Origin of the sequence: Paraburkholderia sp. A3BS-1L (genome assembly GCF_051125215.1) — a bacterium.
GTDB lineage: Bacteria > Pseudomonadota > Gammaproteobacteria > Burkholderiales > Burkholderiaceae > Paraburkholderia.
The window spans coordinates 2,743,635-2,800,551 of sequence record NZ_CP120442.1 but is presented as its reverse complement, the minus strand read 5'-3'; the positions used below and the strand labels follow the sequence as shown (position 1 = coordinate 2,800,551).

At 65.0% G+C, this 56,917-nt stretch carries 51 protein-coding genes and 1 riboswitch (2 of these 52 only partly in view); of the genes, 31 read left to right on the top strand and 20 right to left on the bottom strand.

Translation table 11 applies throughout. The features are described 5' to 3' along the window. The 18 genes from P5W99_RS12750 to P5W99_RS12665 form a co-directional block, all read left to right on the top strand. Positions 1-656: the 3' end of a DUF3683 domain-containing protein gene (locus tag P5W99_RS12750; protein WP_434661004.1), read on the top strand. 3,391 nt of this gene lie to the left of the window's left edge; the window shows 656 of its 4,047 coding nt (coding positions 3,392-4,047); its start codon lies off the left edge, out of view; the stop codon is at positions 654-656. Positions 657-698: 42 nt separating this feature from the next. Further along, positions 699-1,130 carry an HIT family protein gene (locus tag P5W99_RS12745; protein ID WP_421024769.1) on the top strand — a complete coding sequence of 144 codons (432 nt, stop codon included), beginning with the start codon at positions 699-701 and terminating at the stop codon, positions 1,128-1,130. A 77-nt stretch (positions 1,131-1,207) separates the two neighbouring features. Next, entirely contained in the window at positions 1,208-1,630 is a 423-nt protein-coding gene (locus tag P5W99_RS12740) for a gamma-butyrobetaine hydroxylase-like domain-containing protein (protein WP_421024768.1), read from the top strand. Between the two features lie 101 nt (positions 1,631-1,731). Further along, positions 1,732-2,463 carry a bifunctional demethylmenaquinone methyltransferase/2-methoxy-6-polyprenyl-1,4-benzoquinol methylase UbiE gene (ubiE, locus tag P5W99_RS12735; RefSeq protein WP_421024767.1) on the top strand — a complete coding sequence of 244 codons (732 nt, stop codon included), beginning with the start codon at positions 1,732-1,734 and terminating at the stop codon, positions 2,461-2,463. 36 nt (positions 2,464-2,499) lie between these two features. Beyond that, the gene (locus P5W99_RS12730) at positions 2,500-3,513 is read left to right on the top strand and encodes a Tim44 domain-containing protein (protein WP_434661001.1); all 1,014 of its coding nucleotides are present in this window, start codon (positions 2,500-2,502) and stop codon (positions 3,511-3,513) included. A 163-nt stretch (positions 3,514-3,676) separates the two neighbouring features. Further along, positions 3,677-4,348 carry a ubiquinone biosynthesis accessory factor UbiJ gene (locus tag P5W99_RS12725; RefSeq protein ID WP_434660999.1) on the top strand — a complete coding sequence of 224 codons (672 nt, stop codon included), beginning with the start codon at positions 3,677-3,679 and terminating at the stop codon, positions 4,346-4,348. A 3-nt stretch (positions 4,349-4,351) separates the two neighbouring features. Then, positions 4,352-5,929, top strand: coding sequence for a ubiquinone biosynthesis regulatory protein kinase UbiB (gene ubiB, locus P5W99_RS12720; protein ID WP_421024764.1), 1,578 nt, complete (start codon positions 4,352-4,354; stop codon positions 5,927-5,929). Between the two features lie 190 nt (positions 5,930-6,119). After that, positions 6,120-6,797, top strand: coding sequence for a methyltransferase domain-containing protein (locus P5W99_RS12715; RefSeq protein WP_421024763.1), 678 nt, complete (start codon positions 6,120-6,122; stop codon positions 6,795-6,797). Between the two features lie 166 nt (positions 6,798-6,963). After that, complete coding sequence (locus P5W99_RS12710) at positions 6,964-7,299, top strand: FmdB family zinc ribbon protein (RefSeq protein WP_434660997.1); 336 nt, start codon at positions 6,964-6,966, stop codon at positions 7,297-7,299. 71 nt (positions 7,300-7,370) lie between these two features. Then, the gene (locus P5W99_RS12705; protein WP_213299491.1) at positions 7,371-8,000 is read left to right on the top strand and encodes a DUF502 domain-containing protein; all 630 of its coding nucleotides are present in this window, start codon (positions 7,371-7,373) and stop codon (positions 7,998-8,000) included. 63 nt (positions 8,001-8,063) lie between these two features. Beyond that, positions 8,064-9,869, top strand: a complete 1,806-nt coding sequence (aspS, locus tag P5W99_RS12700; protein WP_421024761.1) for an aspartate--tRNA ligase — start codon at positions 8,064-8,066, stop codon at positions 9,867-9,869. A gap of 179 nt (positions 9,870-10,048) precedes the next feature. Further along, a complete protein-coding gene (gene nudB / locus P5W99_RS12695; protein WP_434660995.1) occupies positions 10,049-10,534 on the top strand; it encodes a dihydroneopterin triphosphate diphosphatase in 486 nt (161 codons plus the stop codon). A 65-nt stretch (positions 10,535-10,599) separates the two neighbouring features. Then, entirely contained in the window at positions 10,600-11,952 is a 1,353-nt protein-coding gene (locus P5W99_RS12690; RefSeq protein ID WP_434662592.1) for a phospholipase D-like domain-containing protein, read from the top strand. A gap of 256 nt (positions 11,953-12,208) precedes the next feature. Further along, positions 12,209-12,808 (top strand): TetR/AcrR family transcriptional regulator, encoded by a 600-nt coding sequence (locus P5W99_RS12685; protein ID WP_421024759.1) that lies wholly within the window; start codon positions 12,209-12,211, stop codon positions 12,806-12,808. An 87-nt stretch (positions 12,809-12,895) separates the two neighbouring features. Further along, positions 12,896-14,683 (top strand): acyl-CoA dehydrogenase C-terminal domain-containing protein, encoded by a 1,788-nt coding sequence (locus tag P5W99_RS12680; protein WP_434660993.1) that lies wholly within the window; start codon positions 12,896-12,898, stop codon positions 14,681-14,683. Between the two features lie 130 nt (positions 14,684-14,813). Beyond that, positions 14,814-17,255, top strand: a complete 2,442-nt coding sequence (locus P5W99_RS12675; RefSeq protein ID WP_434660992.1) for a 3-hydroxyacyl-CoA dehydrogenase/enoyl-CoA hydratase family protein — start codon at positions 14,814-14,816, stop codon at positions 17,253-17,255. A gap of 39 nt (positions 17,256-17,294) precedes the next feature. Beyond that, positions 17,295-18,494: an acetyl-CoA C-acyltransferase gene (locus P5W99_RS12670; RefSeq protein ID WP_421024756.1), complete on the top strand. Its 1,200-nt coding sequence runs from the start codon at positions 17,295-17,297 to the stop codon at positions 18,492-18,494. A 124-nt stretch (positions 18,495-18,618) separates the two neighbouring features. Continuing rightward, entirely contained in the window at positions 18,619-19,389 is a 771-nt protein-coding gene (locus P5W99_RS12665; RefSeq protein ID WP_421024755.1) for an enoyl-CoA hydratase, read from the top strand. Between the two features lie 15 nt (positions 19,390-19,404). Here the strand turns inward: P5W99_RS12665 and fdhD are convergent, their stop codons facing one another. Beyond that, positions 19,405-20,253 (bottom strand): formate dehydrogenase accessory sulfurtransferase FdhD, encoded by an 849-nt coding sequence (gene fdhD / locus P5W99_RS12660; protein WP_421025271.1) that lies wholly within the window; start codon positions 20,251-20,253, stop codon positions 19,405-19,407. Between the two features lie 262 nt (positions 20,254-20,515). Here fdhD and P5W99_RS12655 point away from each other — a divergent pair, with 262 nt between their 5' ends. Next, complete coding sequence (locus tag P5W99_RS12655; RefSeq protein WP_421043076.1) at positions 20,516-21,019, top strand: nitrate reductase associated protein; 504 nt, start codon at positions 20,516-20,518, stop codon at positions 21,017-21,019. Between the two features lie 177 nt (positions 21,020-21,196). Beyond that, on the top strand, positions 21,197-24,415 hold the full coding sequence (locus P5W99_RS12650; RefSeq protein WP_421024753.1) for a sensor domain-containing protein: 3,219 nt from the start codon (positions 21,197-21,199) through the stop codon (positions 24,413-24,415). Between the two features lie 72 nt (positions 24,416-24,487). On the opposite strand, the gene P5W99_RS12645 is transcribed toward P5W99_RS12650, so the two are convergent. Continuing rightward, positions 24,488-24,883, bottom strand: coding sequence for an acyl-CoA thioesterase (locus P5W99_RS12645; RefSeq protein ID WP_421024752.1), 396 nt, complete (start codon positions 24,881-24,883; stop codon positions 24,488-24,490). A gap of 292 nt (positions 24,884-25,175) precedes the next feature. Here P5W99_RS12645 and P5W99_RS12640 point away from each other — a divergent pair, with 292 nt between their 5' ends. After that, positions 25,176-27,074 (top strand): ABCB family ABC transporter ATP-binding protein/permease, encoded by a 1,899-nt coding sequence (locus tag P5W99_RS12640; RefSeq protein ID WP_421024751.1) that lies wholly within the window; start codon positions 25,176-25,178, stop codon positions 27,072-27,074. A 37-nt stretch (positions 27,075-27,111) separates the two neighbouring features. Here the strand turns inward: P5W99_RS12640 and murU are convergent, their stop codons facing one another. Next, a complete protein-coding gene (murU, locus tag P5W99_RS12635) occupies positions 27,112-27,813 on the bottom strand; it encodes an N-acetylmuramate alpha-1-phosphate uridylyltransferase MurU (protein WP_434662588.1) in 702 nt (233 codons plus the stop codon). Between the two features lie 84 nt (positions 27,814-27,897). Continuing rightward, complete coding sequence (locus P5W99_RS12630; protein ID WP_434660990.1) at positions 27,898-28,947, bottom strand: aminoglycoside phosphotransferase family protein; 1,050 nt, start codon at positions 28,945-28,947, stop codon at positions 27,898-27,900. A 295-nt stretch (positions 28,948-29,242) separates the two neighbouring features. Here P5W99_RS12630 and P5W99_RS12625 point away from each other — a divergent pair, with 295 nt between their 5' ends. The 4 genes from P5W99_RS12625 to rsmA all read left to right on the top strand — a co-directional run bounded on the left by P5W99_RS12625 (position 29,243) and on the right by rsmA (position 35,017). Then, a complete protein-coding gene (locus tag P5W99_RS12625; protein ID WP_434660988.1) occupies positions 29,243-31,630 on the top strand; it encodes an LPS-assembly protein LptD in 2,388 nt (795 codons plus the stop codon). Positions 31,631-31,732: 102 nt separating this feature from the next. After that, positions 31,733-33,103 carry a peptidylprolyl isomerase gene (locus P5W99_RS12620; protein WP_421024748.1) on the top strand — a complete coding sequence of 457 codons (1,371 nt, stop codon included), beginning with the start codon at positions 31,733-31,735 and terminating at the stop codon, positions 33,101-33,103. Between the two features lie 23 nt (positions 33,104-33,126). Continuing rightward, positions 33,127-34,149 (top strand): 4-hydroxythreonine-4-phosphate dehydrogenase PdxA, encoded by a 1,023-nt coding sequence (pdxA, locus tag P5W99_RS12615; protein WP_434660987.1) that lies wholly within the window; start codon positions 33,127-33,129, stop codon positions 34,147-34,149. Between the two features lie 22 nt (positions 34,150-34,171). Further along, positions 34,172-35,017, top strand: coding sequence for a 16S rRNA (adenine(1518)-N(6)/adenine(1519)-N(6))-dimethyltransferase RsmA (gene rsmA / locus P5W99_RS12610; protein WP_421043083.1), 846 nt, complete (start codon positions 34,172-34,174; stop codon positions 35,015-35,017). 34 nt (positions 35,018-35,051) lie between these two features. Here rsmA and panE read toward each other — a convergent pair whose 3' ends face one another. Continuing rightward, on the bottom strand, positions 35,052-36,005 hold the full coding sequence (panE, locus tag P5W99_RS12605) for a 2-dehydropantoate 2-reductase (RefSeq protein WP_434660986.1): 954 nt from the start codon (positions 36,003-36,005) through the stop codon (positions 35,052-35,054). Positions 36,006-36,201: 196 nt separating this feature from the next. On the opposite strand from panE, the gene gloA reads away from it, so the two are divergent. After that, a complete protein-coding gene (gene gloA, locus P5W99_RS12600) occupies positions 36,202-36,585 on the top strand; it encodes a lactoylglutathione lyase (protein ID WP_421043085.1) in 384 nt (127 codons plus the stop codon). Positions 36,586-37,172: 587 nt separating this feature from the next. On the opposite strand, the gene P5W99_RS12595 is transcribed toward gloA, so the two are convergent. The 8 genes from P5W99_RS12595 to P5W99_RS12560 form a co-directional block, all read right to left on the bottom strand. After that, entirely contained in the window at positions 37,173-38,549 is a 1,377-nt protein-coding gene (locus P5W99_RS12595; protein WP_434660984.1) for a UDP-glucose dehydrogenase family protein, read from the bottom strand. 328 nt (positions 38,550-38,877) lie between these two features. After that, entirely contained in the window at positions 38,878-39,771 is an 894-nt protein-coding gene (locus P5W99_RS12590; RefSeq protein WP_434660982.1) for a M48 family metallopeptidase, read from the bottom strand. Between the two features lie 96 nt (positions 39,772-39,867). Next, entirely contained in the window at positions 39,868-40,629 is a 762-nt protein-coding gene (locus P5W99_RS12585) for a lysophospholipid acyltransferase family protein (RefSeq protein ID WP_434660980.1), read from the bottom strand. A 32-nt stretch (positions 40,630-40,661) separates the two neighbouring features. After that, a complete protein-coding gene (gene gmhB / locus P5W99_RS12580) occupies positions 40,662-41,225 on the bottom strand; it encodes a D-glycero-beta-D-manno-heptose 1,7-bisphosphate 7-phosphatase (protein ID WP_421024723.1) in 564 nt (187 codons plus the stop codon). Between the two features lie 30 nt (positions 41,226-41,255). Beyond that, on the bottom strand, positions 41,256-43,355 hold the full coding sequence (glyS, locus tag P5W99_RS12575; RefSeq protein ID WP_421024722.1) for a glycine--tRNA ligase subunit beta: 2,100 nt from the start codon (positions 43,353-43,355) through the stop codon (positions 41,256-41,258). A gap of 16 nt (positions 43,356-43,371) precedes the next feature. Beyond that, positions 43,372-44,379 carry a glycine--tRNA ligase subunit alpha gene (gene glyQ / locus P5W99_RS12570; RefSeq protein WP_421024721.1) on the bottom strand — a complete coding sequence of 336 codons (1,008 nt, stop codon included), beginning with the start codon at positions 44,377-44,379 and terminating at the stop codon, positions 43,372-43,374. Between the two features lie 234 nt (positions 44,380-44,613). After that, positions 44,614-46,317, bottom strand: coding sequence for an apolipoprotein N-acyltransferase (gene lnt, locus P5W99_RS12565; RefSeq protein ID WP_421024720.1), 1,704 nt, complete (start codon positions 46,315-46,317; stop codon positions 44,614-44,616). A 240-nt stretch (positions 46,318-46,557) separates the two neighbouring features. After that, the gene (locus P5W99_RS12560; RefSeq protein ID WP_421024719.1) at positions 46,558-47,451 is read right to left on the bottom strand and encodes an HlyC/CorC family transporter; all 894 of its coding nucleotides are present in this window, start codon (positions 47,449-47,451) and stop codon (positions 46,558-46,560) included. 413 nt (positions 47,452-47,864) lie between these two features. Here P5W99_RS12560 and P5W99_RS12555 point away from each other — a divergent pair, with 413 nt between their 5' ends. From P5W99_RS12555 to P5W99_RS12545, 3 genes are read left to right on the top strand one after another with little or no spacing between them, the layout of a single operon-like run. Then, entirely contained in the window at positions 47,865-48,545 is a 681-nt protein-coding gene (locus P5W99_RS12555) for a CsgG/HfaB family protein (protein WP_434660977.1), read from the top strand. Positions 48,546-48,588: 43 nt separating this feature from the next. Further along, positions 48,589-48,969 (top strand): DUF4810 domain-containing protein, encoded by a 381-nt coding sequence (locus P5W99_RS12550; RefSeq protein WP_421024718.1) that lies wholly within the window; start codon positions 48,589-48,591, stop codon positions 48,967-48,969. A gap of 10 nt (positions 48,970-48,979) precedes the next feature. Next, complete coding sequence (locus P5W99_RS12545) at positions 48,980-49,660, top strand: DUF799 domain-containing protein (protein WP_421024717.1); 681 nt, start codon at positions 48,980-48,982, stop codon at positions 49,658-49,660. 28 nt (positions 49,661-49,688) lie between these two features. Here P5W99_RS12545 and P5W99_RS12540 read toward each other — a convergent pair whose 3' ends face one another. The 4 genes from P5W99_RS12540 to miaB all read right to left on the bottom strand — a co-directional run bounded on the left by P5W99_RS12540 (position 49,689) and on the right by miaB (position 53,467). Next, a complete protein-coding gene (locus P5W99_RS12540) occupies positions 49,689-50,312 on the bottom strand; it encodes a gamma-glutamylcyclotransferase (protein WP_421025267.1) in 624 nt (207 codons plus the stop codon). Positions 50,313-50,421: 109 nt separating this feature from the next. Then, positions 50,422-50,883 (bottom strand): rRNA maturation RNase YbeY, encoded by a 462-nt coding sequence (gene ybeY / locus P5W99_RS12535; protein WP_421024716.1) that lies wholly within the window; start codon positions 50,881-50,883, stop codon positions 50,422-50,424. Between the two features lie 56 nt (positions 50,884-50,939). Then, complete coding sequence (locus P5W99_RS12530; RefSeq protein ID WP_434660975.1) at positions 50,940-52,064, bottom strand: PhoH family protein; 1,125 nt, start codon at positions 52,062-52,064, stop codon at positions 50,940-50,942. 29 nt (positions 52,065-52,093) lie between these two features. Further along, a complete protein-coding gene (gene miaB / locus P5W99_RS12525; protein ID WP_421024714.1) occupies positions 52,094-53,467 on the bottom strand; it encodes a tRNA (N6-isopentenyl adenosine(37)-C2)-methylthiotransferase MiaB in 1,374 nt (457 codons plus the stop codon). Positions 53,468-53,844: 377 nt separating this feature from the next. Then, a riboswitch (FMN riboswitch) is annotated at positions 53,845-54,011 on the top strand. Between the two features lie 171 nt (positions 54,012-54,182). On the opposite strand from miaB, the gene ribB reads away from it, so the two are divergent. Continuing rightward, positions 54,183-54,902, top strand: a complete 720-nt coding sequence (ribB, locus tag P5W99_RS12520; RefSeq protein ID WP_421024713.1) for a 3,4-dihydroxy-2-butanone-4-phosphate synthase — start codon at positions 54,183-54,185, stop codon at positions 54,900-54,902. 120 nt (positions 54,903-55,022) lie between these two features. Here ribB and P5W99_RS12515 read toward each other — a convergent pair whose 3' ends face one another. After that, positions 55,023-55,709 carry an HAD family hydrolase gene (locus P5W99_RS12515; protein ID WP_421024712.1) on the bottom strand — a complete coding sequence of 229 codons (687 nt, stop codon included), beginning with the start codon at positions 55,707-55,709 and terminating at the stop codon, positions 55,023-55,025. A 263-nt stretch (positions 55,710-55,972) separates the two neighbouring features. Between P5W99_RS12515 and P5W99_RS12510 the strand changes: the two genes are divergently transcribed. Continuing rightward, a complete protein-coding gene (locus tag P5W99_RS12510) occupies positions 55,973-56,353 on the top strand; it encodes a hypothetical protein (RefSeq protein WP_434660972.1) in 381 nt (126 codons plus the stop codon). 245 nt (positions 56,354-56,598) lie between these two features. Here the strand turns inward: P5W99_RS12510 and P5W99_RS12505 are convergent, their stop codons facing one another. After that, positions 56,599-56,796 (bottom strand): hypothetical protein, encoded by a 198-nt coding sequence (locus P5W99_RS12505; RefSeq protein ID WP_028217863.1) that lies wholly within the window; start codon positions 56,794-56,796, stop codon positions 56,599-56,601. Between the two features lie 21 nt (positions 56,797-56,817). Then, positions 56,818-56,917, bottom strand: the 3' portion of a protein-coding gene (locus P5W99_RS12500) for a hypothetical protein (RefSeq protein WP_421024710.1). It continues 149 nt past the right edge of the window; 100 of the gene's 249 nt are visible here — the last part of the coding sequence; its start codon lies off the right edge, out of view — the gene reads right to left on this strand; it ends in the stop codon at positions 56,818-56,820.

Sequence of the window (56,917 nt, the reverse complement as noted above, 5' to 3'; positions counted from 1 at the left end):
CGAACACGCTCAACTACCTCGACATCAAGACGGTGGTGGTGTCGTGCGGCACGTGCTACGACCAGCTCGCCGGTTATGAATTCGACAAGATCTTCCCGGGCTGCCGCATCATCGACATCCACGAGTTCCTGCTCGAGAAGGGCATCAAGCTCGATGGCGTGACGGGTACGCGCTACATGTACCACGACCCGTGTCACACGCCGATCAAGACGATGGACCCGGTCAAGCTCGTGAACGAGCTGATGGGGGCAGAGAAGGATGGCTACAAGATCGAGAAGAACGAGCGTTGCTGCGGCGAATCGGGCACGCTCGCCGTGACACGGCCGGATGTCTCGACGCAGGTGCGTTTCCGCAAGGAAGAGGAAATCCGCAAGGGCGCGGCGAAACTGCGCGGCATCCCTATCGTTGGCAATGGCGCGAACGGGGTGCAGCCGGCCACGCAGCAGGAAGCGGGCGGGCAGGGCGGAACGCAGGACGTCAAGATTCTGACGAGCTGCCCGTCGTGCCTCCAGGGTCTGTCGCGGTACAACGAGGACGCCAACATCGAAGCCGACTACATCGTGGTGGAAATCGCCCGACACGTGCTTGGCGAAAACTGGATGGCGGACTACGTTCAGAAGGCGAACAATGGCGGAATCGAGCGCGTGCTGGTTTAATGGCAGCGCCAATTTTTCCGTAACACGGGTTCGAGGACGACGATGGGATGCGTATTCTGCAATGAGGAAGGCGGCGATGTGCTGTGGGAGGACGAGCGTATGCGCGTCGTGCTCGCGACCGCCGAGACCGAGTATCCCGGCTTTTGCCGGGTCATCTGGAATACGCATGTCGCCGAGTTCTCGGATCTGGGCGCCGAGGATCGGGAACATCTGATGCGTGCGGTCTACGCGGTCGAGCGGGCGCTGCGCCGTGTGATGCAGCCGTCGAAGGTGAATCTCGCGAGCCTCGGCAATCAGGTGCCGCACGTGCACTGGCATGTGATTCCGCGCTTCACGAACGATGCGCATTTTCCGATGTCGATCTGGTCGCCGCGCCAGCGCACGGTCTCGGAGGCCATGCTCGGGCAGCGCCGCGCGCAGGCCACGCTGCTGCGCGACGCAGTGCGTCAGGAAATCGAGCAGGCGCTTGCCTGAGCCGGAGCGCCACACACGAACGTCTTGCCTTCGTGCCTGTTCGTGCCGGCAACCTTGAGGGAGGAACAGAAATAATCATGAGTGGATTGAAATCCGATACACCGGTGCCGACCGGCATCGTGGTGCATGCGCTGTCGCGCGTGCTCGAACTCCAGTACGGAAACGGCGAGAGCTATCGCGTTCCGTTCGAGTTGATTCGCGTCTACACGCCCTCGGCCGAAGCGCGCGGCCACGGGCCCGGGCAGGAAACGCTGCAGACGGGCAAGCGCGAAGTGGCCATTACGGCGCTCGAAGCAGTAGGCAACTACGCGCTGCAGCCCACTTTCTCCGACGGCCACAATACCGGCATCTACTCCTGGGACCAGCTTTACGAACTGGCGACGTGCCAGGACGAACTCTGGGCCGAGTACTTCGCCAAACTGAAAGCCGCGGGCGTCGATCGCGACGCGCCCATGGCGCGCGAGCCCCAGGGCGGCGCCGCGCACGGCCACTGCCACTGACGCTTCCTGTTACGATCCTGCCCGCCGCGGCGCCCACGCGCCGCACTTCATCAAATAAGACCCGGACACGACCTGGTCAGACCCGCGAAAGGACGAGCGCGATGAGCAAAACCCACTTCGGCTACGAAACAGTCGACGAACAGGACAAGGCGAAGAAGGTGGCCGGCGTGTTCCATTCGGTCGCCTCGAACTACGACCTGATGAACGACCTGATGTCGGGCGGGCTGCATCGCGCCTGGAAGGCGTTCACGATCGCCCAGGCCAACGTGCGCCCGGGCGCACGGGTGCTCGACATCGCGGGCGGCACCGGCGACCTCTCCATGGCGTTCGCAAAAAAGGCCGGCCCGACGGGTGAGGTCTGGCACACCGACATCAACGAGTCGATGCTGCGCGTGGGCCGCGACCGGCTCATCGACCGGGGCGTGATCACACCCGCGCTGCTCTGCGACGCCGAGAAAATTCCCTTTCCGGACAACCACTTCGACGTGGTGACGGTGGCCTTCGGCCTGCGCAACATGACGCACAAGGACGCCGCGCTAGCCGAAATGCGCCGCGTGCTCAAGCCGGGCGGACGCCTGCTCGTGCTCGAATTCTCCAAAGTCTGGGAGCCGCTCAAGAAAGCGTACGACGTGTACTCGTTCAAGGTGCTGCCGTGGCTGGGTTCGCGTTTTGCGCAGGACGCCGATAGCTACCGCTATCTTGCCGAGTCGATCCGCATGCATCCCGATCAGGAAACATTAAAGACGATGATGGAACAAGCCGGCCTCGACGCCGTCAAATATTACAATTTGTCAGCTGGCGTGGTAGCCTTACACGTCGGCACAAAATATTAGTGTTCCCAAATCACTGTCTTTAAAGGAAATTCCGCTATGTCTGAGTCCCGAAACATTGCTTCCAAAAAGCTTTCAGTATCGTGGGCCAGACGGATTGGAGTTCTGGCCCTCGTCGGCGTGATGGTGGCCGGCAGCCTCGCGTCTTTCGATGCCGAGGCGCGCCGCCTGGGCGGCAGCCGCAGCATCGGCAAGCAGTCGTCGGTGGCTTCGCAGCGCAGCACCACGCCGCCGCCGGCCCAGCCGAGTCCCACGAATCCCGCACAGCAGGCCGGCGCCCAGCGCGCCCCCGCTACGCCGGCACCCACGCCGGCGCCGGCGCGCAACCGCTGGCTCGGGCCGATCGCGGGCCTTGCGGCTGGCCTTGGCATCGCGGCGCTGCTGTCGCACTTCGGGCTCGGCGAGGCGTTCGCCGGCATGATGGCGAACATGATCGTGGTCGCGCTGATCGCATTCGTCGCCATCTGGCTGATCCGCAAGTTCATGGGGCGCCGCCGTGGCGCGCAGCCCGCGTATCAGACGGGTGGCGCGAGCTTGCCGCCTTCGGGCGGGTTGAGCCAGATGGGCGGTTACCAGCCGCCGGAGCCGCGCTACACGGCGCCGCCCACGGGCCAATATCTCGCACCTGAAGCCAATCCGCTCAGCACCCCGCAGATCGAGACGCCGCCGCCGGTTCCGGCGGGCTTCGACACCGAGGCGTTCGTGCGCAACGCGAAGGTCTATTTCGTACGCCTGCAGGCCGCGTGGGACGTGGGCAACGTCGAGGACATCCGCGAGTTCACCACGCCCGAGATGTTCGCCGAGATCCGTGTGGATCTGGCGGGCCGCGGCACGCAGCCCAATCAGACCGACGTCGTTCAGCTCAACGCCGACCTGCTCGCGGTGGAAGAGCGCGGTAACGAATATCTGGCGAGCGTGCGCTTCTCCGGTCTGATCCGCGAAGAGGCGGGCGCTGCTGCGGCGCCGTTCGTAGAAATCTGGAATCTCTCGAAGTCGCGCACTTCCGGCGAGGGGTGGCTGCTGGCCGGTATCCAGCAGGTCGAATCGCATTGATAGACCAATGAGCCGGCATTGATGCAGCGTTGATCCCGCGCAGCCCCGCGGCGCGCGTTAGCCAGGTGGCCAAGGCCCCGGCAAGGCGCGATCGGACGGCGCGAACGCTACAATAGGAACCCGCGCGAGCTTGAGCCCGCGCGGGTTTTTTTATTCAACGCCGATGACTCTCGCCGCCAAGCCCTTCGCCGCCGCCGTCAATCACCTGCTCGCCCGTGAATCGTGGGCCCGCAACCGCCTCGCGCCGTATGCCGGCAAGACGGCGCGCCTGTCTTGCCCGCCTGTCGTGCTTACGCTGCTCGTGGAGCCCGAAGGCTACCTGGCGGCGGTCGAAGAGCACGATGCGCAGTGCGCGGATGTCGCGCTCTCGCTTCCGGTCGGCGCGCTTTCTTCGTACGTGCAGGGGGGGCAGTCCGCCGTCATGAAGCACGTGAAGATCGAAGGCGACGCCGAATTCGCGCAGATTCTCGGCAAGCTGGCGGAACACCTGCGCTGGGAGCCCGAAGAGGACCTCGCGAAGCTGATTGGCGACGCGCCGGCGTCGCGTGTCGCGTCGCTCGCGCGCACGGTGCATGAGCAGGCATTGCGCACGGGGCGCAACGTGCTCGGCTCCGTGACCGAATACCTGCTCGACGAGAATCCGCAGCTCGTGCGGCGCGCCGAGCTCGACGGCTGCAACGCAGAGCTGTCGCGCGCGCGCGATGCATTGGCGCGCGTTGAGAAGCGCATCGAGCGCCTTGAACAAAAATCACAAGCGCGGGGGGCCGCAAACGGTACCCCGGCGGCGCCGTCGGGCACCGCACCGCGCGGCCCGAGCCAGATAACAGGCCACTAAGACATGCGTTTTCTGCGTTTCCTGAAGATCTTCTTTACGGTCATCCGCTTCGGTCTCGACGAGATGATGTTGAGCCGGATCAATGACCGGCGCGTTGCGCTCTTGCTGCGCATCACGACCGTCGGCCGCAAGTTTGATCAGCCGCCCGGCGTGCGCCTGCGCCTCGCGCTCGAAAGCCTGGGGCCGATTTTCGTGAAGTTCGGCCAGGTGCTCTCCACGCGCCGCGACCTGCTGCCGCTCGAGATCGCCAACGAACTCGCGAAGCTGCAGGACCAGGTGCCGCCGTTCGAATCGCAGGTGGCAATCGACATCATCGAAAAATCGCTGGGCGCGCCGGTCGACACGCTGTTCGACGAGTTCGAGCGCGTACCGGTGGCGAGCGCCTCGATCGCTCAGGTGCACTTCGCGAAGGTGAAGTCCGGCCAGCATGCGGGCAAGGCCGTGGCGGTTAAGGTGCTGCGACCGAATATGCGGCCCGTGATCGATTCGGACCTGCTGCTGCTGCGCGACATCGCCGTGTGGGCCGAACGCCTGTGGGCCGACGGCAAGCGCCTGAAGCCGCGCGAGGTGGTGGCCGAATTCGATAAATACCTGCACGACGAACTCGACCTCATGCGCGAAGCCGCCAACGGCAGCCAGTTGCGCCGCAACTTCGTGGGCCTCGATCTGCTGCTCGTGCCGGAGATGTATTGGGAGTTCAGCGCACCCGACGTGCTCGTGATGGAGCGCATGGTGGGCGTGCCGATCAGCCAGGTGGACAAGCTGCGCGCGGCCGGCGTCGACATTCCGAAGCTCGCGCGCGAAGGCGTGGAGATTTTCTTCACGCAGGTGTTCCGCGACGGCTTTTTTCATGCCGATATGCACCCCGGCAACATCCAGGTCAGTCTCGACCCCGCACACTTCGGGCGCTATATCGCGCTCGATTTCGGCATCGTCGGGGCGCTCTCGGACTTCGACAAGAACTACCTCGCGCAGAACTTCCTCGCGTTCTTCAAGCGTGACTATCACCGCGTCGCCACGCTGCACATCGAATCGGGGTGGGTGCCGCCCACCACGCGCGTCGAGGAACTGGAGAGCGCGATCCGCGCCGTCTGCGAACCGTATTTCGATCGCGCGCTCAAGGACATTTCGCTCGGCCAGGTGCTGCTGCGTCTGTTCCAGACTTCGCGGCGTTTCAACGTGGAGATCCAGCCGCAGCTCGTGCTGCTGCAAAAGACCATGCTCAACGTCGAAGGCCTCGGGCGCTCGCTCGATCCGGAACTGGATCTATGGAAGACCGCCAAGCCGTATCTCGAGCGCTGGATGACCGAGCAGATCGGCCTGCGCGGCTGGTATGAGCGCTTCAAGATCGAGGCGCCGCAGTGGAGCAAGACACTGCCGCAGTTGCCGCGCCTCGTGCACCAGGCGTTGCTGCATCGCCAGACTCCCGCGCATCTCGCCAACGACGACACCATTCGCCAGATTCTTGCCGAGCAGCGCCGCACCAATCGTCTGCTGCAAGGCCTCGTGCTGTTCGGCGTGGCAGTGGGGGTGGGCATGGTCGCTGCGCGCGTCTGGCTGACGCTGGCCTATGGTGGATGAGGCATGCCTGCTGCGCCGACGCGCAGCGAAGTTGCATGGGACCGGAGCAAGGCGCTTTGCATGGGACCAGAGTAACGAGCTTTGCATGGGACCGGAGTAAGTGCTGAAGCACTAACTCCGGCCGACCGCTGAAGCGCGAACTCTGGTCGACAGCTAAAGCGCCAACTCCGGATAGACAAGGAGTGACACGATGAGCGAGCCGAACCTTCCCCACCAGCCAGACGGAACGCCCGCCGAGGCGCCTGAGTTCGAGACGCGCGACCCGGGGGCGCGCGAGTTCTGGCAGGAGCGCTTCGAGCGCGGCTTCACGCCGTGGGACCAAGCCGGTGTGCAGCCGGCCTTCGAGACCTTCGCGCAGGCTCATCCCGCCGCTGCCGTGCTGATTCCCGGCTGCGGCAACGCGTGGGAAGCGCGCTGGCTGGCCGAGCGCGGCCGGACGGTGCGAGCGATCGATTTTGCACCGTTGGCGGTGGCGAACGCGCGCGTAGCGCTCGGCGATTTCGCGGATGTGGTCGAGGAAGCGGACTTCTACACGTACGAACCACCGTTCGCGCCGGACTGGATTTTCGAGCGCGCGTTTCTGTGCGCGCTGCCCAAGGCGCACCGGCCGCACTACGCGCAACGCATGGCGGCGTTGCTTGCGCCGGGGGCGCTGCTGGCGGGCTTCTTCTTTCTCGGCGATACCCCGAAAGGGCCGCCGTTCGGCATCGCGCGCGCCGAACTCGACGCGCTGCTGACACCTTATTTCACGCTGGTCGATGACCAGCCTGTGGAGGGGTCGCTGCCCGTGTTCATTGGCCGCGAGCGCTGGCTCACGTGGCAGCGCAACGAGACGCCTGCAGCGCCGCCCCTGTCGTCACGAACGTGAAAACACCATGCGCACTTGATCGCGCGCAAGCTGCCCCCAACTAACACCCAGTCGCTTTCGTCCAACCTGGCCCGGCAAATGCCGGGCCAGGGGAGCGTTTGCGGCTATAATTCAAGGCTTTGCAAGCATTTCTCAGAATTTCACCCGTTTCATCAGGAAAGAGATCATGCCGATCTACGCTTATCGCTGCGAGTCGTGCGGCTTCGACAAGGACGTCCTGCAAAAGATCAGCGATGCGCCCCTGACGCAGTGCCCGAACTGCGGGGCGGACACATTTCGCAAGCAGGTCACCGCAGCTGGCTTCCAGCTGAAGGGCTCGGGCTGGTACGTCACCGATTTCCGCGGCGGCCAGTCCGGCGGCACGAGCGCGGCTGCAACCGGCGCGAAGGCCGCCGAGGGCGCGTCGTCGTCCGAGGGCAGCAAGGCAGGCGAGGGTGCGCGCGCCGCAACGCCTGCGGCCGCGCCCGCGAGTTCGGCGACCGGCACGGCCGGCACCTCCTGAAACCTGCTGCCGGGCTCTCTTGAGCCCGGCGGCGCAAGCGCCGCGCGTCGCGCGGCCCGGATGGCGTGTACATGACGATCAAGAAAGCGACCTTCAAATCGGTATTCCTGACCGGCCTTCTCGTGCTGGTGCCTTTGGCCATCACGCTGTGGGTGCTGAATCTCGTCATCGGCACGATGGACCAGACGCTGCTCCTGCTCCCCGCAGCATGGCGGCCGCCGGTGCACCTGCCCGGTCTGGGCGCGATCCTCACGCTGGCGTTCATCTTCCTGGTGGGCTTGCTCACTCACAACTTCGTCGGCCAGAAGCTGGTGGTGTGGTGGAACGCGCTGGTGCGACGCATCCCGATCGTGGGCCCGCTGTACAGCAGCATCCAGCAGGTTTCCGATACACTGCTTTCCAGCAACGGCAATGCTTTTCGCAAGGCACTCCTGATTGAGTACCCGCGCAAGGGCTCCTGGACCATCGCATTCCTCACCGGCATTCCGGGCGGCGATGTGGTGAACCATCTGCAGGGCGAGCACGTGAGCGTTTATGTGCCGACCACGCCCAATCCCACTTCGGGTTTTTTCCTGATGGTGCCGAAGAGCGAGGTGATCGAGCTCGACATGACGGTCGACGCCGCGCTCAAGTATATTGTCTCGATGGGCGTCGTCGCGCCGGTCGCGAATTCCCGCCGCCCCATCGATCCCCCGCTTTAAATACCGGACGCCGCGCCGCATGCGGCGCTCCCGTTCATTCATGCATAACGAAAGACGAACATCATGTCGATGAGATCTGAATACTGCGGTCTGGTGACCGAACAGCTGCTGGGCCAAACTGTTTCGCTGTGCGGATGGGTGCAGCGCCGCCGCGACCATGGCGGTGTCATTTTCATCGACTTGCGCGATCGCGAGGGCCTCGTCCAGGTGGTGTGCGACCCCGACCGCGCCGAGATGTTCAAGACTGCCGAAGGCGTGCGCAACGAATTCTGCGTCCAGGTGAAGGGTCTCGTGCGCAACCGCCCGGAAGGCACGGTCAACGCGAACCTCACGAGCGGCAAGATCGAAGTCCTGTGTCACGAGCTCGTGGTGCTGAACGCGTCGGTCACGCCGCCGTTCCAGCTCGACGACGACAACCTCTCGGAAACCACGCGCCTCACGCATCGCGTGCTCGACCTGCGCCGTCCGCAGATGCAGCACAACCTGCGCCTGCGCTACCGCGTGACGATGGCCGTGCGCAAGTATCTCGACTCGCTCGGCTTCATCGACATCGAAACGCCGATGCTCACGAAGAGCACGCCCGAAGGCGCACGCGACTACCTCGTGCCGTCGCGTGTGAACGCGGGCCAGTTCTTCGCGCTGCCGCAGTCGCCGCAGCTGTTCAAGCAGCTGCTGATGGTGGCGAACTTCGATCGCTACTACCAGATCGTCAAGTGCTTCCGCGACGAAGACCTGCGCGCCGACCGTCAGCCCGAATTCACGCAGATCGACTGCGAAACGTCGTTCCTCGGCGAGCAGGAAATCCGCGACCTGTTCGAGGACATGGCGCGTCACGTGTTCAAGGAAACGATCGGCGTAGAGCTCGACGCGAAGTTCCCGATCATGCCGTACTCGGAAGCCATGAGCCGCTTCGGTTCGGACAAGCCGGACCTGCGCGTGAAGCTCGAATTCACCGAACTGACCGACGCCATGAAGGACGTCGACTTCAAGGTGTTCAGCACGCCGGCCAACAGCAAGGACGGCCGCGTCGCGGCGCTGCGCGTGCCCAAGGGCGCCGAGCTCTCGCGCGGCGACATCGACGGCTACACGGAATTCGTGCGCATCTATGGCGCGAAGGGCCTCGCGTGGATCAAGGTCAACGAAGCTGCGAAGGGCCGTGACGGCCTGCAAAGCCCGATCGTCAAGAACCTGCACGACGCTGCGATTGCCGCGATCATGGAGCGCACCGGCGCGCAAGACGGCGATATCATCTTCTTTGCGGCCGACCGCGCGAAGGTCGTGAACGACAGCCTGGGCGCGCTGCGCCTGAAGATCGGCCATTCGGAGTTCGGCAAGGCCAACGGCCTCGTCGAGAAGGGCTGGAAGCCGCTGTGGGTCATCGACTTCCCGATGTTCGAATACGACGAGGAAGAAAACCGCTACGTGGCCGCGCACCATCCGTTCACAAGCCCGAAGGACGAGCACCTGGAATACCTCGAAACGGATCCGGGCCGCTGCCTCGCCAAGGCTTACGACATGGTGCTGAACGGCTGGGAAATTGGCGGCGGCTCGGTGCGTATCTATCAGGAAGACGTGCAGAGCAAGGTGTTCCGTGCGCTGAAGATCGGTGCCGAGGAAGCGCGTGCGAAGTTTGGCTTCCTGCTCGACGCCCTCCAGTACGGCGCACCCCCGCACGGCGGCATCGCGTTCGGTCTGGACCGCATCGTCACGATGATGGCCGGCGCTGACTCGATCCGCGACGTGATCGCGTTCCCGAAGACGCAGCGCGCACAATGTCTGCTCACGCAGGCGCCGAGCGAAGTGGATGAGCGTCAGCTTCGCGAACTGCACATCCGTCTGCGTCAGCCCGAGCAGAAGACGGCGCAGTAAGCTACGCCGCGACGTGTGCAGGAGCCGCAGCGCGGCTTCTGTGGCACGTAACGCAACACAAAAAAGGCGCATCGTGCGCCTTTTTTGCTTTTTGCGTTAAATTCATTACTAAAGCGCCGCGCGCTGTTCCACACATTGCTCCGCGTGTCTCTCAAGACGTACCATCGCGCACCATCGCCATGCAGAAGCCGCCGAAGATTCCGCAATCCGTACTCGTCGTCATTCATACCCCGCGGCTCGAAGTCCTGATCATCGAGCGCGCCGATCGAGCGGGCTTCTGGCAGTCGGTGACCGGATCGAAGGACAGCGTCGACGAGCCGTTCGTCGAAACGGCCATGCGCGAGGTGGCTGAGGAAACCGGCATCGTGGTAGGTGCGCCGGGCGTGCCGCAGGACGCGCTGCGTGACTGGCGCCACGAGATCGAGTACGAAATCTATCCGGTCTGGCGGCACCGCTATGCGCCGGGCGTCACGCGCAACACCGAGCACTGGTTCAGCCTCGAGGTGCCCGAGGGCACGCTTGTCACGCTCGCGCCGCGCGAGCATGTCGCGTATCGATGGCTGCCTTACGAAGAGGCGGCCGCGCAGTGCTTTTCGTGGTCGAATCGCGAAGCGATCCTGCAACTGCCCGGGCGTCTCGAGCAGATTCGTGGGGCGCATGTGTGAGCGATACCCGCACCGAACCCGGCACCGAATCCGGCACAGAATCCGGCACAGAATCGCCGCGTGTCGTGCGGCTGCGCGATGTGCTGCTGGGCCGGCGCTATCGTTCGCGCTACCGCTTCACGAGCGGAAACGAGGTGCGTCTGTTCTGCTCGGGCGAGGGACTCTTCGGGGCGATGATCGAGCATATCGATGCCGCCACGCGCGACGTCGTTATCGAAACCTATATCTTCTGCGACGACAAAATCGGCCGTGCGCTTTCCGCGGCGCTCGTGCGCGCGGCGCAGCGCGGCGTGCGCGTGCGCGTGATCACCGACGGCATCGGCACGCCCCATCTCGCGCTCTTCGAGACCTGGCTCGCGGCCGGCATCGAGCATCGCGTCTACAACCCGCATATCTTCGGGCGCTTCGGCTTTTCGCGCACGCATCGCAAGCTTGCCGTGATCGACGACCAGTACGCGTCGTGCGGCGGCATCAACGTGATCGACGACCTCGAGCAGGACGGCAAGACGCTGCCGTGTCCGCGCTGGGATTTCGCCGTCGAACTGCATGGGCACGTGGTGGTCGATGTGCGCCTCGCGTTCGAACAGCAATGGCGGCGCATCCGGCTCGGCCATCGGCCGCCGCTGCCCGCCGGCATGCCTTCGCCCGGCGTTCCCGCAAGCGCGGGGTACCTCGCGCCGCGCCCGACCGGGCATACGATCGCGAATGCGTCTTCGGCCCAGGTCGTCGACGACGCGTTGCGCGCACTCTCGCCCGCCATGCGCTCGGGCCCCGCTGGGCGCCTGTTTGCGCGCTTGCGCGAGCGCCTGCGCGCGAGCGTGCGCGACCCGCGCGCGGCGCAGGTGCCGTGTGTGGCTTTCGTCGCGCGCGACAACGTCGTGAACCGGCGCGCGATCGAGAAGGCCTATCTCGATGCCATCGGCGAGGCGCGCCAAGAAGTGCTGCTCGCCAATCCGTACTTCATGCCGGGCCGCCGGCTGCGCCGCGCGCTTCTCGAAGCCGCTGAGCGCGGCGTCGCCGTCAAGCTATTGATAGGACGAAAAGAGTTTGCCGTGCTCGACTACGGCGTGCCGTTCCTCTACCACCAGCTACTGAGCGCCGGCGTGCAAATCGCCGAATACGAGAAGACCATGCTGCACGGCAAGGTCGCGGTGGTCGATTCGAACTGGGCGACCGTGGGCTCCTCGAATCTCGATGCACTCTCGCTCGTGCTCAACAACGAGGCCAATGCGCTGCTCGTGCGGCATCCGGAGATTGCGCAACTGCGCGACGCCATCCTCGACGCCTTCGAGGAATCTCCGCAGATCGACCGGGCGCGCTACGAGGCGCGGCCCTGGCATATGCGTGCGCTGAACTGGCTGGCGTGGTCGTTCTATCGCGCGGCCATGAAACTGCTCACCGTGGGCGGCTACGACTAGCTGCCTTATTTCCCGGGCATGCCGCCTGCCACACGAATCGACAAGCCTGCAATCCAGAAATGTTCGCTTGTGTATGGCGCGCGATGCCCGAAAATTAGAGTACCGGCTAGAAATCGGTTTCTAATAAAGTTCTTGTTTTCGCGATCGGCTGTCCTCAATAATAGTACGGCCGTTCGATTTCATTTCGGCCTTGATGTGACGGGTTGCCGGGTTCGGACACCTCACATCACGGTCTCATCGTTACGGTAAATAAGCTATGCGAAAAGGCGAACAGACACGAGCCGCCATCCTGGATGCAGCACTCGACCTCGCGAGCCGCGACGGACTGGAAGGTCTGACGATTGGCCTGCTTGCCGAGCGCATGCAGATGAGCAAGAGCGGCGTCTTCGCGCACTTCGGGTCACGCGAGGACCTGCAGGTCGAGGTGGTGCGCGAGTACCACCGCAGATTCGAGGAAGAAGTCTTCTTTCCGAGCCTGCGCGAACCGCGAGGTTTGCCGCGCCTGCGTGCGATGCTCTCGCGATGGATCGAAAAGCGCATCCACGAGGTCACGACCGGCTGCATCTACATCAGCGGTGCGGTCGAGTACGACGACCGGGCGGAGAGCCAGGTGCGCGAGACGCTCGTGGCGAGCGTGACGACGTGGCGAGCAGCACTGATGCGCGCGATTTCGCAGGCGATTGAAGAGGGCCATCTGCGCAAGGACACCGATCCAGCGCTGATGTTGTTCGAACTGTATAGCGTGACACTCGGTCTGCACCATGACGGCCGCTTCCTGCATTTGCCGGATGCGGTTGACCATACGTGGGCCGCGTTTGAAAAACTGATCGTTTCGTACCAGAGCGTAAGCCATTAGCGGCCGCGCGCGCGCGAGCGCAGCGCGGCGGCACATGACGGTACGCGAGAGGCCCGAAACTCCAGGTTCAATTCAGGGAGAAGAGAGATGGGACAGTACACCGCGCCGCTGCGCGATATGCAATTCGTGCTGCACGAACTGCTGAACGTCGAAGGCGAAGTCAAGCAGATGCCGAAGCACGCCGACCTCGACGCCGACACGATCAACCAGGTGCTCGAAGAAGCCGGCAAGTTTTGCTCGGAGGTGCTGTTTCCGCTGAACCAGGTCGGCGACCGCGAGGGCTGCACCTACGCCGGCGACGGTGTCGTGACCACGCCGACGGGTTTCAAGGAAGCGTACGCGCAGTATGTCGAGGCCGGCTGGCCGGCGCTCGGCTGCGATCCCGAATTCGGTGGCCAGGGCTTGCCTGCGTTCGTGAACAATGCGCTCTACGAAATGCTCAATTCGGCGAACCAGGCGTGGACCATGTATCCGGGTCTCTCGCACGGCGCCTACGAGTGCCTGCATGCGCACGGCACGCCCGAACTCCAGAAGACCTATCTGCCGAAGATCGTCTCGGGCGAATGGACCGGCACGATGTGCCTGACCGAGCCGCACTGCGGCACCGACCTCGGCTTGCTGCGCACGAAGGCAGAGCCGAATGCGGACGGCTCGTACGCACTGTCAGGCACGAAGATTTTTATCTCGGCCGGCGAGCACGATATGGCGGCCAACATCATTCACCTCGTGCTCGCGCGTCTGCCGGACGCGCCGCCGGGAACCAAGGGCATTTCGCTGTTTGTCGTGCCGAAGTTCCTGCCGACCGACGCGGGTGAGCCGGGCGAGCGCAACGGCATCAAGTGCGGCTCGATCGAGCACAAGATGGGCATCCACGGCAACGCGACCTGCGTGATGAATCTCGACGGCGCGAAGGGCTGGATGGTCGGCGAGCCGAACAAGGGCTTGAACGCCATGTTCGTGATGATGAATGCTGCGCGCCTGGGCGTGGGCATGCAGGGTCTCGGCCTTACCGAAGTCGCGTACCAGAACTCGCTCGCCTATGCGAAGGAGCGTCTGCAGATGCGCGCGCTGACCGGCCCGAAGGCGCCTGAAAAGGCCGCCGATCCGATCATCGTGCATCCGGACGTGCGCCGGATGCTGCTCACGCAGAAGGCCTGGGCCGAAGGTGCGCGCGCGTTCGCGTACTGGGCCGCATTGCAGATCGACAAGGAACTCTCGCACGGCGACGAAACCGAGCGCAAGGAAGCGGCCGATCTCGTCGCGCTGCTCACGCCGATCATCAAGGCCTTCCTCACCGACAACGCGTTCGAATCCACCAACCTAGGCATGCAGGTCTACGGCGGTCACGGCTTCATTGCCGAGTGGGGCATGGAGCAGTACGTGCGCGACGCGCGCATCAACCAGATTTACGAAGGCACCAACACGATCCAGTCGCTCGACCTGCTCGGCCGCAAGGTGCTCGGCGACATGGGCGCGAAGCTCAAGAAGTTCGGCAAGCTCGTGACGGATTTCGTCGAGGCCGAAGGCATCAAGCCGGAGATGCAGGAGTTCGTGAATCCGCTCGCCGACATCGGCGACAAGATGCAGAAGCTCACGATGGAAATCGGCATGAAGGCGATGCAGGACCCCGACGAAGTGGGGGCCGCCGCCGTGCCGTACCTGCGCACGGCGGGCCACCTCGTGTTCGCGTATTTCTGGGCGCGCATGGCGCGCATCGCGCTCGACAAGGAAAGCTTGGGCGATCCGTTCTACAAGTCGAAGCTGGCCACGGCGCGCTTTTACTTCGCGAAGCTGCTGCCCGAAACGGCGACCTCGATCCGCCAGGCGCGCGCGGGTTCGAAGACGCTGATGGAAGTCGACGAAGCGTTGTTCTAAAAGCCAATGGGTGCGCGCTTGCCAAAGGCGCGCGCCCCATCAACACGATGTCCAGAGGCGGTCCACGCGTGACGCATGCCGCCCCCACACCTCAATCCGCTCGACATTGCATATCCGCTGGAGGAACAACGTGAGCAATCTGAATATTCGCAAGGTGGCCGTGCTCGGCGCCGGCGTGATGGGCGCGCAGATCGCCGCGCACCTGATCAACGCGCGCGTGCCCGTGCTGCTGTTCGATCTGCCCGCGAAGGAAGGCTCGAAGAACGCCATCGCGCTCAAGGCGATCGAAACGCTCAAGAAGCTCTCGCCCGCGCCGTTCGGCGTGAAGGACGACGCGCAATACATCACGCCCGCGAACTACGAAGACGACATTGCCAGGCTCGCGGAATGCGACGTGGTGATCGAGGCGATCGCCGAGCGCATGGACTGGAAGCACGACCTTTACAAGAAGGTCGCGCCGCACCTTGCCCCGAACGCGATCTTCGCGACCAACACCTCGGGCCTGTCGATCACGGAATTGTCGGAAGGCTTCGACGATAACCTCAAGGCGCGCTTTTGCGGCGTGCACTTCTTCAATCCGCCGCGCTACATGCACCTCGTCGAGCTGATCCCGACGACGCATACGAAGCCCGAAATCCTCGACCAGCTCGAATCGTTCATGACGAGCGTGGTGGGCAAGGGCGTGGTGCGCGCGAAGGATACGCCGAATTTCATCGCGAACCGCGTGGGCGTTTTCTCGATCCTCGCGGTGATCGCCGAGGCGAAGAAGTTCGGACTGCGCTTCGACGAAGTCGACGATCTCACGGGCGCACGCCTTGGCCGCGCGAAGTCGGCAACGTTCCGGACTGCTGATGTTGTCGGCCTCGACACCATGCAGCACGTCATCAAGACGATGCAGGACAACCTCAAGGATGATCCGTTCTTCCCCGTGTACGAAACGCCGGCGGTGCTCGCGGGCCTCGTGGCGAAGGGCGCGCTCGGTCAGAAGACCGGCGGCGGCTTCTATCGCAAGGAAGGCCGTGCGATCAAGGTGCTCGACGCCAGCACGGGTGAGTACGTCGACGGCGGCGGCAAGGCCGACGAACTGGTGGGCCGCATCCTCAAGCGTGCGCCCGCGGAACGTCTCAAGCTGCTGCGCGAAACGCAGCATCCGCAGGCGCAGTTCCTGTGGTCGATTTTCCGCGACGTGTTCCATTACATCGGCGTGCATCTCGCGTCGATCGCGGACAACGCGCGCGACGTCGATCTCGCGATCCGCTGGGGTTTCGGCTGGAATGAAGGTCCGTTCGAGGGCTGGCAGGCCGCGGGCTGGAAGCAGGTCGCCGAGTGGGTGAAGGAAGACATCGACGCGGGCAAGGCGCTCTCGAATGCGCCGCTGCCCGCCTGGGTGTTCGAAGGCGCGGTGGCCGAGAACGGCGGCGTGCACGGCGCGCAAGGCTCGTGGTCGCCGGCCGCGCAACGCTTCGAGCCACGCTCGAATCTGCCGGTGTACGAGCGCCAGATATTCCGCGCGGCGCTGTTCGGCGAAACCGGTGCGCGCGATCCGAAGACCTTCGGCAAGACGCTGTTCGAGAACGAGCATCTGCGCGCGTGGGTCGACGACCGCGCCGGCGAGGACGACGTCGTGATCGTCTCGTACAAGAGCAAGATGAACACGATGGGCCCGGGCGTGCTCGACTCGCTCGTGAAGGCCATCGATATCGCTGAAGACGGCTACAAGGGCGTCGTGATCTGGCAGCCGACGTCGCTGAAGCTCGGCGCGCCGGGCGGCCCGTTCTCGGCGGGCGCGAACCTCGAAGAGGCCATGCCCGCGTTCATGATGGGCGGCGCCAAGGGCATCGAGCCGTTCGTGAAGAAGTTCCAGGACACCATGCTGCGCGTGAAGTACGCAAACGTGCCGGTGGTGGCCGCGGTGTCGGGCATCGCGCTCGGCGGCGGCTGCGAAATCATGCTGCACAGCGCGAAGCGCGTCGCGCACATCGAGAGCTATGTCGGCCTCGTGGAAGTGGGCGTGGGTCTCGTGCCGGCGGGCGGCGGCCTCAAGGAAGCGGCGCTGCGTGCTGCCGAAGCCGCACAAGCCGTTGGCGCGGCGCCCAGCGACTTGCTCAAGTTCCTGCAGAAGTCGTTCGAAAACGCGGCGATGGCCAAGGTCTCGGGCTCCGCGCTCGAAGCGCGCGCGATGGGTTACCTGAAGCCTTCGGACACCATCGTCTTCAACGTGTTCGAACTGCTCGACACGGCGAAGAAGGAAGCTCGCGCACTGAGTGCGGCCGGCTGGCGTCCGCCACTGCGCGCGACGCAGATTCCGGTCGCGGGTCGCTCGGCGATCTCGACCATCAAGGCGTCGCTCGTGAACATGCGCGATGGCCGTTTCATCAGCGATCACGATTACCTGATCGCGGGCCGCATCGCGGAAGCGGTGTGCGGCGGCGACGTCGAGGCGGGCAGCCTCGTCGACGAAGCCTGGCTGCTCACGCTCGAGCGCCGTGCTTTCATCGACCTGCTCGGCACGCAGAAGACGCAGGAGCGCATCATGGGCATGCTGCAAACCGGCAAGCCGGTGCGCAACTAAAGCGGCACGACGTACGCATATAACGGACTGGAGTAAGAGATGAGCAAACAGTTGCAGGACGCCTACATCGTCGCCGCGAGCCGCACGCCCATCGGCAAGGCGCCGCGCGGCGCGTTCAGGAACACCCGCCCCGACGAGCTGCTGGTGCACGCGATCAAGTCGGCGGTGGCGCAAGTTCCCGGACTCGACACCAAGGTGATCGAGGACGCCATCATCGGCTGCGCGATTCCCGAGGCGGAGCAGGGCCTGAACGTGGCGCGCATTGGCGCGCTGCTCGCGGGGCTGCCGCAGAGCGTGGGCGGCGTGACCGTCAACCGCTTCTGCGCGTCGGGCCTCACGGCGCTTGCGATGGCCGCGGACCGCATCCGCGTGGGCGAAGCCGAAGCGATGATCGCGGGCGGCTGCGAGTCGATGAGCATGGTGCCGATGATGGGCAACAAGCCGTCGCTCTCGCCGCATATCTTCGATCGCAATGAAGACATCGGCATTGCTTACGGCATGGGCCTGACCGCCGAGAAGGTCGCGGAGCGCTGGAAGGTGAGCCGCGAGGCGCAGGACGCGTTCTCCGTGGAGTCGCATCGCCGCGCGCTGGCCGCGCAACAGGCGGGCGAGTTCAAGGACGAGATCGCGCCGTACACGGTGCTCGAGCGCTTCCCGGATCTCGCCACGGGCGAAGTGAGGGTGAAGGAGCGCCTGATCGAACTCGACGAAGGCCCGCGCACGGAGACCTCGCTCGAAGGTCTCGCGAAGCTGCGCCCGGTGTTCGCGAACAAGGGCTCGGTGACGGCGGGCAACAGCTCGCAGACTTCGGATGGCGCGGGCGCGCTGATCGTCGTCTCCGAGAAGGTGCTCAAGCAGTTCAATCTCACGCCGCTCGCGCGCTTCGTGAGTTTTGCGGTGCGTGGCGTGCCGCCCGAGATCATGGGCATCGGCCCGAAGGAAGCGATTCCCGCGGCGCTGAAGGCAGCGGGGCTCAAGCAGGACGATCTCGACTGGATCGAGCTCAACGAGGCGTTCGCTGCGCAGTCGCTGGCGGTGATTCAGGACCTCGGCCTCGATCCGTCGAAGATCAACCCGCTTGGCGGCGCGATCGCGCTGGGCCATCCGCTCGGCGCGACGGGCGCGATCCGCGCTTCGACCGTCGTGCACGGGCTGCGCCGCCGCAACTACAAGTTCGGCATGGTGACGATGTGCGTCGGCACCGGCATGGGTGCGGCGGGCATCATCGAGCGGCTGTAAGCGCTTCACGCCATTGGCAGGTGGGCGTTTATCGACACGGTCCGCGGGCTTCACGGCCCGCGGGCCGTTTTTCGTATCGGGCTCGCAACGACGTCGAGCCCGGCATGAGACTGGAGACAACTAGATGAGCAACGAAATCCTGATCGCGCGCGAGAGCGGCGTGCTGACGATCACCATCAACCGGCCCGAGCGCAAGAACGCGCTCACGCCCGCGATGTACCAGGCGATGGCCGATGAGCTGGCTTCGGCGCAGGACGACGCCGCCGTGCGCGCCGTGCTGGTGCGCGGTCACGCTGAAATTTTCACGGCGGGCAACGATATCGAGGACTTCCTGAAGTCGCCGCCCACCGGCGCCGATTCGCCCGTGGCGAACTTCCTGAAAGCCATCGCGGCTTTCGAGAAGCCGATCGTGGCGGCCGTGACCGGGGCGGCCATCGGCGTGGGCACGACGCTGCTGCTGCATTGCGACCTGGTCTATGCCGCCGATACCGCGCGCTTCGCCATGCCGTTCGCGCAACTCGGGCTGTGTCCCGAGGCGGCTTCGTCGCTCTTGCTGCCGCGCGTGGCCGGCTATCAAGGCGCCGCGGAAAAGCTGCTGCTGGGCGAAACCTTCGACGCGGCGGAGGCGCACCGCATGGGCTTCGTGAATCGCGTGTTGCCCGCCGCCGAGCTTGACGCATTCGTGGCGGCGCAACTGGCCAAGCTCGTTGCGCAGCCCGCTTCGTCGCTGCGCGCGACCAAGGCGCTCATGAAGCGCGCGAGCGCGCCCGAGATCGAGGCGCGGATGGACGAGGAGGGCGCGCAGTTCCGCAAGATGCTGACCGCGCCCGAAGCGCGCGAGGCGTTCACGGCCTTTCTGCAAAAGCGCAAGCCGGATTTCCGGCAGTTCGACTGAGCGAGCGCGGCTGGCTCACTCGGCGTCCCGCACGGCATTCGACGCCGTGTCGTAATCGACATAGCCGGACTCGCGGCAGAAGCTCACGAGCTGCAGTCCGGCGCGCTTCGCGATGGCGATGGCGAGCGTCGAGGGCGCCGAGATGGTCGCCACCATCGGAATGCCTACGCGCGCGGCCTTGCGCACCAGCTCGTAGCTCGCGCGGCTCGAGAGGAACACGAAGCCCTGCTGCGTATCGGCGCGCTCGATCACCAACTGGCCGATGAGCTTGTCGAGCGCGTTGTGGCGGCCCACGTCTTCGAAAGCGCGCAGGATCGCACCGCTCGCGTCACACCACGCGGCCGCGTGCAGCCCGCCCGTGAGTTTCGTGAGCGCCTGATGTTGCGGCAGCTCGCGGGCGGCGCGCGCGATGGCGTCCGGCGCGAGGCGCGCGAGAAAGCCCGTGTCGGGCACGATTTCGGGCTCGAGGTCGAGCAAATCGATGCTCTCGATGCCGCACACGCCGCAGCCGCTGCGCCCGGCGAGGGCCCGGCGCTTCTCCTTCAACTCTACGAATGCCTGCTGAACGACCGTGAGATGGACCTCGGCGTGCGGCAGCTCTTCCGAATCCGGCTTGGCGTACCAGAACACTTCGATGTCCTGGATATCGGCGTTGCGCGCGACGATGCCTTCCGAGATGGCAAAGCCCACCGCGAACGCTTCGAGATCGCGCGGCGTGCACATCATGACCGCGTGCGAGATGCCGTTGAAGACGAGCGCGACGGGCCATTCCTGGCCCACGTGATCGGCGCGCGTTTCTACCGTGCCGCCGCGATGGCGGTGCACGCGCAGTTCGGTGGCGCCGGGCTGGCCTTCGGTTGCCAGCGGGTTTGGCGCGGCGTTGGAGGCGGGGTTGGGGGCGGCGCCCGGCGCAGCGGGCAAATGAGGGTTCGGGCGGAAATTCAAGCAGGGTGCTCCATCAATGCCTGGTGCGTCGTCGTGCAGTCTGGCGGGCCGCATGGGCATGCGCTTGACGCGGAAGGTTCTAAAATACCTCAAGCGGGCGCCTTTCGCTGCTGTCCGGCTTTTCGCCCAGCATTTAGCCCAGCCTTTGCCCGGACGGGCCCGCATCGCGAGGAATAACGCCATGGCATTGACCGAAGCTCCGTTGCTGTTCCATTACGAGGTCGAATCGTCGGAAGATCTCACCTTCATCCCGATGTGCGTGCGCTTCAATCTGGACCGCTTCGGGCTGCGCATCTCGCTCGCGCAGTGGCAACTGCTGCCTTACGAAGACCGCCGCCTGCTCGCGCGTTTTCCTGTCGACGAAGACACCGAGATCGAGCCCAATTTCGATCACGCGCTCTTCGAGATGTTGCGCACGCATGCCAATGTCGAGCCGGAATGGTTCGCTCCCGAGGAAGCGCCTGCCTGGCGGGACACCCAGACCGTGCCGGGCGGCATCGCGAATCAGGCGGCGCTCGCGAACCTGCGTGCGCCGGCTGTCGAGGACTGGGCCCAGCTCGCGCCCTTCCAGCGCTACGTGCTGACCAAGCTCGCGCGCAAGCCCGAGGCGAATCACGACTTCGTGCCGGCGATGCGGGAGTTCGGGCTGGCCGGGCCGACCGGTTCGGCTCAGGCGTCGCCGTGAGCCGCCGCATGAGCCGCGCGTCTGGCCCTCGCGCATTTTCCTAAAGGTCTTGCCGTTTTTTGCCGTTATACGGTATGGCGCATTCGCGCTGGCGCGTGTGCGCGCCGGCCTGTTGCGCGCAGATCGTAAGCAGTCTTTCCGTGCCCGCCGCACGGGGGCGAACGGCGTTCGGCATTCATGAATCTTCATTACTCGAAGCGGCACCTCATCAACCTGCTGGTCGTTGCCGCAGCAGTGGGCGCGAACGCGTTCGTGGCGTGGGCGCAGATCGGCGCGCAGCGCCAAATCGACGAGCGGGCGGTGCAGGCCGCGCGCGTACGGCAGGATCTGGACCATTTTCGCATTGCGCTGGGCGGCGGGCTTGCCGCGCTTGGCCGCATCGAGGCTGGCGGCGCGACCGAGTCGTCCGGCGAGCGCGAGGGCCGCGCCGCCGAGCTTCGCAATATGGCGCAGGCATTGCGTGCCGAACTGGCTGGAGACCCCGCGCAGGCGCAGCGTTTTGACGCCGTAGCGGGGCAAGCCACGCGGCTCGCGCGCGAGATCGACGAAACGCTTTCACGCGCCCAGGCGCGGCTTGCCGATGCCCGCGTGCAAGGCAGCGCGGAGCAAGTCATGACACTCCCTGTTGCGCGAGCTGATGCCACGAAAACCACCGATGCCGCGCTGGCGAACGTCGCGCCCTGGATCGCCAGCGAATACATTCGGCTCGATGCGCGTGCCGACCGCGTCGATGCCACGCTCTCGGCCTTGCAGGGCGAACAGGATCGCGCGCTCGCCGGTGCGTTCGCCGAGTCGTCGAGCATGGGCCGCCGCGCGTCGATCCTGCTGATCGTGACGATGCTCTCGGGCGCCGCGCTGCTGCTCCATACCTTTGGCGCCCGCGAGAACGCCGAGCGCGAAAAGCGGCGCGCGCTTGCCGGCACGCGGGCACGCAACGAGCGCGTCCATGGCCTGTTCGACGCCCACCCGGTGCCGATGTACGTATTCGACCGCGAAACGCTGCGCTTTCTCGCGGTCAACGCGGCGGCGATCCAGCAGTACGGCTACAGCGAGGAGGAGTTCCTCGCGATGACGATCCGCGACATCCGCCCGGCCGACGACGTGGCGCGGCTCGAACAGCATCTCGCGCGCCTGGACACGCTCACGCAGAACGTGCGCACGATGGCGGGCATCTGGCGTCATGTGCGCCGCGACGGCTCGCTGATCAGCGCCGACATCTCGCACCATTCGCTGGTCTTCCAGGGCAGGGCGGCGATGTTCGTGCTCGCCGACGACGTGACCGAGCAGATCAAGGCCGAGGTCGAGGCGCAGCGCTCCAACCAGATGCTCGAGACGGTGATCGACAACATCCCGCAGCGGATCTTCTGGAAGGACGTGCGATCGCGCTATCTGGGCTGCAACATGGCCTTCGCGCGCGATGCGGGTCTGGCCTATCCCGAGCAGATCGTCGGCAAGACCGACAAGGATCTGCCATGGCACGCCTACGTAAGCACCTTGCATGCACAGGACCGCGAAGTGATCGAGTCGGGCCTGCCGCGCGTCAATTTCGAGGAAGAGCTGACGATCGGCGACGTGCACCGCACCATACTTGCGAGCAAGCTGCCGCTGCTCGACGGCGCCGGCCGCGTGATAGGCGTGCTCGGCAGCTACTCGGACACCACCGAGAGCAAGCGCGCCGACCTCGCGCTGCGCCTGCAAAGCCGCGCGCTCGACGCCTGTGTGAACGCCATTCTGATCACCGCGCCGGGGCCGGACGGCAGCAACCTGATCGAATATGCGAATCCGGCGTTCCGCCGCATCACCGGCTACGATCCCGCCGAGGTGATCGGTCAGGACTGCCGCTTCCTGCAGCGCGACGACCGCGACCAGGAAGGACTCATCGCCATGCGCCAGGCGTTGATCTCGAACCGCGAAGTCAACACCGTGCTGCGCAACTACCGCAAGGACGGCGCGCTCTTCTGGAACCAGTTGCTGATCGCGCCGGTGCCCGATTTCGACGGCCGCATCACGCATCACATCGGCATCATCAACGAGGTGACCGAGCTGATCCGCTACCAGGAACAGCTCGAATACCAGGCCAATTACGACAGCCTCACGCAACTGCCCAACCGCAACCTGCTGCGCGACCGCCTGCAGCAGGCGCTCGTTTCGGCGCAGCGCCACCAGCGCGGCGTGGCCGTGGTGTTCATCGACCTGGACGGCTTCAAGAACGTCAACGACAGCCTCGGCCACAGCGTGGGCGACCGCTTGCTGGGCGTGGTGGCCGAGCGGCTCACGCGCTGCACGCGCACGAGCGATACCGTCGCGCGCCACGGCGGCGACGAGTTCGTGATCGTGCTGACCGAGACCATCGACGAAAAAGTGCTGATCAGCTGGATGGAGCGCGCGCGCTCGATGATTTCAGAGCCCGTCTGGATCGACGGCACCGAGCTCTATGTCGGTTGCAGCATGGGCGCGAGCGTGTACCCGCAAGACGGCAACGACGCCGAGGCGCTGCTCAAGAAGGCCGACGTTGCGATGTACCGCGCCAAGGAACTGGGCCGCAACACGTTCCAGTTCTATCAGCCGGAGATGAATGCGAGCGCGGGCGCGCGCATGGACCTCGAGCGGCGCTTGCGCCGTGCGCTGCGCGACGGCGAGTTCTTGCTGCATTACCAGCCGCAGGTGGAGATCGAGGGCGGGCGCATCGTGGGCATGGAGGCGCTGGTGCGCTGGCGCGATCCCGAGGCGGGGCTCGTGTCGCCCGCGCAATTCATTCCCGTGGCCGAGGAAAGCGGCCTGATTGGCCCGCTATCCGACTGGGTGCTGCGCGAGGCCTGCCGGCAGAACCGCGCGTGGCAGGACGCGGGGCTGCCGCCCGTGCGCGTTTCGGTGAACTTCTCGGCGAAGACATTCCACCAGCGCGATATCACCGAACTGGTGAAGGGCGTGCTTCAGGAGACGGGGCTCGACCCGTGCTGGCTCGAAGTCGAGCTCACCGAGAGCACGCTGATGCGCAATACGGAAGAAGCCGTGTCGATGCTCAATGCGCTGCACGAGGCGGGCGTGGGCATTGCCATCGACGATTTCGGCACGGGCTATTCGAGCTTGAGCTATCTGAAGCGACTGCCGGTGGACCGGCTCAAGATCGACCGCTCGTTCGTGGCGGACATCGGCAACAGCAGCGACGACGAGACCATCACGGCCGCCATCATCGCGCTTGCGCACGAGTTGCGGCTCCAGGTGATCGCGGAAGGCGTGGAGACGTCGCAACAGTTCGCGTTCCTGCGCGAGCGCGCGTGCGACGAACTGCAGGGGTATTTCTTCGCGCCGCCGATGCCGGGGGAAGAAGCTGCGGCGCTGTTGGGCGCGAGCGTGGCGTACGAGGAGGGCGCGGGCCTCGCGTGGCCCGCTTGAGGCTCTGAGGCTCGCGCTCGCTCACGGCGCGCAGGCCTTGAAGCACGCCCAGTCAGGTGCGTGTCCGGGCGCTTATGCGACCTCGGGCAGCGGGCGCGGGCGGCGGTCGTTGCCCGTGGCCACGTAAGTGAGCGTCGCTTCAGTGACCTTCACGACTTCGTCGGCCAGGCGCATGCGCTGGGCGTAGACCTCGACCTCGACGGTCACCGAGGTCGTGCCGGTCTTGACGATCTCGGCGTAAAAGCTCAGCAGGTCGCCGACGAACACCGGCTGCTTGAACACGAACGAGTTCACCGCGACGGTCGCGACGCGGCCATTGGCGCGGCGGCTGGCCGGGATCGAGCCTGCGATGTCGACCTGCGACATGATCCAGCCGCCGAACACGTCCCCATGGACGTTGGCGTCGGAGGGCTGCGGCATGACGCGCAGCGCGGGGGGCTTCTGGGGGAGCGGTGAGGAGTCGGTCATCGGGTGTCCATGAAAGGGGCAGGATTGGCGGGGCTCGAGCAGCGACGCTGAAACAACGGGCCGCGCCCGGCGACCGTCAGCGGCGCGAGCGGCCTTCTGCGACAATACGGTGTCAGGAATTGTACGGGAAAGCCGCAGGCGCGGCGGTGCGGCCGGAACGGCGCCCAGTCACAGCCTCGCGCCGGTGCGCTCCGGAACCCGTCTTCCACTCCTCCAACCCGATGCCGTGCTCCCCGCGCGCGCCCTCGATGCTTCGGGCGCACACCCGCGGCACGCTCATAGCCGCTCGCCCATGCGCCGCTTTCCCGCTTCCAACGAACCCGCGCCGCCCGCTGTCGGGCCGCGCAACGACTGGCAGACCATCGTTTCGCTGCTGCCTTATCTCACCGCCTACAAATGGCGCGTGGCGTTTGCGCTCACCTGCCTGATCGGCGCCAAGGTCGCCAACCTGGGCGTGCCGGTCGTGATGAAGCATATCGTCGACAACCTCGCGGCCGTGCAGCACCTCACTGCGCTCGGGCGCGCCGAGCACGCGCCCGGCATCGTGCTGATGGGCGGCGTGGGGCTCCTCGTGGTGGCCTACGCGGTGGTGCGTCTGTCGACTTCGCTGTTCACCGAGCTGCGCGAGATACTGTTTTCGAAGGTGACGGAGAGCGCTGTGCGCCAGGTCGCGCTCAAGGTGTTCCGACATCTGCATTCGCTTTCGTTGCGCTTTCATCTGGAGCGGCAGACCGGAGGCATGTCGCGCGACATCGAGCGCGGCACGCGCGGCATTACGCAGCTCATCTCGTACTCGCTCTACAGCATCTTGCCGACGCTCGTCGAAGTGGGGCTCGTGCTGGGCTTTTTCACGGTGAAATACGAGGCGTACTACGCGATCGTCACGCTCGTGGCGCTGGCCGCGTACATCGTCTTCACCGTGAAGGTCACCGAGTGGCGCACGCATTTCCGGCGCACGATGAACGAGCTCGATTCGCGCGCGAATTCGCGGGCGATCGATTCGCTCATCAACTACGAGACGGTGAAGTACTTCGGCAACGAAGCCTGGGAGGCGCAGCGCTACGACGAAAACCTGCGCCGCTATCGCGCTGCGGCGATCACCTCGCAGCAGTCGCTTTCCGTGCTCAACTTCGGGCAGCAGGCGATTATCGGCACGGGGCTCGTCTTCATCCTGTGGCGCGCGACCCAGGGCGTGATGGCGGGCAAGCTCACGCTGGGCGATCTCGTGCTCATCAACACCTTCATGCTGCAGCTCTACATTCCGCTGAATTTTCTCGGTGTGGTATATCGCGAACTCAAGCAGAGCCTCACCGACATGGACCGCATGTTCAACCTGCTCACGGTCGCGCGCGAGGTGCCCGATGCGCCGGGCGCGCCGCCGCTCGCGGTGCGCGGCGCGGAGGTGCGCTTCTCGCACGTGAACTTCTCCTACGAGCCGGCGCGCCAGATTTTGCATGACGTGAGCTTCACCATCGCGGCGGGCACGACGACGGCAGTGGTGGGCCACAGCGGCTCGGGCAAGTCGACGCTTTCGCGCCTCCTGTTCCGCTTTTACGATCTCGATAAGGAGACGGGCGGCGCCATCACGATCGATGGCCAGGATATTCGCGAGGTGACGCAGGATTCGCTGCGCGCGTCGATCGGCATCGTGCCGCAGGACACGGTGCTGTTCAACGATTCGATCTACTACAACATTGCCTATGGGCGGCCCTCGGCAAGCCGCGAAGAGGTAATCGCGGCGGCGCGCGCAGCGCACATTCACGCGTTCATCGAGAGCCTGCCGAAGGGCTATGACACGCCGGTGGGCGAGCGCGGGCTGAAGCTCTCGGGCGGCGAGAAGCAGCGCGTCGCGATCGCGCGCACGCTGCTCAAGAATCCGCCGATCCTGCTATTCGACGAAGCGACTTCGGCGCTCGATTCACGCTCGGAGCGCGCGATCCAGCACGAACTCGACCAGATCGCGCGCGAGCGCACGACGCTCGTGATCGCGCACCGGCTATCGACGATCATTCACGCGCAGCAGATCATCGTGATGGATCACGGGCGCATCGTCGAGCGCGGCACGCACGCGGAGCTTTTGCAGGCCGACGGCCACTATGCGCAGATGTGGGCGCTGCAGCAGCAGCGCGCGAGCGAAGCGGAGCGGGCCAGAGCCGAGGCGGCTCCGGTTGACGCCGGGCGCGGGCATTGAGCGCGCTTGACCGGGCGCTGGGCGCTTCAGCCGTGTATCACCCGCGCTGCGGCGCGCGCAACGCGGCGTCGAGCGCCGCGAGTTGCGCGGGCGTGCCTACGTTCTCCCAGAGCCCCTCGAAGAGTTCGCCGCTCGCGCGCCGCGCCGCGATGGCCTCGCGGTAGTACGGCGTGAGCGCGCGCTTTTGCCCGCGCGGCAGAGCGCGGAACATGCGCGTGTCGTAGAGACCGATATTGCCGAAGGTGTAGCGCGGTGCGCCGTCGAGCGCGAGCAGGCCGTCGGCGCCCAGCGCGAAGTCGCCGGCCGGATGAAACGGCGGGTTGGGCACCATCACCAGATGCATGCCCGGCTCGGACTGCATCGAGAGCGCCTCGGCGCGTGCGCTCAGCAAGCCGAAGTCGTAATCGCTGTGGACGTCGCCGCTCACGGCGAGAAACACGGCCGGCTCGCCGGCGCGCTCCAGCAGCGGCAGCGCCTGCGCGATGCCGCCGGCGGTTTCCAGCGCATCGGTCTCGGCGGAGTAGAGCAACTGCACGCCGAAGCGCGCGCCGTCGCCGAGCGCGGCCTCGATGCGCGCACCGAGCCACGCGTGATTGATGACGATGCGCGTATAGCCCGCCGCGGCGAGCCGCTCGATCTGCCAGACGATGAGCGGTTTGCCGCCGGCTTCGAGCAGCGGCTTGGGGCAGGTATCGGTGAGCGGGCGCATGCGCTCGCCGCGCCCGGCGGCGAAGATCATCGCCGTGCGCTCCGCCGTGTCCCTTGCAGTGGCACGCGTCATGAATTCGACCTTGTTGTGAGTGAGTGTGGTGAGCCGGCGCGATCAGAACGTGTAACCGACGTTGGCGCTCGTGCCCTGCAGCTCGTCGATGAGCCGCGCGAACGGCGCCAGCGGCCGATAGCGGTGCGCGACCTTGCCCGCGTAGTCGAGAAAGCGCGGCAGGTCGGCCATATAGTGCGGCTTGGCATCCCGGTAGTTGATGCGGCAGAACAGGCCCAGCACCTTGATGTGGCGTTGCAGGCCCATCCATTCGAGCTGGCGGTAAAACTCGCCGAAGTCTGCATCCACGGGCAGCCCCGCCTTCTTCGCGCGCTCCCAGTAGTACGCGAAGCAATCGAGCTCGAACTCCTCGTCCCAGCTCAGGAACGCGTCGCGCAACAGCGAGGCGATGTCGTACGTAATCGGGCCGTACACGGCGTCCTGGAAGTCCAGCACGCCGGGGTTGGGCGTCGCGATCATGAGATTGCGCGGCATGAAATCACGCAGCATGAAGACTCGTGGCTGCGCGAGCGCGCTCGCGCTCAGCAGCGCGAAGGTGCGATCGAGCATGCCGCGCGTGACCTCGTCGATCTTGCGGCCCAGGTGGCGCTCCAGATACCACTCGGGCATGAGCTCCATCTCGCGGTGCAGGAACGCATCGTCGAACGGCGGCAGCACGCCCTCGCGCGAGGCGAGCTGGACGCGGATCAGCGCGTCGATGGCGTCGCGCATGAGCGCACGCGCTTGCGGGCCGGGGCCGGCTTCGGTGAGCGCCTTGAGGTAGGGCGCCGTGCCGAGGTCGGTCACGAGCATGAGGCCGGCGTCGAGATCGACTTCCAGCACGCGCGGCACGTGCACGCCGGCTGCTTCGAGCAACTGGGCGATCTGCACGAATTCGCGGCATTTTTCCGGCGGCGGCGCGTCGACGGCGATCAGCGTGGCGCCGTGCGCGCCGGCGCTCTCGAGCCGGAAGTAACGCCGAAAGCTCGCGTCGGCGGAGGCCGGGGCGAGCGTGGCGAGGTCGAGTGCGTATTTTTCTGCGTGACCGGCGAGCCAGGCGGCGAGCAGGTCGCGGCGGGCATCGGCCGGGGTAGGCGGGGCAGTGAGGGTCATGAAAACCGGAGGCAGAATCAGTGGATCAACGTCTTGCCATATAATACCCCACGACTTTTTTGACGCGACTCGCGCCAAAGCCTGCATGACGGTTCGCTCACCACATTTATCGTCAGTCCATCATCCGATGAATTGTAAATATTTGTGCGTGCAGTTGCCTTGGGTTGCCTTGATAGTTGCTTTGACCGTCGCCCCCAACCGGATTCTCGCCCGGGCCGGGGTTCATCCGTCGATGCACTGGCGCCAGGGCCGTGATGGGCGGGCAGGCTGACGGGCCGATACGCCAAAACCATACATGCCGCCCAGACAGTATTTCCAGACGATCTCCAAAAGTGACGACGGCGTGCCGGGCAAGCGGCGGCTCATCGCGGCGCTCGTGGCCATGCCGGGTCTCATGCCCGCGCTGGCGCACGCGCAGCTTGCGGGTGACGCTGCGCAGCCCGAGCGGCTGGACGACGCGTGGAGCCTGCGCCTTTCCCCGCAGCTCGAGGACCAGCCAAAAGCGCCGGGCCAGCGCCCGGCCACGTTCGTGCTCGGCGAATCGACCACCGGCACGTCGGGCACCGACTTCGCCGTCAAGGGCGCGGCCGAGTTGCGCCAGGGCACCAACGTCGTCAAGGGCGACGCGCTGCACTACGACCAGGACACCGACATGGCCGACGCTTACGGCAATGTCGTGGTCTCGCAGAGCGGCACCACCTTCGCCGGCCCCGAAGCGCACCTGAAGGTCGAGGCGAACGAAGGCTTCATGCCCGCGCCGAAGTACCATTTCTCGGCCACAGGCGGCTCGGGCAGCGCCGAGCGTGCGGACCTGCTCGACAGCGAGCGCTCGGTGCTCACCAACGGCACCTACACGGCCTGCCAGTGCTCGTCGGATCCGGCCTGGTACATCAAGGGCACCGAATTCGACTTCGACACGGGCGCCGACGAAGGCGTCGCGCACAACGGCGTGCTGTTCTTCCAGAACGTGCCGATCCTCGCCAGCCCGTGGTTCACGTTTCCACTTTCGGGCGAACGCCGCAGCGGCCTTTTGCCGCCGACGTTCTCCATCAGCTCGACGAACGGTCTCGAGCTCTCGATGCCGTATTACTTCAACATCGCGCCGAACCGCGACTTCACGTTCACGCCCGAGATCATCTCGAAACGCGGCGTGTTCCTGGAGGGCAACTACCGGTATCTGTCGACGAACTACTCGGGCTCGATTACCGGCACGTTCCTGCCTAACGACGCGATCACGAAGACCAACCGCTATGCGCTGTTCATTCAGCACAACCAGAACTTCGGCAACGGGTTCGGCGGCTACATCTACTACAACAAGGTTTCGGACAACACCTATCCGGAAGACCTGGCGTCGCCCGCCAATCAGTTCCTGAACGGCACGCAGACGCTGTATCAGCAGGAAGCCGGCCTGACGTACAACAACGGGCCGTGGTCCGTGCTCGGCCGCTACCAGCACTGGCAGACGCTGTCACCGTCAGTCGCGCCGTACGGCCGCGAGCCCGAGCTCAATGTGAAGTACGCGAAGTACAACGTGGGCGGCTTCGACTACGGCATGGAAGCCGACTACTCGCGCTTCCGCATCACGACGGCCGATGCGACCGAAGGCGACCGCGTCGTCTTCAATCCGTACCTGTCGTACTCGCTGATGGGGCCCGGTTACTTCGTCACGCCGAAGGTGCAATGGCACTTCGCCGACTACAACCTGAGCAACATCGGCACGGGCTCGCCCGCGGGCACGCCCAAGAGCTTCACCGAATCGATCCCGACCTTCAGCTTCGACACGGGGCTCGTGTTCGACCGCTCGGTGCAACTGTTCGGCCAGGACTATATCCAGACCCTGGAGCCGCGCCTGTACTACGTGTACACGCCGTACCGCAACCAGGACTTCGCGCCCCTTTTTGATACCGCCGAGGCCGACTTCGGCCTCGCGGAGATCTTCACGCCCAACACCTTCGTCGGTAACGACCGCATCGCCGACGCGAACCGCCTCACGGCGGCGCTGACCACGCGCTTCATCGACGCGGCTACGGGCGACGAGCGCGCGCGTTTCGTGATCGCGCAGCAGTACTATTTCACCGACCAGCGCGTCACGCTGCTGCCGCCCATCGCGGGCGAACCGGCCCCAACTTCGGGATCGGCGCATTCCGACCTGATTGCGGGGATGTCGCTAAAGATCGGGGGCGGTTTCGCTTCGGAAACGGCGTTCCAATATAATGCCGACGCGGGCCAGTTGACCAAGGCGAGCGTCGGCTTCGGCTATAGCCCGGGGCCGAGCCGCGTGCTGAACGTCGCGTATCGCTACACGCGCGAGAACAACAGCACGCTCGACAATCAGCCGATCAACCAGATCCTGATTTCGGCCCAATGGCCGTTCTCGCATCGGGTGTACGCTGTGGGCCGCTTCAACTACGATTTGAACGGCCACAAGATTGTCGACGGCCTGGTCGGCATGCAGTACGACGCGGATTGCTGGGCGCTCGGCGTTGGCGTGCAGCGCTATGCGAACGGGATCAACACCACGGGCGGCAACAATTCGTCCACGCGTTTTCTCGCGCAGCTCACGCTCAAGGGGCTGTCGAACGTGGACAACGGACTCGTTTCGGCGTTCAAGGCCAGCGTGCCGGGCTACACGCAGCCGCCGGGGCAGTTGCCGCTGCCGTCGCGCTTCACGGATTACCAATAACGCGTGAACCAGCGCATGCGGCCGCAGGGCCGGGCGTTCGGATACAGCGCGAGGTCGGTTGCATAGAGACGGGCGAAGCTGCCCGCCAACTTTGGAGTATCAGTGGGAATCATGAAAAAGCTTCGCCTGGCAGCGCTTGCTGCGAGCCTCTTCGCTGTCGCAGGACTGTTGCCGGCCGCGCCGGCGTTCGCACAGGGGCTGGCGCCCGCCGGCGGCCGCACCGCCGACACGATCGCGGCGGTCGTCAACGATGGTGTGATCACGCAGCGCGAGCTCGACAACCGCGTTGGCCTCATCACGCGCCGCCTGAACCAGCAGAACGCGCCGGTCCCGCCCATGGACCAGCTGCAGGCGCAGGTGCTCAACCAGATGGTGCTCGAGCGCATCCAGCTGCAAAAGGCCAAGGAAGACGGCATTGCGGTCGATGACGCCGCCGTGCAGCGCACGCTCGCGCGTCTGGCCCAGGCCAACGGCATGGACCTCGCCACCTACCGCACGCGCATCGAGGCGGCCGGGGTGCCGTGGGCGACGTTCATGGGCGACGCGCGCACCGAGCTCACGCTCTCGAAGCTGCGCGAGAAGGAAGTGGACAGCAAGATCTCGGTCACCGACGCCGAAGTCGCGAACTACATCGCGAGCCAGCGCGGGCCGAACGCGGGCCAGCAAAACGACCTGCACTTCGAGCACATCTTCATCAAGGCGCCGCTGAACGCGTCGCAGACCGACATCGAGGCCGCGCAGAAGAAGGCCGACGATCTGCTCAAGCAGGCCCAGTCGGGCAGCAAGTTCTCGAGCCTCGCGAAGTCCAACTCGCAGGCGGCCGACGCCAGCAAGGGCGGCGACATGGGCTTCCTGCCGCCCGCGAAGCTGCCGCCCGAACTGGTGACGGCAGCGTCCACGCTGCGTCCGGGCGAAGTGAATCCCTCGGTGATCCGCACCAACGACGGCTTTGAAATCGTTCGCCTCGTCGAGCGTCGCCAGGGGCAGGGCACGAGCGCCTCGGCGCCGCAACTCGTGCAAACGCACGTGCGTCATATCCTGCTGCGCGTGGGCGACGGCACGTCCGAGCCGCAGGCGCGCCAGAAGCTGCTGGAAATCAAGAAGGAAGTGCAGGCGGGCGGCGATTTCGCGAAGTTCGCGCACACGTACTCGCAGGACGGCTCGGCCTCGCAGGGCGGCGACCTCGGCTGGATCAGCCCGGGCGAAACCGTGCCCGAGTTCGAGCGCGCCATGAACACGCTCCAGGACGGCCAGATCAGCGACCCGGTGCGCACCGAATACGGCTACCACCTGATCCAGGTACTGGGCCGCCGCGAGGCCGAAGGCTCCGTCGCGCAGCAGATGGATCTCGCGCGCCAGGCCATCGGCCAGCGCAAGGCGGAGCAGGCCTACGCCGACTGGCTGCGCCAGTTGCGTGACACTGCCTACGTCGACTACAAGATCGGCGGCCTGACTCCGCCGCAGCAACACTGACCCGTCTTCGAAGGAATCGCGCCGTGAATGCTCCCGCCTCATCGTCTTCAGCGCCGCGGGGGCCGCGGCCGGTTCGCATCGCCATCACCACCGGCGAGCCGGCCGGCGTGGGCCCCGAGCTCACGGCCGCCGCGCTCGCGGGCGCCTCGGCGCACTGGCCCGGCGCGCAATTCGTCGTGCTCGGCGACCCGAACCTCATGCAAACGCGCGCGGCGGCGGCCGGCGTCGACTGGGCCGCCATGCTGGCGGGCCAGCACGTGAGCGTCGAGCCCGTTGCGCTCGCCGCGCCGGCGAAAGCCGGCAAGCTCGACGCCGCCAACGGTCCGTACGTGCTGGCGCTGCTCGACCGCGCCATCGACGGCGCCATGGCGGGCGAGTTCGACGCCATCGTGACCGCGCCGCTGCAAAAGAGCACGATCAACGACGCCGGCGTGCCGTTTACCGGCCATACCGAATACCTGGCCGAACGCACAAAGACGCCGCGCGTCGTCATGATGCTCGCGGGCACCGGCGTGCGGCCCTTGCGCGTCGCGCTCGCCACCACGCATCTGCCGCTCAAGGACGTGCCGGCGGCGCTGACGATCGACGGGCTGCTCGACACGCTACGCATCGTCGACCACGACTTGCGCCATCACTTCGGCGTAGCCACGCCGCGCATCCTCGTGACGGGACTGAATCCGCATGCGGGTGAAAACGGCTACCTCGGGCGCGAGGAAATCGACGTCATTGCGCCGGCGCTCGCACAAGCCACGGCCGCGGGCATCGATGCGCGTGGCCCGTATCCCGCCGATACCCTGTTCCAGCCGCGCTACCTCAACGAGGCCGACTGCGTGCTGGCCATGTTTCATGACCAGGGCCTGCCGGTCCTGAAATACGCAACGTTCGGCGAAGGCATCAATGTGACGCTGGGCCTGCCGATCGTGCGCACGTCCGTCGATCATGGCACCGCACTCGACCTCGCCGGCACCGGCCGCGCGGATGCGGGCAGCCTGATCGCCGCCATCGACACCGCCGTTTCGATGGCCCGCCACCGGCGCGCCATCTGATTGACCCATTGATCTGACCAGGATGTCCAATAGCAGCAGACAGCACCAGGGCCACTTCGCGCGCAAGCGCTTCGGCCAGAACTTCCTCGTCGACACGGGCGTGATCGACTCGATCGTCGACGTCATCCGCCCGCAGCGCGGCGAACGCATGGTCGAAATCGGGCCAGGCCTCGGCGCGCTCACCGAGCCGCTGATCGAGCGCCTTGCTACGCCCGAAGCGCCGCTGCACGCGGTCGAGCTCGACCGCGACCTGATCGCGCGCCTCACCAAGAAATTCGGGCCGCTGCTCGAACTGCACGCGGGCGATGCGCTCGCGTTCGATTTCGGCTCGCTCGCGGCGCCGGGCGAGAAGCCCACGCTGCGCATCGTCGGCAACCTGCCGTATAACATTTCGAGCCCGCTGCTGTTCCATCTCGCGACTTTCGCGGAGCGTGTGATCGACCAGCACTTCATGCTGCAGAACGAAGTGGTCGAGCGCATGGTGGCCGAGCCCGGCAGCAAGGCGTTCAGCCGGCTCACGGTGATGCTTCAGTATCGCTACGTGATCGACAAGCTGCTCGACGTGCCACCCGAGTCGTTCCAGCCGCCGCCGAAAGTGGATTCGGCGATCGTGCGCATGATTCCGTATGCGCCGCACGAACTGCCGCGCGTGGACGAGGCGATTCTCGGCGAGCTCGTGACGGCGGCGTTCTCGCAGCGGCGCAAGATGCTGCGCAATACCCTTGGCGACTACCGCGAGCGGGTGGACTTCGAAGCGCTCGGCTTCGACCTCGCGCGTCGTGCGGAAGACGTGCCGGTGGAGGAGTATGTGCGCGTAGCCCAGGCGGTCGAGGCCGCCCGGGCACCGGGCGACGCGCCGGCCGCGTAAGCGTGTGAGGGCGGCGCCGTGCCCTTCGGAGGTCTCAGCCCGCTTCGGCGCGTTGCGCCTCGTACGCCTTGAGCTGGCTATAGACGATCCGCAGCACCGACAGCTCGCTCGACGCGCGTTGCACTGCGCTACCGCGACGGATCAGATCGCCGAGAATATGATCGGCTTCGATGCGCGAACCGTTCTGCACGTCGCGCAGCATCGAGGCCGTGAGCGTCGAGCCCGTAGCGAACAGCATGGCGCGCGAGCGCTCGAGGAAGCTCTCACGCACGGCGTGCCCGTGTTCGGCGGCTACGGCGCGGCATTCGGCGAAAAGACGTTCGATGGTGGCCGCACCGTCCGGCGTCGCGACGATGACACCCACAGGCGCGCGAAACAGACAGGTACTGCCCGCGAGCGTCGCGAGGAACACCCACTTTTCCCACATTTCCTGCAGGATGTTCGCGCTGGCTTTCACGTTGAAGCCAGCGTTGCCGAAAGTGCCGGCAATGGCCTCGACGCGCGGCGAGGCGCCATTGCCGAGCTCGCCGAACGAGATGGCCTGTGCATCGTTCAGGTGCACGATCTCGCGCTTGTCATTGAGGGTGGAGGCGATCAGACAAACCCCGCCGAGTACCGCCTGCGTGCCGAAGCGCGCCTGCAACCGCTCCAGATGGCCCATTCCGTTGAGCAACGGCAGGATGACGGTGTGGGGCCCGACGGCCGCCGCGAACGAGTCGATGGCGTTGTCGAGATCGTAGGCCTTGCAGCTCAGCAGCACGACATCGAATGGCTGAGTGCCCGGCGACTCGAGCGCCTCGCGTGTCACCGTTTGGGGATCGCGCAGCGTGAGATCGCCGGCATGCGGACTGCGGATCACGAGGCCGTCCTTGCGCAACTGCGCAGCGCGCGCGTCGCGCACCAGAAACGTCACATCGCGCCCCGCGGCGGCGAGTCGTCCGCCGAAATAACCGCCTGTCGCGCCTGCACCCACCACCAGAATCCGCATGTCGGCTCCTTTGCCTCACTTGTTGTCGGCGACGCTGGCCAGGGCGCATCGCACCCCGGCGGCTTCGAGATGGCGTCCATGCTAGAGCAAATCGGTGCGGCCGGCGAGGTGCGGCCGGCGAGGTGCGGCCGGCGTCGGCAGCGCCGACGGGATTTTGGTACAGTCGCGTTTTGACGATGGCAAAACGGAGTACACGATGCGCCTTCTGCACACAATGATCCGGGTTGGCGACCTGGACCGCTCGATCAAGTTCTATACCGAATTGCTCGGCATGAAACTGCTGCGCCGCGACGACTATCCCGAAGGCAAGTTCACGCTCGCGTTCGTCGGCTACACCGACGAGCGCGATGGTACGGTGATCGAGCTCACGCATAACTGGGATACGCCCTCGTATGACCTGGGCACGGGCTTTGGCCATCTGGCAGTGGAGGTGGCCGATGCCTACGCCGCCTGCGAGAAGATCAAGGCGCAGGGTGGCACCGTAGTGCGCGAGGCCGGGCCGATGAAACACGGGACGACGGTGATCGCATTCGTCACGGATCCGGACGGATACAAGATCGAGTTTATCCAGAAGAAGTAAAACGATTTCGCACGGTGGCGTCAGGTTATTCTGACGTCACTACCTTATTTGTCGAGATAAGTTGTAAATCGATGAGGCGCTTGCAATAAAAAGAGAAATAAAGCGCGATTTAAACAAATTTAAAAATCCCCTCGTGGATTGAATGAAGATTCGGATGTTATTCGGCCAACACATCCGATTGACACACTCCGCATCGCTAAAATTCCGACGCATTTTTTCGCATTTCATCCAGACGGATACAAATCGATACATTTATTTTGTAATCCTAATTTGAAGGTGGCAGACCTTTGTGCATAACGCCATTGGTTCGAATGTGAGACGTATTTCAAGACTTCTTCACGGCATCCGGGCGTTACTTCGCACACGTTGCGGCCCATGAAACAAGGCGCAATCCGTTGGCGGTGTTCGGTCTTCAACGACCCTCGCAGAAGATAGACGAACTGATCCATCAGGAACGTGGCGAGATCAATTCCTGCCACCTCCTGTGCAATTCGCTTACCGGGTCTGACTCGAGACAATAAGAAGTTAGCGATTCGCCTGAGCAATTGAAGACCGTTACGAGTGTTTGCGGAAAATTGGGCGGTCGATCAAGAAGCAATCGCTACTTGGGTGCGATCCCGAACGATGGTGTAGTAAGTCCATCCTACGGATCTCATTGATGCGGGGTCGTAAAGATTACGACCGTCGAAGACGAGGGCGTTTTTTAGAAGGGATTTGATCTTGCTAAAATCCGGGGGCTTGAACTCTTTCCATTCCGTGAGAATGACAAGCCCGTCGGCACCTTCAAGCGCGTCGTCACTTGCGCGGGCAAAATCCAGACGCTGAAAACGTGCGGAATCCAGATCCTGGGCGAAGCATCGGCGAGCCTCGAAGAGCGCGACCGGATCGTATGCTGCGATGGATGCCCCACGTTTAGTCAATTCAGCAATCAAGGACCGGCTCGTTGCGGCACGCATGTCGTCGGTATTGGGCTTGAACGAGAGCCCCCAGATTGCGAATCGCTTGCCTTCGAGATTTCCGCCGAAGTGGTGCATGATCTTGTCGAATAGCACGGTTTTTTGCCGGTCATTGACCTCCTCGACCGCGCCAAGCACTTTCAGGGGCATATCGAACTCGCTTGCGGTGCGAATGAGTGCTTGCACGTCCTTCGGGAAGCACGAGCCGCCATAGCCACAGCCCGAGTAGAGAAAGCTGTAGCCAATACGAGGATCGGAGCCAATGCCGCGCCGCACATGCTCTATATCCGCCCCTACGCGATCCGCGAGATTGGCCAACTCATTCATGAACGAGATTCGCGTCGCAAGCATGGAATTCGCAGCGTACTTGGTGAATTCCGCGGAACGCACGTCCATATGCAGTGTGTGCTGATGATTGCGATTGAATGGCGCGTAAAGTTGTTCCATCAGGCTCTTTGCACGCAAGCCCTGTACCTCTGAGTCGTGGCCAATGACAATTCGGTCGGGACACATGAAATCGTCGACGGTCGCACCTTCCTTCAGAAATTCGGGATTCGAGACAACGGCAAACTGCACACTCAGGTTGCGGGCCTCAATTTCTTCGCGAATCACGACGCTCACCTTGTCGGCGGTCCCAACGGGCGCCGTGGATTTGTCGACGATGACCTTGAATTGGGTCATGTATTTGCCGATATTGCGTGCCGCAGCCAGAACGTATTGGAGGTCTGCGGACCCATCTTCGTCGGGAGGGGTGCCGACCGCAATGAATTGAATTTCGCCGTGCTTGACGCCATGCTCGATATCAGTAGAGAACTCGAGGCGGCCAGCTTCGCGATTTCTGGCGATGATTTCGCCAAGCCCCGGTTCGTAGATCGGCACGCCGCCGTTGTTGAGTAGATCGATTTTCCTGTGGTCGACGTCCAGGCAAAGCACGTGATTGCCCAATTCAGCGAGACATGCTCCGGTAACGAGTCCAACGTAACCGGTACCGACGATAGTGACTTTCATGAGTTTCGACGCCTTGAGTAAGCCAGAGGACAGGCATGCCGGGCGTGGAGCCGCGGCATATCGCGCGCGCGGACCACAGCGCGCGGACCAATGCGCGCGGCATTCCAAGCCCGCTAGCGTAACGCTGCGCTTGGCACAGCGAAATCAGAGGCATCTGAAAGTTCTTTAAATTTGATGGCGGACGATAATGTTCTGGGTGCGAATTATTTTTCTTTTTAGACGCGACGACTCATTAGCGGCGAAGGCATTGAGCTAATCGGCAAATAGCCAGAATTCTGGGCATATTTTGACGTGGGCAGTTGTTGGGCGGACTGCTCGAATTCACCCCTCACATCCCCGGCACCATCTCCGGCGGATGCTGCTTGAGCTGCTTCCTGGCCTCTCTGAACTCAGGAAAGATAGACTCCACAGTCTGCCAGAACCGCGGACTATGATTCATCTCGCGCAAATGCGCGAGTTCATGCGCCACGACATAATCGACAACCGAAAGCGGAAAATGAATCAACCGCCAGTTGAGCCGAATCCGTCCTTCGCTCGAGCAACTCCCCCAGCGCGTCATCGCCGATGAAAGCGCATACGACCGAAACGTCACCCCAAGCCTCGCGGCATAAACCGCAAGCCGCTCGCCGAAAATATGCGTCGCCTCGCCCTGTAGCCATCCGGTCACCCGGTCCTTGATCTGCTGCCCATCCGCATGCAGCGGCAGTGGCAGCGCCAGCACGCGCGCCACTTCGTCAAAGGCCAGCAGCGAGGCGCCAAGCCTCACGCGCATCGGCTTGCCGAGATAAGGCAACTCGGCCCCATCGCCCCATTCCACGCGCGGCAGCGCACGCTGTTCCACGCGCGATTGCCACTCGATCAGCTTCGCAAAGATCCAGCGCTGCTTTTCGGCGATAGCCGTTTCGATATCGGCAATCGTCACCCATCGGGGCGCGGTGATCGTGAGCCCGCTTGCATCGATGGCAAATCCAATCGATTTTCGCGACGAGCGCTTGAGCCGATAGTGCAGCGTGCGCGCGCCCATTTCGAGCGTGCGCACACGCGTGCCATCCGGCGCAAGCGGCCCCTTGGGCGACCTGAACGGCGATGGTGTGGAAGGCGGTGCGTGGAAGGGCGATGCCGGAGAGGGAGTGACAACGGGCGCCGGCTCGGCAAAGAGCGGCAAATCGAGCTGCCCGTTATCGAGCGCCGCTGAAGGGCGCGGCGTGGGTGACTTCTGCATCGTCAGGCTAGGTGCGGAATGGCGTGCGTGGCGTATGACGAGCGTGGTGGATAACGCAGCGAGCGCAGGTTGGACAGCCGCCTTGCCGCCGGAGCATCAAGTCCGCGCGGCGTCCACCGATGCGCCATCCGTTTCGCGATACGCGTCAGGATCGATGCGTCGCATTTCGGTTTCGATCCATTGCTCCACGCGTGTATTCAACTGGTCGGGCGTGAGCCCGGTTGTATCGATCGGCTTGCCGATCGATACCGTGACTATACCCGCATATTTGAGGAACGAGTTGCGGGGCCAGACATGTCCCGCGTTGTGCGCGATCGGCACGACGGGCGCGCCTGTAGAGATCGCAAAGCGCGCGCCGCCGGTCTTGTACTTGCCTTGCTTGCCCACCGGCGTGCGCGTGCCTTCCGGGAACATGATGACCCAGGCGCCTTCGGCCATGCGCGCTTTGCCCTGGCGCGTCACGGAGGCGAATGCGTACTTGCCTTCCTTGCGGTCGATGTGAACCATCTTCAGCATGCCCAGTGCCCAGCCGAAGAACGGCACGTAGAGCAGTTCGCGCTTGAACACGAAGCACAGCGGACGCGGCATCAGTGCGGGAAGCGCCACCGTTTCCCATGCCGACTGATGCTTCGAGAGCAGCACGGCGGGCCCGTTGGGCAGGTTCTCTATGCCCTCGATGCGATAGCGGATGCCGTTGAGCCAGCGCGCGACGAACACCGTCGAGCGGCACCAGCCCACGGCCATCCAGTAGCGCCGCTCGGCGTTCAGGAACGGGAACGCAATGAAGCACGCCGTCGCGTAGGGGATCGTGTAGACGATCAGGTAGGTGAACAGCAGCAGGGAGCGGATGAAGCGCATCGATAGGACCGTTCGTTGGGGCAGGGGGCGCGTCAGGCCTGCTCGTTCGCGAGGAAATCGAGCACGAACGCGCGCAGGTCGGCGTGCACTTTCGTGCCTTCGGGCAGGCCGCCCGCCGCGAGCGTCTTCTCGCCTTTGCCCGTGCGCACGAGGTGCGTGGGAAAGCCGAGCACCGCGCCAGCCTGGAGGTCGCGCAGCGAATCGCCCACCACGGGCGTATCCGCGGGATCGATCTCGAAGCGCTCGGCGATCATCTTGAGCATGCCGGGCTTGGGCTTGCGGCAGTCGCAGTGGTCCTGCGCGGTGTGCGGGCAGAAGAACACGGCGTCGATGCGTCCGCCCACCGCGGCGGCCTGGCGCTGCATTTTCGCGTGCATCTCGTTGAGCGCCGTCGTGTCGAACAGGCCCCGGCCGATGCCGGACTGGTTCGTCGCGACGGCGACGCGGTAGCCCGCCTGATTCAGGCGGGCGATCGCTTCGAGGCTGCCCGGCAGCGCGATCCATTCGTCCACGGTCTTGATGAACGCGTCGGAGTCGACGTTGATCACGCCGTCGCGGTCGAGGATCACGAGTTTGCGGCTGGTGCTGGTCGGCATGGCGTCGCTCAGTAGAGTGTCACGACGCCATCACGCCGCAAGGCGCGAGATGTCGGCAACGCTGTTCATCTGGCGATGCAATGCCTTGAGCAGCGCGAGGCGGTTCGCACGCAGCGCGGGGTCTTCGGCATTCACCATCACGTCGTTAAAGAACGTGTCGACGGTTTCGCGCAGTGCTGCAAGCGCCGTGAGCGCGCCCGTGTACTCGCGCGCGGCCAGTTGCGTCTGCACGCGAGGCGCGACCTGTTCGAGCTGCGCGAACAGTGCCTTCTCCGCGCTTTCCACGAAAAGCGCGCTCTGCACGCCTGCGTCCTCGACACCGTCGGACTTCTTGAGAATGTTCGAGATGCGCTTGTTGGCCGCCGCGAGCGACGCGGCTTCCTCGAGCGCCGCGAATTCGCGCACGGCATCGAGGCGCGCGACGATGTCGTCGAGGCGCGTGGGGTCCATCGCGAGCACCGCGTCGATTTCCTGCGCCGCGTAGCCGCGTTCGCGCAGCATGCCGCGCAGGCGGTCCATGCTGAATTCGTAGATCGCTTGCGTCGATTCCGTTACCGCTTCGATGCCCGCAAATTGCGCGTAAGTCGTGCGCAGCAGTTCGACGAGATCCAACGGCAGTTGCTTCTCGACGAGGATGCGCAGCACGCCCAGCGCGTGGCGGCGCAGCGCGAACGGATCTTTTTCGCCGGTCGGCGCAAGGCCGATGCCCCAGATGCCGACGAGCGTCTCGAGCTTGTCCGCGAGCGCGACGAAGGTACCCGTGGCCGCGCCCGGCAATGCGTCGCCGGAGAAGCGCGGCTGGTAGTGCTCGGAGCACGCGAGCGCCACTTCTTCGGGCTCACCGTCGTGGCGCGCGTAGTAGGTGCCCATCGTGCCTTGCAGCTCGGGGAACTCGCCCACCATGTCGGTCAACAGGTCGGCCTTGGCGAGGCGCGCGCCGCGCTTGGCGAGCGCGACATCGGCGTCGCACATGTCGGCGATGGCGCCCGCGAGCGCTTCGAGGCGCTCCACGCGCTTGAGCTGCGAGCCGAGCTTGTTGTGATAGACCACGTTCGCAAGCAGCGGTACGCGCTCGGCCAGCGGCTTCTTCTTGTCCTGCTCGAAGAAGAACTTGGCGTCGGCGAGGCGCGGGCGCACGACGCGCTCGTTGCCTTCGACGATTTCGCCCGGCGTTTCGGTCTCGATGTTCGAGACGATCAGGAAGCGCGAGCGCAGGCGGCCTGCGGCATCGGTGAGCGCGAAGTACTTCTGGTTCGTCTGCATCGTGAGAATCAGGCATTCCTGCGGCACTTGCAGGAATTCGTCCTCGAACTTGCACGCGTACACGACGGGCCATTCGACGAGCGAATTCACTTCGTCGAGCAGCGCTTCGGGCATGACGACCTTGTCGTCGCCGGCTTGTTCGATGAGTTGTTCGCGGATGGCTTCGCGGCGGTCGGCGTAGCTCGCGATCACGCGGCCCTTGTGCTGCAGCGTGTGTGCGTAGTCGTCGGCGCGCGTGATGGCGACGTTGCCGTGCGAGAGGAAGCGGTGGCCGCGCGTGGTGTCGCCCGCGTCGATGCCGAATGCGGTGACTGGCACGATTTGCTCGCCGTGCAGCACTGTGAGGCGGTGCACCGGACGCACGAACTGCACGTTGCTGCCGTCGGGGCGCTGGTACGTCATGACCTTCGGGATGGGCAGCTTGCCGAGCGTTTCGTCGAGCACGGCCTGCAGGCCGTCGGCGAGCGTGGCGCCCGGCGCCGAGTAGCGCAGGAAGAACGCTTCGTTCTTGCCGTCGCTCGCGCGTTCGAGGTCGCTTACCGGGAAGTCGGCAAAGCCGAGCGCCGCGAGCTTCTTCGCGAGTGGCGCGGTGGGCTGGCCGTTGGCGTCGAGCGCGACCGAAACGGGCAGCACTTTTTCGCGCACCTGTTTTTCGGGCGCGACATTGCGCACGTTTCTGATCGTCACGGCGAGGCGGCGCGGCGTGGCGTAGCGCTCGAATGAGAGGTCGCCTTCGATCAGGTCGCGTGCGGCGAGGCGCTGTGCGATGCCTTCGGCGAATGCGTCGCCCAGGCGCGCGAGGGCCTTCGGCGGCAGTTCCTCGGTCAGCAGTTCGACGAGGAGGGTGGCGTGATGAGCTTGCGTCATTGTTCTGGAGATCCGGTCATGCCTCGTCGAACTTGCGTTCGACCTTCAGCGGCGGCGCCCACGCGGGCATCGCGGCGTCCTGTTCGTCGGTGGTCAGGCCCGGCACGCCGTGCACCGGATTGCCGAGCATCGGGAAGCCGAGCTTCTCGCGCGATTCGTAGTACGACTGCGCGACGCTGCGCGAGAGCGCGCGAATGCGGCCGATATACGCTGCGCGCTCCGTCACGGAGATCGCGCCGCGCGCGTCGAGCAGGTTGAACGTGTGGCCGGCCTTGAGCACGAGTTCGTAGGCGGGTAGCGCGAGCTGGAACTCGATCATGCGCTTGGCTTCGCTTTCGTAGGCGTTGAAGAACGTGAACAGCAGGTCGACGTTCGCGTGCTCGAAGTTGTACGTGGATTGCTCGACTTCGTTCTGGTGGTAGACGTCGCCGTAAGTGAGGCGGCGCAGCTCGGGGCCGTTGGGGCCCTCTTCTTCCCACTCGGTCCAGATCAGGTCGTAGACGTTCTCGACCTTTTGCAGGTACATCGCGAGACGCTCGAGCCCGTAGGTGATTTCGCCGAGCACCGGCTTGCAGTCGATGCCGCCCACTTGCTGGAAGTACGTGAACTGGGTGACTTCCATGCCGTTGAGCCAGACTTCCCAGCCGAGGCCCCATGCGCCGAGCGTGGGGTTCTCCCAGTCGTCCTCGACAAAGCGCACGTCGTTCTGCTTCAGGTCGAAGCCGAGTGCTTCGAGCGAGCCGAGGTACAGGTCGAGGATGTTTTCCGGCGCGGGCTTGAGCACCACCTGGTACTGGTAGTAGTGCTGCAGGCGGTTCGGGTTCTCGCCGTAGCGGCCGTCCTTCGGGCGGCGCGACGGCTGCACGTAGGCCGCGCGCCACGGCTCGGGGCCGATTGCGCGCAGGAAGGTGTGGACGTGCGAGGTGCCGGCGCCGACTTCCATGTCGATCGGCTGGAGCAGCGCGCAGCCCTGCTTGTCCCAGTAAGACTGGAGCGTCAGGATGATTTGCTGAAACGTGAGCATGTGTGCCTGCAGTGTCTTTTAGGGCGAACGGCGTGGGCTGCGGCGGCAAGGTCCGCCACGCGCGGCCGGGTGTGGCCGGGTGTTTCGCGCGTGGCGGGGATTCCTTGCATGCTGCGGTCCCGGCCCCCGGTCAGGAGGGGCGGCCCGGTGCTAAAACCTTGAATTTTACCGGATTGGCGCAGCGTTGAGACCGGCGCGCGGGGACCAGGCACATTCCGGACATATTTTGGCGCATCAAGCCTTCTTGCGACCGGGGCGGGCGGGCCCGAATGCGAAGCCGAGTGCCAGCAACACGAGAGACACGGCGATCACCGTGTTGTTGCCGCTCCTCACGTAGGGCGTGAAGCCCTGGGTGCCTTCCACGCGCAAGTCGAGAGAGCCCACGGTGAAGGCGGGCAGGCGGGCGATCACGTTGCCGTGCGCGTCGATGGCGGCAGTGGCGCCCGTATTGGTCGCGCGCAGCATCGGCCGGCCGGTTTCGAGCGAGCGCATGCGCGCGATTTGCAGATGCTGGTCGAGCGCGATGGTGTCGCCGAACCACGCGAGGTTCGTCGAGTTGATGAGGATGCCCGGCGAGGTCGGATTCTCGCGCACGGTGCGCGCGATTTCCTCGCCGAAGATGTCCTCGTAGCAGATGTCGACGGCGACGGGCTGGTTGTGCACGAGGAACGGCGGCTGTACGGGGGCGCCGCGCGCGAAGTCGCCGAGCGGGATGTTCATGAGGTTCACGAACCAGCGGAAGCCCCACGGCACGAATTCGCCGAAGGGCACGAGGTGGTGCTTGTCGTAGCGATACAAGCCGTTCTGGCCGGGCGTGATGCCGAACAGGCTGTTGGTGTAGTCGACTACGCGCCGGTCCGGCGTGATTGTGCCGCCCACGGCGCCGAACAGGATGGCGGTGTGGGTGCCGTCGGCGAACGCGCGGATATCGCGGCCGAATTTTTCGGGCATTTCCTGCAGCAGTATCGGAATCGCGGTCTCGGGCGTGATGACGAGATCGGCGGGCTTTTCGGTGATGAGCCGCTGGAATTCGGCGAGCGATTCTTCGAGGCCGGATTCGGAAAACTTCATCTCCTGCTTCACATTGCCTTGCAGCAGGCGCACGTTCAGCGGGGTGTTTTCGGGGTGCGTCCAGTTGACGAGCGGGAGCAGCAGGCCAACGCCGGTCACGGCTACAGCCATCATGGCCGGCGTGGCCGCCGCGCCGATGGAGCTGGAGAAGCCGATGGAGCCGGTAGTGCCGCCGCGCGCAGGCCCGCCAATCGCGTCGGATCCCGCCTTGCGCACGTGCACCAGTGCCTGGACGAGGAGCGCCGCGACGAGCGCGAGCACCCAGCCCACGCCATAGACGCCGACGATCGGCGCGAACCCGGTCAGCGGCCCGTCCACCTGCGCGTAGCCGCTCGAAAGCCACGGAAAGCCGGTGAAGACGTAGCCGCGGGCCCATTCGCCCAGCGCCCACGCGCTCGCGAAGGCAAAGGCGCCATGCCATGTCGGCGAAAACGGCAGGGTGCGCCCGTTGCGTGCGTGTCCCGCGCAAAACGACCAGACCAGCGCGGCGAGCGCCGGATAGAGACCGAGGTAGAGCGAGAACAGCACAAGCGCCGCGCCGGCGAGCGCGGCGGGCATGCCGCCATAGAAGTGCATGCTCACATACAGCCACCAGACGCCGGTCACGAAGTTGCCGAAGCCGAACGCCCAGCCGGTGAAGAGCGCGCTTTTCCAGCCCGTGGTGCGCGTGAGCCAGAAGTAAAAGCCCGCGAAGATCGCGATTTCGAGCCAGCCGCCGTGCGGTGTGGGCGCGAACGAAAGCGTGTTGAGCGCGCCCAGCCCGGCAGCGGCCACGTAGTACCAGGCCGGCAGCGCGCGGCGCGCGGCGGTAGGTGTGTCTGCGGCGCGCGCGCCGTCGCGCGTGCGGGAATCGATCGGTTCAGCCATGGGTGTGCTTGGGCGCTGCAGTCCGACTGCAGGGGCGCGCGAGGCGCGGGTTGCAAAACGTTCGCTGCACACGCCGTGTGCGCAGCGAGCGCAACGATAGCATTTTCACGCAGCGGCATTGTGTGGCGCCGGGGCGAGTTTGAGGTGACGTTTGGGGGCGCGATCGCACTCCGCCGGCTTGAAAAGCGCGACGCCGGCCCGCAGGCCGGCGTCGTTCAAAGCGCGCGCGGGCGCAGGGCGTCAGGTGCCCTGCGGCTGCAACGCGGCTTCACGCTGGCCGGCGAGCGGATCGCGGCGCACCAGCAGCATGTGCAGCTGGCGCGCGTCGGCGCGCAGCACCTCGAAGATCAGGTCGTCGATGCGGACCTTTTCGCCGCGATGCGGCACGTGTCCGAAGTGATTCGTAACGAATCCGCCGATGGTGTCGACTTCGTCGTCCGAGAAATGGGTGCCGAACGTTTCGTTGAACTGCTCGATCTCGGTGAGCGCGCGCACGCGGAAACGCCCATCGGGCGAGGCGATGATGTTGCCGCTTTCCTCGTCGAAGTCGTATTCGTCCTCGATGTCGCCGACGATCTGCTCAAGCACGTCCTCGATCGTGATGAGGCCGGCCACGCCGCCGTATTCGTCCACGACGATGGCGATGTGATTGCGGTTCTGGCGAAAGTCGTGCAGCAGCACGTTCAGGCGTTTGGACTCGGGGATGAACACGGCCGGGCGCAGCATGCCGCGCACGTCGAATTCTTCCTCGGCGTAGTAGCGCAGCAGGTCTTTCGCGAGCAGCACGCCGATCACGTTGTCGCGGTTGCCTTCGTAGACGGGATAGCGCGAATGCGCCTTGTCCAGCACGAAGGGGATGAATTCGTCGGGACTATCGGCGATGTTGATCGCATCCATCTGGGCGCGCGGCACCATGATGTCGCGCGCGCAGAGCTCGGACACCTGGAACACGCCTTCGATCATCGAAAGCGAATCGGCGTCTATCAGATTGCGCGCGTGCGCGTCCTGGAGGATTTCGAGAAGCTCGCTGCGCGAGTCGGGCTCGGGCGAGATGAAGTCGGTCAGCCGCTCGAGCAGGGAGCGCTTTTCCTGGGGTTTGCCGGTTTGTCGTCGACTGGGATAAGAGTCGTTCATGGTGGTGCGCCCTGGGCCTCTTGATGGCTGGGCGCGCTGTTGCGGATAGGAAAGGATACATCATGCGTGTGGCGCGCCCGTGTAGGGCATGCCCGTGATCCATCCTAACGCAGATGCGAGGTGCCCGGGGGGACGCACGGCATGCGGCAGTGGTCGTCGATGAGCTTGCCCGATGCGCCGGCCATATCTCGCGAATTTTCGGGTTTCAGATTTGGATGATTTTTGTCCTGGGTTTGATGGGTGTCACCTGCGCTGGATTGTTTGACATTTTCCTTTCAGCGACCTTGCTCTAATTCGGACCTTCACGCGGAACCCCCAATGGTTCCGCGCGTCGTGGGCCGGGCACGAGGTCCGGTCCAGGTGCGTAAGGAGACCCATCTTGCAGGTGTTATCGAAGCAGCGCGCAACGCGGTGTGCGGCATGGCTCGTGCCGTCTTTGTTCATTGTTCATTGTTCTGGCAGCGTGCGCGACTGAAGCGTCGCGCACGCTGCCGGTTCCGGAAGTGGCGGTGGCGCGCACGCCATACGCCGGCAAGCCGGTGGCGGTCGCCGTCGGCAAGTTCGACAACCGCTCGAGCTACATGCGCGGCATTTTCACGGACGGGATCGACCGTCTGGGCGGTCAGGCCAAAACCATTCTGATCACGGCGCTCCAGCAGAGCGGGCGCTTCAATGTGCTCGACCGAGACAACCTCGACGAGATTCGCCAGGAGGCCGGCTTCACGAAGCAGGCACAGGCGCTCAGGGGCGCGCGCTACATCCTCACCGGCGACGTGACGGAGTTTGGCCGTAAGGAAGTCGGCGACCAGCAGCTATTTGGCATCCTCGGGCGCGGCAAGAGCCAGGTGGCTTACGCGAAGGTGAGCCTCAATGTGGTCGATACGGTCACGTCGGAGGTCGTGCTATCGGCGCAGGGCGCGGGCGAATACAGCCTGTCGAACCGCGAGGTGATCGGCTTTGGCGGCACGGCGGGCTATGACTCGACACTCAATGGCAAGGTGCTCGACCTCGCGATTCAGGAGGCCGTCAATCGCCTCGCGGAACGCGTCGATGCAGGCGCGCTCGCAACCGCTGGGCTGCCCGCCGTGAAGTGACGGCCGCGCGAATCCATCCTGTTTGAACAGAAGACTCAGACCTATGACCCAAACCCACACTACACGGCGGTCCACCGCTGCGCCGCTTGGCGTTGCCTTGGCCGTTGCCGGCGCGCTGCTCGCCGGCTGTGCGACGCGCACGCAACCCACGCTCTATCAATGGGACGCCTATCAGCCGCAGGTCTACGCGTACCTGAAAGGGCAGACGAGCCCGGAAGAGCAGATCACTGCGCTCGAACAGGCGCTTCAACAGATCCGCGCCAAGGGCAACCGGCCGCCCCCCGGTTTTCATGCCCACCTCGGCTCGCTTTACGCGAGTGTCGGCAAGGGCCAGCAGGCGCAGCAGGAACTGCGTGCCGAGAAGGAGGCCTTCCCTGAGTCGTCCGCATACATGGACTTTTTGTTGAAGAACCTCTCGAAGTAGGCACGCCATCATGCTCAAATTTTCGATACTGAAATGCCTGCCGGTGCTCGCGGTTTCCGCGCTGCTCGCCGCGTGCGTGGGGCCGCAGAAGCAAACCGCCGGCTACGACTACACCGCGTTCAAGAGCGCAAAGCCGCGCTCGATTCTGGTGCTGCCGCCGCTGAACGAAACCGTCGATGTGAATGCCACCAACGGCATGCTGTCGCAGATGACAATGCCGCTCGCGGAATCCGGCTACTACGTTCTGCCCGTGGCCGAAGTGGCGGAGACCTTCCGCCAGAACGGCATTGCGTTGCCCGTGGAGATGCAGGCTACGTCGCCGAAGAAACTGCATGAAATCTTCGGCGCCGATGCCGTGCTCTACACGAAGGTCACGCAGTACGGCTCCGTCTATCGGGTGGTTGACAGCAATACGTCCGTCTCGGCGACCGCGAAGCTCGTCAGCCTCGGTACGGGCGATGTGCTCTGGCAGGGCAGCGCGACGGCCAACGGCAAGGAACTCGGCAACGTGGACTTCGGTAGCGGCAGCATTATCGGCATGATGGTGCAGGCGGCGGTCAAGCAGGTGGCGCATTCGCTCGCCGACGAGAGCCAGGAGGTGGCGGGTTTGACGAGCCAGAGGCTGTTGTCCGCGGGGCAGCCGAACGGGATCCTCTACGGCCCGCATTCGCCGAAGTACGGCAGCGATTGAGCTTGCTGCGCTGAACCGGGCCTGGTGCTCACGCGCAGCGCGCGAGCAACCGCTCCAGCGCCCGGTCGGGCATGCCGCTCTCGCGCAGGGCCTCGACGGTGCGGCGCACGTAGTCGAGCGTCGTGCCGTAGCGGCCCGATGCGCAGCCGAACACCTGGCGCACCGTGTCTTCACCGAGCTTGCCCGTGTAGGTGGGCACGTCGCGGCGCATCACGAAAGCGAGCGCCGCGACGCGCCGGCCATCGACGAGCGAGCAGGGCAGCCAGGCGGGCCGGTACGAACCCATCGGCATTTCGCGGCGCCACAGTGCTTCCAGATGCGGCATGACGCCATCGGCGGCCAGGCGGAACGCCACGCCGGCGCACGAGCCGCCACGATCGAGTGCGAGCACGAGGCCCGGCTGCTCGGGCGTGCCGCGATTCACGCGCGACCAAAGATACAGGCCGCGATGGTAGCCATGCACGCGCGAGCGCACGTTCTCGACGGTCGGCAGGCCCGGGTTCCAGATCAGCGAGCCATAGCCGAACAGCCAGATGTCGCTCGTGCGGTCCCATGGCTCAAGCGTGTGGTCGAGCGATGCGCGCAGTTCGTCTTCGCTGAGCAGGCGCGACTCGCCGAGCGACGGCGGATAGCCAGGACAGGGCCTGGGCATGCCGCTGGCGGGCGCGTCATTCACCAGCGGTTCGGCAACAACACTGGAATCGTTCGCGCGCTTGTCGTTCATGTCTGACGGGCTCGGGCCGGAAGGGGGGCGTGTGGCCTTACTTGTACGGGTCGGGAAAGCCGAGCGAGTTGAGCACCTCGGTTTCGATGCCCTCCATCTCCTCGGCTTCGGCGTCGTCCTCGTGATCGTAGCCTTGCGCGTGCAGCGTGCCGTGCACGAGCAGGTGCGCGTAGTGCGACGAGAGCGGCTTGCCCTGTTCGGCGGCTTCCTTCTCCACTACCGGGCAGCAGAGGATCAGGTCGCCCGTCACCGGGTCGTTCTCGCTTTCGGCGTAGGCGAACGTGAGGACGTTGGTCGCGTAGTCCTTGCCGCGGTACGTGCGGTTGAGCGTGCGGCCTTCTTCCGCGTCGACGAAGCGCACGGTCAGTTCGGCATCGGCGAATAGCGCGGCCTTTATCCACGCCGCCACGGTGGCCCGTGGCAGCGTGGCCTTGTGCTCGGGAAACGCCTTCGCGGCGGGGAACTGCACGTTCAGTTTGAGTTTCGGTGCGCGGGCCATGTGCGTGATTCGTGGCGATTCAAATTCGGGCTCCAATCTGGGCTCGATCTCGTGCCTTAGCGCGCGTCGCCGCCGCTTTCATCCTTTTTCGAATGCGCGTCGTAGGCCTCGACGATACGCGCGACGAGCGGATGGCGCACGACGTCCGCGCTCGTGAAGCGCGTGAGCGCGATGCCGCGCACGTTGGCGAGCACCTGCTGCGCTTCGATCAGCCCGCTCTTGTGGCCGCGCGGCAGGTCCACCTGGGTGGTGTCGCCGGTCACGACGGCCTTCGAGCCGAAGCCGATACGCGTCAGGAACATCTTCATCTGCTCGGGCGTGGTGTTCTGCGCCTCGTCGAGGATGATGAACGCGTGATTGAGCGTGCGTCCGCGCATGTACGCGAGTGGCGCGATTTCGATCATCTGGCGCTCGAACATTTTCGCGGTCTTGTCGAAGCCGAGCAGGTCGTAGAGCGCGTCGTACAGCGGGCGCAGATACGGGTCCACCTTCTGCGCGAGATCGCCGGGCAGGAAGCCGAGGCGCTCGCCCGCTTCCACGGCGGGGCGCGTGAGCACGATGCGCTTGACCTGGTCGCGCTCGAGCGCGTCCACGGCGCAGGCCACCGCGAGATAGGTCTTGCCCGTGCCCGCAGGCCCGACGCCGAAGGTCACGTCGTGCGAGATGATCTGCTTGAGGTACTCGCGCTGCGCGGGCGTGCGGCCGCGCAGGTCGGCGCGGCGCGTATAGAGCTTCGGGCCGAGTTCCTCTACGTCGACGCCTTCGCGCGCGGGCTCGTCGAACGGGTGGTCGGGGTCGCCGCGAAATCGTACGTCCCGCGGGTCGATCTCGGCGGCATCGGCGCCGTTGTTGCCGCCGCTGTTTCCACGCACGCCGCCGTTGCCGCTCGCGCGCGGATCGTTGGCGGGATTGCCCGGATGCCGCGCCTCGACCAGCGCGAGCTGGATGTCGTCGACCGAAAGCGGATCGCGCGCCTGGTTGTAGAAGTTTTCGAGCGCGGCGAGCGCGAGTTTCGCGCCGCGGCCGCGAATCGAGATGCGATGGCCGCGCCGCGCGAGGGTTACGTCGAGTGCCTGCTCGATCTGCCGCAAGTTTTCGTCGAGCGGGCCGCAGAGGTTCGCGAGCCGCGCATTGTCGTCGCGCGGCGCGTTGAATTCCAGATGCTGCTGATTGGGCTTCAAGGTATCAGTGAACTCCGTTCAGGCGCCGCTCAATGCGGGAGTGCCGAAGTGTCTTCGTGCGCGAGCACGAGCTCGCCGCGCAGCGAGTGCGGGTAGGCGTGGTTGATCTTCACGTCGATCATCTGGCCGATCAGGCGCGCGTGCGAAGCGAGCGGCGCCGGGAAGTTGACGACGCGGTTGTTCTCGGTGCGGCCCGAAAGTTCGCTCGGGTCCTTGCGCGACGGGCCTTCCACGAGAATGCGCTCGACCCGGCCGACCATCGACTGGCTGATGCGCTGCACGTTCTCTTCGATCGTGGCTTGCAGATGCTGGAGGCGCTTCAACTTGACTTCGCGCGGCGTGTCGTCGTGCAGGTTCGCCGCGGGCGTGCCCGGACGCGGGCTGTAGATGAACGAGAAGCTCGTGTCGTACTTCATCTCGTCGACGAGCGCCATGGTCTTCTCGAAGTCCTCTTCAGTCTCGCCGGGAAAGCCCACGATGATGTCCGTGGAAAGCGAGAGATCGGGGCGAATCGCGCGCAGCTTGCGGATCACCGACTTGTATTCGAGCACGGTGTAGCCGCGCTTCATCGCCATGAGCACGCGGTCCGAGCCGTGCTGCACCGGCAGATGCAGATGGCTCACGAGCTTGGTCACCTTCGCGTAAGCGTCGATCAGGCGCTGCGTGAATTCCTTCGGGTGCGAAGTGGTGTAGCGGATGCGCTCGATGCCGGGAATGTCGGCGACATATTCGATCAGCGTGGCGAAGTCGGCGATGTCGTGCGCGCCTTGCGTGAGTGCACCGCGGTAAGCGTTGACGTTCTGGCCAAGCAGTGTGACTTCGCGCACGCCCTGGTCGGCGAGGCCGGCGATTTCGGTGAGCACGTCGTCGAGCGGGCGCGAGACTTCCTCGCCGCGCGTGTACGGCACGACGCAGTAGCTGCAGTACTTCGAGCAGCCTTCCATGATCGAGACGAACGCGCTCGGGCCTTCCACGCGTGCGGGCGGCAGATGGTCGAACTTCTCGATTTCGGGGAACGTGATATCGACCTGCGCGCGGCCCGAAGCGCGGCGCGCGTCGATCATCTGCGGCAGGCGGTGCAGGGTTTGCGGGCCGAACACGAGGTCCACGTACGGCGCGCGCTGCACGATGGCCGCGCCTTCCTGGCTCGCCACGCAGCCGCCCACGCCGATCAGCAGGTTCGGGTTCGCTTCCTTCAGCTCGCGCACGCGGCCGAGGTCGGAGAACACCTTCTCCTGGGCTTTCTCACGCACCGAGCAGGTGTTGAAGAGAATCACGTCCGCGTCTTCGGGCGTGTCGGTTTTGACGAGGCCTTCAGCGGCGCCGAGCACGTCGACCATTTTGTCGGAGTCGTACTCGTTCATCTGGCAGCCAAAGGTCTTTACATAAACTTTCTTGGTCATCGGGGTCGCCGTTCGCAGTGGTTTACCTGGGGGCGTCGTCCGGTTGATGCACTCGTGCACTTCGGGACTACGGTGATAAAAGAGGGCTGAAACAGGTGGCCGGGCCACCTGGCCATGGCGCACCTCGGCAAGCGCGATTCGCGTGCCGATTTACGTGCTGATTTACATCCTTTTGCGTATTTTTGCCGCCAGTTCGCGGTGCAAATCGGGCTTTCAGGTGCTTTCAGCGCAATCTGCCATTATAGCCTCATGCGCTGATCAGCCCATCGCCGATTTCCGTGCGGATCGCCCACGGCCGCTACGTCTACTGGTTTTTACTGCGCTGCACAACGGCGCACTCTGCGGTATCCTTTGCCAGCCGGTTCAACCGGCAATCAGTGCGTCTTCAGGGCGGGGTGGAATTCCCCACCGGCGGTATGCCGGCCGCGCCGCAAGGCAAGGCCGACGAGCCCGCGAGCGCCTGCGCGAAGCCTTTCGCGCGGGGTCAGCAGATCTGGTGCGATGCCAGGGCCGACGGTCATAGTCCGGATGAAAGAAGATGTGCAGATGGTCATGTTTGCCCAACCGCCGCGGCTGCTCTGCCCGCGCGGGCCTCGCGCGCGATGTTCCGGCGTCGTGCTCCGGCACGCGCGCCCTACGCCGTTCGCCGGGGATTCCTGTCTGTTTGCAATGCCCTGAAACGTTTTTCGCCCAACTCTTGCGAGGAGCGTTTCACATGTCCTTTACCCGCAACGCAGTATTTGTCGAGTCGCCGCTCGACGCCATCGAAGATCTTCCCCTGCTCGATACCGAACCGGTGCCGCCGCGCATCGCCGCCGCGCTGCAAGCCATGCGCGAAGGCCGTCCGGTCGTGCTCCAGGACGACCATGACCGCGAAGACGAAGCTGATCTGGTGCTGGCTGCCGAATGTCTTACCCCGGAGACGATGGCGCTGTTCATCCGCGAATGCAGCGGCATCGTGTGCCTGTGCCTGTCCGACGAGAAGGTGCGCGCGCTCGAACTGCCGCCCATGGTTGCGCACAACGAGAGCCGCAATCGCACCGCGTTCACGGTGTCGATCGAGGCGCGCGATGGCGTGAGCACGGGCGTATCCGCAGCCGACCGCGTGACGACGATCCGCGCCGCCATCGCCCCGAACGCGCAGCCCGCCGACATCGTGCGCCCGGGCCACGTGTTTCCGCTGCGCGCGCAGCCGGGCGGCGTGCTGGCGCGCCGCGGCCACACCGAAGGCACCGTCGATCTGGCCGTGCTCGCGGGCCTCGCGCCCGCCGGCGTGCTGTGCGAGCTGATGAACCCGGACGGCACCATGGCGCGCGGCCAGCAGGTCGATGATTTCGCGAAGCTGCACAACCTGCCGATGCTGACGATCGCCGAGTTGGTGGCGTTCCGTGAGTCGCTCGCGCAGGCGCGCGAGCGCTGCGCCGAGCCTGCATAAGGCGCCTGGCTCATCGCTGATCCGGGCTTGGTAGTGAAAACGGCGCGTGGGCCAGATGGCTCACGCGCCGTTTGCCGTTCTGCGCACGCGCCGCGTTACGGCACGCGCGCAGGCAAGCGGCTAGGACTGTTGATCGCCGAATTCCCCGCGTACGCCCGACTCGACGAGCGCGGGCAGTTCGTCCATGTGCTTCATGATGCGCGTGATGCCCATCTCGCGCAGCACGTCGGCATAGCCCGACGGGATATGGCTCGCGCCGACGAACGCGATCGTCTTCATGCCGGCCGCGCGCGCGGCGTTCAGGCCCGAGAGGCTGTCCTCAACGACGAGGCAGCGCTCCGGTTCCACGCCGAGCGCGAGCGCCGCGTGCAGATAGACGTCCGGATAAGGCTTGGGACGCTCGACCTGCTCGGCGCTGAAGATGCGCTCGCCGAAGATCGCATCGAGCCCGGCGCGCCGCACAGAGGCACGCACGCGCGTGAGCCGGCTGTTCGACACCACGGCGGCAGGCAGCGCGAGCTGGCGCAGCGCGTCGCGCACGCCATTGATCGGGCTCACCGATTCTGCAATGGCGATTTCGCAGTTGTGTTCGATGGTTTCGAGAAAATGCTCGGGCAGCGTGAGATCGAAGCGCGCCGCGACATCGGCGAGAAAGCGCGAGGTCTGCTGGCCGAACGCCGTGGCCACGGCGGCGCGGAAGTCGATGCCGGGAAACGTGCGGCTGAGCGTATCGAAGAGGACGTGGTCGGCAATGACTTCGCTGTCGACGAGTACGCCGTCGCAGTCGCAGATGAGATGGTCGATCATGCGCAAGACGAAAGGGCGGAAAAGCGGGGTGGCCGGGCCAGACGCAGCACGGGTGGCCGGGCAAGACGGGAAGGTTGAAAACATCATGATACGTGCTTTTGCTGCCGTGGCGACCATCCTGCCGACTTTCCGGGGAGAGGTACGGGTCTGCGCGGCGAGAGTGTGGCGCGCGCTGCGCGATGCGACAATAGCCAGCGTGACCGAACGCCGTCGAAGCCGACGGAAATCAGTAGCACCAGGCGAATAAAGACGAGGGGAAGGCTATGCGTGGACTTGCAACGATCGGTGCAGCGGTGCTGGCCGTCGGGTGTGCCGGATGCGCCGGCGCGCCTGGGCTACTGGGCGGGAGCGCGCCGCCGTTCGCCCAATTGCAGCAGATGTGCGGCGCTCAGCAAGCCGACTTTGGCGCCGATACGCCGGCCGTCTATTCGGCCGTCTACGACGCCTGGGTGGCGAACCGTCACGGCAAGCTGCCGCAGGCGCAGTTCTGCAGCTTCCAGACCGGTCTTGCCCAGCAGTACGCCGCGCACGGTGCGGGCGCGAACGCGCAGGCGCGCGACCAATGGCTGACGTATCTGAACGATCAGCGCGCCCTTGCGCTGTCATGGCGCGCATCGGCGGACCCTACGCTGCGCGGGGGCTGAGCGCAGCGTAGCGGCGCATCCTTCGTCTGCGCAGGCGCGAAAAAAATGGTCACGCGGGCATGAAGCGCGCGGGTCCGCGTGACCATGCACTGCAGGCGTACGTCTACAGCCGTGCGCCTGCATCGGGGAAGGTCTCGACTCATCTCGCTGGCGGACGATTCCGGCGCCCGCGCAGGTCGAGAAAGATTAGCGAGGCATCAGCGAGATGAGGCCGGCCTGCGCGCGAGCGCCACAGGCCGGTTCCGCTATGAAAAGCGCTTGATGGCGCGCAACGCGGAGTCGCCAATTTCTGTCAGTCGCCACTGCTGGAGACCGGAAGCGAGGCGCTCCAACTGGACGAGCTGTCGTTCGAGGAGGGCGTCCAGTTCTTCGCGTTCCATGTCGATCTGGTTGGGGGCGTCCTTCACTAGCAGCAGGGTGGCGAATTCATGCGGACTCAGCATCGTTCTCTCCATGTTGCCGCATCAGAGGTCATCAATCGCGGCCCGCTGGGCGGCGTGACGACAATCATGCGGTGGGCGTGAGCGAAAGCCTGCAACGGCGCGACCTGGGTGCCAGATGAGC

Excerpts from the sequence above, each read along its gene's own strand:
- P5W99_RS12505 (WP_028217863.1), bottom strand. The coding sequence starts at position 56,796 with ATGCTGAGTCCGCATGAATTCGCCACCCTGCTGCTAGTGAAGGACGCC.
- gmhB (WP_421024723.1), bottom strand. The coding sequence starts at position 41,225 with ATGCCGACCAGCACCAGCCGCAAACTCGTGATCCTCGACCGCGACGGC.
- P5W99_RS12725 (WP_434660999.1), top strand. The coding sequence starts at position 3,677 with ATGACTCTCGCCGCCAAGCCCTTCGCCGCCGCCGTCAATCACCTGCTC.
- ybeY (WP_421024716.1), bottom strand. The coding sequence starts at position 50,883 with ATGGCCCGCGCACCGAAACTCAAACTGAACGTGCAGTTCCCCGCCGCG.
- P5W99_RS12540 (WP_421025267.1), bottom strand. The coding sequence starts at position 50,312 with ATGCCCAGGCCCTGTCCTGGCTATCCGCCGTCGCTCGGCGAGTCGCGC.
- ubiE (WP_421024767.1), top strand. The coding sequence starts at position 1,732 with ATGAGCAAAACCCACTTCGGCTACGAAACAGTCGACGAACAGGACAAG.
- miaB (WP_421024714.1), bottom strand. The coding sequence starts at position 53,467 with ATGACCAAGAAAGTTTATGTAAAGACCTTTGGCTGCCAGATGAACGAG.
- P5W99_RS12655 (WP_421043076.1), top strand. The coding sequence starts at position 20,516 with ATGGCATTGACCGAAGCTCCGTTGCTGTTCCATTACGAGGTCGAATCG.
- P5W99_RS12685 (WP_421024759.1), top strand. The coding sequence starts at position 12,209 with ATGCGAAAAGGCGAACAGACACGAGCCGCCATCCTGGATGCAGCACTC.
- P5W99_RS12545 (WP_421024717.1), top strand. The coding sequence starts at position 48,980 with ATGCTCAAATTTTCGATACTGAAATGCCTGCCGGTGCTCGCGGTTTCC.
- rsmA (WP_421043083.1), top strand. The coding sequence starts at position 34,172 with ATGTCCAATAGCAGCAGACAGCACCAGGGCCACTTCGCGCGCAAGCGC.
- P5W99_RS12650 (WP_421024753.1), top strand. The coding sequence starts at position 21,197 with ATGAATCTTCATTACTCGAAGCGGCACCTCATCAACCTGCTGGTCGTT.
- P5W99_RS12510 (WP_434660972.1), top strand. The coding sequence starts at position 55,973 with ATGCGTGGACTTGCAACGATCGGTGCAGCGGTGCTGGCCGTCGGGTGT.
- aspS (WP_421024761.1), top strand. The coding sequence starts at position 8,064 with ATGTCGATGAGATCTGAATACTGCGGTCTGGTGACCGAACAGCTGCTG.
- murU (WP_434662588.1), bottom strand. The coding sequence starts at position 27,813 with ATGATCTTCGCCGCCGGGCGCGGCGAGCGCATGCGCCCGCTCACCGAT.
- glyS (WP_421024722.1), bottom strand. The coding sequence starts at position 43,355 with ATGACGCAAGCTCATCACGCCACCCTCCTCGTCGAACTGCTGACCGAG.
- gloA (WP_421043085.1), top strand. The coding sequence starts at position 36,202 with ATGCGCCTTCTGCACACAATGATCCGGGTTGGCGACCTGGACCGCTCG.
- P5W99_RS12630 (WP_434660990.1), bottom strand. The coding sequence starts at position 28,947 with ATGACCCTCACTGCCCCGCCTACCCCGGCCGATGCCCGCCGCGACCTG.
- P5W99_RS12595 (WP_434660984.1), bottom strand. The coding sequence starts at position 38,549 with ATGAAAGTCACTATCGTCGGTACCGGTTACGTTGGACTCGTTACCGGA.
- P5W99_RS12680 (WP_434660993.1), top strand. The coding sequence starts at position 12,896 with ATGGGACAGTACACCGCGCCGCTGCGCGATATGCAATTCGTGCTGCAC.
- P5W99_RS12515 (WP_421024712.1), bottom strand. The coding sequence starts at position 55,709 with ATGATCGACCATCTCATCTGCGACTGCGACGGCGTACTCGTCGACAGC.
- P5W99_RS12710 (WP_434660997.1), top strand. The coding sequence starts at position 6,964 with ATGCCGATCTACGCTTATCGCTGCGAGTCGTGCGGCTTCGACAAGGAC.
- P5W99_RS12730 (WP_434661001.1), top strand. The coding sequence starts at position 2,500 with ATGTCTGAGTCCCGAAACATTGCTTCCAAAAAGCTTTCAGTATCGTGG.
- P5W99_RS12585 (WP_434660980.1), bottom strand. The coding sequence starts at position 40,629 with ATGCGCTTCATCCGCTCCCTGCTGCTGTTCACCTACCTGATCGTCTAC.
- P5W99_RS12640 (WP_421024751.1), top strand. The coding sequence starts at position 25,176 with ATGCGCCGCTTTCCCGCTTCCAACGAACCCGCGCCGCCCGCTGTCGGG.
- ribB (WP_421024713.1), top strand. The coding sequence starts at position 54,183 with ATGTCCTTTACCCGCAACGCAGTATTTGTCGAGTCGCCGCTCGACGCC.
- lnt (WP_421024720.1), bottom strand. The coding sequence starts at position 46,317 with ATGGCTGAACCGATCGATTCCCGCACGCGCGACGGCGCGCGCGCCGCA.
- P5W99_RS12670 (WP_421024756.1), top strand. The coding sequence starts at position 17,295 with ATGAGCAAACAGTTGCAGGACGCCTACATCGTCGCCGCGAGCCGCACG.
- P5W99_RS12740 (WP_421024768.1), top strand. The coding sequence starts at position 1,208 with ATGAGTGGATTGAAATCCGATACACCGGTGCCGACCGGCATCGTGGTG.
- P5W99_RS12665 (WP_421024755.1), top strand. The coding sequence starts at position 18,619 with ATGAGCAACGAAATCCTGATCGCGCGCGAGAGCGGCGTGCTGACGATC.
- P5W99_RS12715 (WP_421024763.1), top strand. The coding sequence starts at position 6,120 with ATGAGCGAGCCGAACCTTCCCCACCAGCCAGACGGAACGCCCGCCGAG.
- P5W99_RS12745 (WP_421024769.1), top strand. The coding sequence starts at position 699 with ATGGGATGCGTATTCTGCAATGAGGAAGGCGGCGATGTGCTGTGGGAG.
- P5W99_RS12550 (WP_421024718.1), top strand. The coding sequence starts at position 48,589 with ATGACCCAAACCCACACTACACGGCGGTCCACCGCTGCGCCGCTTGGC.
- panE (WP_434660986.1), bottom strand. The coding sequence starts at position 36,005 with ATGCGGATTCTGGTGGTGGGTGCAGGCGCGACAGGCGGTTATTTCGGC.
- glyQ (WP_421024721.1), bottom strand. The coding sequence starts at position 44,379 with ATGCTCACGTTTCAGCAAATCATCCTGACGCTCCAGTCTTACTGGGAC.
- P5W99_RS12625 (WP_434660988.1), top strand. The coding sequence starts at position 29,243 with ATGCCGCCCAGACAGTATTTCCAGACGATCTCCAAAAGTGACGACGGC.
- P5W99_RS12590 (WP_434660982.1), bottom strand. The coding sequence starts at position 39,771 with ATGCAGAAGTCACCCACGCCGCGCCCTTCAGCGGCGCTCGATAACGGG.
- P5W99_RS12645 (WP_421024752.1), bottom strand. The coding sequence starts at position 24,883 with ATGACCGACTCCTCACCGCTCCCCCAGAAGCCCCCCGCGCTGCGCGTC.
- P5W99_RS12705 (WP_213299491.1), top strand. The coding sequence starts at position 7,371 with ATGACGATCAAGAAAGCGACCTTCAAATCGGTATTCCTGACCGGCCTT.
- nudB (WP_434660995.1), top strand. The coding sequence starts at position 10,049 with ATGCAGAAGCCGCCGAAGATTCCGCAATCCGTACTCGTCGTCATTCAT.
- ubiB (WP_421024764.1), top strand. The coding sequence starts at position 4,352 with ATGCGTTTTCTGCGTTTCCTGAAGATCTTCTTTACGGTCATCCGCTTC.
- P5W99_RS12560 (WP_421024719.1), bottom strand. The coding sequence starts at position 47,451 with ATGAACGACTCTTATCCCAGTCGACGACAAACCGGCAAACCCCAGGAA.